Annotated in this window: 50 protein-coding genes, 2 tRNA genes and 1 pseudogene (2 of these 53 running past the window's edge); 23 read left to right on the top strand and 30 right to left on the bottom strand. The window is 71.4% G+C overall.

Annotation, left to right across the window (positions count from 1 at the left end; genetic code table 11):
• On the bottom strand, positions 1-908 hold the 5' portion of the coding sequence (prfB, locus tag ABZ477_RS01055; RefSeq protein WP_360126523.1) for a peptide chain release factor 2. It extends 205 nt beyond the left edge of the window; 908 of the gene's 1,113 nt are visible here — the first part of the coding sequence; its start codon is at positions 906-908; its stop codon lies beyond the left edge, outside the window.
• Between the two features lie 25 nt (positions 909-933).
• On the opposite strand from prfB, the gene ABZ477_RS01050 reads away from it, so the two are divergent.
• Positions 934-2,199, top strand: a complete 1,266-nt coding sequence (locus ABZ477_RS01050; RefSeq protein WP_360126520.1) for an MFS transporter — start codon at positions 934-936, stop codon at positions 2,197-2,199.
• A gap of 16 nt (positions 2,200-2,215) precedes the next feature.
• Here the strand turns inward: ABZ477_RS01050 and ABZ477_RS01045 are convergent, their stop codons facing one another.
• Genes ABZ477_RS01045 through ABZ477_RS01015 form a run of 7 tightly spaced genes read right to left on the bottom strand, consistent with a single transcriptional unit; the run spans position 2,216 to position 6,670 of the window.
• Positions 2,216-2,626: a pilus assembly protein TadG-related protein gene (locus ABZ477_RS01045; RefSeq protein WP_360126517.1), complete on the bottom strand. Its 411-nt coding sequence runs from the start codon at positions 2,624-2,626 to the stop codon at positions 2,216-2,218.
• Between the two features lie 11 nt (positions 2,627-2,637).
• Positions 2,638-3,123 carry a TadE family protein gene (locus tag ABZ477_RS01040; RefSeq protein ID WP_360126514.1) on the bottom strand — a complete coding sequence of 162 codons (486 nt, stop codon included), beginning with the start codon at positions 3,121-3,123 and terminating at the stop codon, positions 2,638-2,640.
• Positions 3,098-3,511, bottom strand: a complete 414-nt coding sequence (locus tag ABZ477_RS01035) for a TadE/TadG family type IV pilus assembly protein (protein ID WP_360126511.1) — start codon at positions 3,509-3,511, stop codon at positions 3,098-3,100. Before ABZ477_RS01035 ends, ABZ477_RS01040 begins: the two co-directional genes overlap by 26 nt.
• Positions 3,512-3,519: 8 nt before the next feature.
• On the bottom strand, positions 3,520-3,708 hold the full coding sequence (locus tag ABZ477_RS01030) for a hypothetical protein (protein WP_360126508.1): 189 nt from the start codon (positions 3,706-3,708) through the stop codon (positions 3,520-3,522).
• Positions 3,709-3,735: 27 nt separating this feature from the next.
• The gene (locus ABZ477_RS01025; RefSeq protein WP_360126505.1) at positions 3,736-4,668 is read right to left on the bottom strand and encodes a type II secretion system F family protein; all 933 of its coding nucleotides are present in this window, start codon (positions 4,666-4,668) and stop codon (positions 3,736-3,738) included.
• Positions 4,665-5,522, bottom strand: coding sequence for a type II secretion system F family protein (locus ABZ477_RS01020; protein ID WP_360126502.1), 858 nt, complete (start codon positions 5,520-5,522; stop codon positions 4,665-4,667). Before ABZ477_RS01020 ends, ABZ477_RS01025 begins: the two co-directional genes overlap by 4 nt.
• Positions 5,519-6,670 carry an ATPase, T2SS/T4P/T4SS family gene (locus ABZ477_RS01015; RefSeq protein ID WP_360126499.1) on the bottom strand — a complete coding sequence of 384 codons (1,152 nt, stop codon included), beginning with the start codon at positions 6,668-6,670 and terminating at the stop codon, positions 5,519-5,521. Before ABZ477_RS01015 ends, ABZ477_RS01020 begins: the two co-directional genes overlap by 4 nt.
• Positions 6,671-6,913: 243 nt before the next feature.
• On the opposite strand from ABZ477_RS01015, the gene ABZ477_RS01010 reads away from it, so the two are divergent.
• The 4 genes from ABZ477_RS01010 (at position 6,914) to ABZ477_RS00995 (ending at position 8,837) form a co-directional block, all read left to right on the top strand.
• Positions 6,914-7,522 carry a response regulator transcription factor gene (locus ABZ477_RS01010; RefSeq protein ID WP_360126496.1) on the top strand — a complete coding sequence of 203 codons (609 nt, stop codon included), beginning with the start codon at positions 6,914-6,916 and terminating at the stop codon, positions 7,520-7,522.
• Positions 7,523-7,602: 80 nt separating this feature from the next.
• Positions 7,603-7,824, top strand: coding sequence for a PLDc N-terminal domain-containing protein (locus ABZ477_RS01005; protein ID WP_360126493.1), 222 nt, complete (start codon positions 7,603-7,605; stop codon positions 7,822-7,824).
• Positions 7,825-7,892: 68 nt separating this feature from the next.
• Positions 7,893-7,974, top strand: a tRNA-Leu gene (locus ABZ477_RS01000).
• 59 nt (positions 7,975-8,033) lie between these two features.
• Positions 8,034-8,837: a DedA family protein gene (locus ABZ477_RS00995; RefSeq protein ID WP_360126490.1), complete on the top strand. Its 804-nt coding sequence runs from the start codon at positions 8,034-8,036 to the stop codon at positions 8,835-8,837.
• A 1-nt stretch (position 8,838) separates the two neighbouring features.
• On the opposite strand, the gene ABZ477_RS00990 is transcribed toward ABZ477_RS00995, so the two are convergent.
• Positions 8,839-9,753: a Ku protein gene (locus tag ABZ477_RS00990; protein ID WP_360126487.1), complete on the bottom strand. Its 915-nt coding sequence runs from the start codon at positions 9,751-9,753 to the stop codon at positions 8,839-8,841.
• Positions 9,754-9,829: 76 nt separating this feature from the next.
• A complete protein-coding gene (locus ABZ477_RS00985) occupies positions 9,830-11,854 on the bottom strand; it encodes a serine hydrolase (protein WP_360126484.1) in 2,025 nt (674 codons plus the stop codon).
• A 97-nt stretch (positions 11,855-11,951) separates the two neighbouring features.
• On the opposite strand from ABZ477_RS00985, the gene ABZ477_RS00980 reads away from it, so the two are divergent.
• A complete protein-coding gene (locus ABZ477_RS00980) occupies positions 11,952-14,564 on the top strand; it encodes an ATP-dependent DNA ligase (RefSeq protein ID WP_360126481.1) in 2,613 nt (870 codons plus the stop codon).
• 1 nt (position 14,565) lies between these two features.
• On the opposite strand, the gene ABZ477_RS00975 is transcribed toward ABZ477_RS00980, so the two are convergent.
• From ABZ477_RS00975 to murI, 4 genes are all read right to left on the bottom strand, one after another.
• The gene (locus ABZ477_RS00975) at positions 14,566-15,477 is read right to left on the bottom strand and encodes a cation diffusion facilitator family transporter (RefSeq protein ID WP_360126478.1); all 912 of its coding nucleotides are present in this window, start codon (positions 15,475-15,477) and stop codon (positions 14,566-14,568) included.
• Between the two features lie 74 nt (positions 15,478-15,551).
• Positions 15,552-16,172 (bottom strand): RdgB/HAM1 family non-canonical purine NTP pyrophosphatase, encoded by a 621-nt coding sequence (gene rdgB, locus ABZ477_RS00970; RefSeq protein WP_360126475.1) that lies wholly within the window; start codon positions 16,170-16,172, stop codon positions 15,552-15,554.
• 6 nt (positions 16,173-16,178) lie between these two features.
• On the bottom strand, positions 16,179-16,928 hold the full coding sequence (rph, locus tag ABZ477_RS00965; protein ID WP_360126472.1) for a ribonuclease PH: 750 nt from the start codon (positions 16,926-16,928) through the stop codon (positions 16,179-16,181).
• Positions 16,929-16,956: 28 nt separating this feature from the next.
• Positions 16,957-17,784 carry a glutamate racemase gene (murI, locus tag ABZ477_RS00960; RefSeq protein ID WP_360126469.1) on the bottom strand — a complete coding sequence of 276 codons (828 nt, stop codon included), beginning with the start codon at positions 17,782-17,784 and terminating at the stop codon, positions 16,957-16,959.
• A gap of 77 nt (positions 17,785-17,861) precedes the next feature.
• Here murI and ABZ477_RS00955 point away from each other — a divergent pair, with 77 nt between their 5' ends.
• Positions 17,862-19,196 carry a nicotinate phosphoribosyltransferase gene (locus tag ABZ477_RS00955; RefSeq protein WP_360126466.1) on the top strand — a complete coding sequence of 445 codons (1,335 nt, stop codon included), beginning with the start codon at positions 17,862-17,864 and terminating at the stop codon, positions 19,194-19,196.
• A 30-nt stretch (positions 19,197-19,226) separates the two neighbouring features.
• Here ABZ477_RS00955 and ABZ477_RS00950 read toward each other — a convergent pair whose 3' ends face one another.
• The 3 genes from ABZ477_RS00950 to ABZ477_RS00940 are packed head-to-tail and all read right to left on the bottom strand — an operon-like array spanning position 19,227 to position 22,390.
• Positions 19,227-19,493 (bottom strand): DUF3039 domain-containing protein, encoded by a 267-nt coding sequence (locus tag ABZ477_RS00950; RefSeq protein WP_360126463.1) that lies wholly within the window; start codon positions 19,491-19,493, stop codon positions 19,227-19,229.
• A 60-nt stretch (positions 19,494-19,553) separates the two neighbouring features.
• Positions 19,554-21,122 (bottom strand): hypothetical protein, encoded by a 1,569-nt coding sequence (locus ABZ477_RS00945; protein WP_360126460.1) that lies wholly within the window; start codon positions 21,120-21,122, stop codon positions 19,554-19,556.
• A complete protein-coding gene (locus ABZ477_RS00940; RefSeq protein WP_360126457.1) occupies positions 21,098-22,390 on the bottom strand; it encodes an ATP-binding cassette domain-containing protein in 1,293 nt (430 codons plus the stop codon). The genes ABZ477_RS00945 and ABZ477_RS00940 overlap by 25 nt, the downstream gene beginning before the upstream one ends.
• Positions 22,391-22,851: 461 nt before the next feature.
• Here ABZ477_RS00940 and ABZ477_RS00935 point away from each other — a divergent pair, with 461 nt between their 5' ends.
• From ABZ477_RS00935 to ABZ477_RS00925, 3 genes are read left to right on the top strand one after another with little or no spacing between them, the layout of a single operon-like run.
• Complete coding sequence (locus ABZ477_RS00935; RefSeq protein WP_360126454.1) at positions 22,852-23,544, top strand: phosphocholine cytidylyltransferase family protein; 693 nt, start codon at positions 22,852-22,854, stop codon at positions 23,542-23,544.
• Between the two features lie 51 nt (positions 23,545-23,595).
• Positions 23,596-24,552, top strand: a complete 957-nt coding sequence (locus ABZ477_RS00930) for a hypothetical protein (RefSeq protein ID WP_360126451.1) — start codon at positions 23,596-23,598, stop codon at positions 24,550-24,552.
• Positions 24,553-24,581: 29 nt separating this feature from the next.
• Positions 24,582-24,824, top strand: a complete 243-nt coding sequence (locus ABZ477_RS00925; RefSeq protein WP_360126448.1) for a hypothetical protein — start codon at positions 24,582-24,584, stop codon at positions 24,822-24,824.
• 19 nt (positions 24,825-24,843) lie between these two features.
• Here the strand turns inward: ABZ477_RS00925 and ABZ477_RS00920 are convergent, their stop codons facing one another.
• A complete protein-coding gene (locus tag ABZ477_RS00920) occupies positions 24,844-26,214 on the bottom strand; it encodes an HNH endonuclease (RefSeq protein ID WP_360126445.1) in 1,371 nt (456 codons plus the stop codon).
• A gap of 157 nt (positions 26,215-26,371) precedes the next feature.
• Here ABZ477_RS00920 and ABZ477_RS00915 point away from each other — a divergent pair, with 157 nt between their 5' ends.
• Positions 26,372-27,742, top strand: a complete 1,371-nt coding sequence (locus tag ABZ477_RS00915; RefSeq protein WP_360126443.1) for an aminoglycoside phosphotransferase — start codon at positions 26,372-26,374, stop codon at positions 27,740-27,742.
• Between the two features lie 15 nt (positions 27,743-27,757).
• Here ABZ477_RS00915 and ABZ477_RS00910 read toward each other — a convergent pair whose 3' ends face one another.
• On the bottom strand, positions 27,758-29,032 hold the full coding sequence (locus ABZ477_RS00910; protein ID WP_360126440.1) for a CDP-glycerol glycerophosphotransferase family protein: 1,275 nt from the start codon (positions 29,030-29,032) through the stop codon (positions 27,758-27,760).
• A gap of 110 nt (positions 29,033-29,142) precedes the next feature.
• Between ABZ477_RS00910 and ABZ477_RS00905 the strand changes: the two genes are divergently transcribed.
• Complete coding sequence (locus tag ABZ477_RS00905) at positions 29,143-30,168, top strand: glycosyltransferase family 2 protein (protein WP_360127888.1); 1,026 nt, start codon at positions 29,143-29,145, stop codon at positions 30,166-30,168.
• A 34-nt stretch (positions 30,169-30,202) separates the two neighbouring features.
• On the opposite strand, the gene ABZ477_RS00900 is transcribed toward ABZ477_RS00905, so the two are convergent.
• The 3 genes from ABZ477_RS00900 to ABZ477_RS00890 are packed head-to-tail and all read right to left on the bottom strand — an operon-like array spanning position 30,203 to position 34,700.
• On the bottom strand, positions 30,203-31,657 hold the full coding sequence (locus ABZ477_RS00900; protein ID WP_360126437.1) for a CDP-glycerol glycerophosphotransferase family protein: 1,455 nt from the start codon (positions 31,655-31,657) through the stop codon (positions 30,203-30,205).
• Complete coding sequence (locus ABZ477_RS00895) at positions 31,654-32,919, bottom strand: CDP-glycerol glycerophosphotransferase family protein (protein WP_360126434.1); 1,266 nt, start codon at positions 32,917-32,919, stop codon at positions 31,654-31,656. The genes ABZ477_RS00900 and ABZ477_RS00895 overlap by 4 nt, the downstream gene beginning before the upstream one ends.
• Positions 32,920-32,966: 47 nt before the next feature.
• The gene (locus ABZ477_RS00890) at positions 32,967-34,700 is read right to left on the bottom strand and encodes a trypsin-like peptidase domain-containing protein (RefSeq protein ID WP_360126431.1); all 1,734 of its coding nucleotides are present in this window, start codon (positions 34,698-34,700) and stop codon (positions 32,967-32,969) included.
• 99 nt (positions 34,701-34,799) lie between these two features.
• On the opposite strand from ABZ477_RS00890, the gene ABZ477_RS00885 reads away from it, so the two are divergent.
• Positions 34,800-36,002 (top strand): aminotransferase class I/II-fold pyridoxal phosphate-dependent enzyme, encoded by a 1,203-nt coding sequence (locus tag ABZ477_RS00885; RefSeq protein ID WP_360126428.1) that lies wholly within the window; start codon positions 34,800-34,802, stop codon positions 36,000-36,002.
• Between the two features lie 9 nt (positions 36,003-36,011).
• On the opposite strand, the gene ABZ477_RS00880 is transcribed toward ABZ477_RS00885, so the two are convergent.
• Both ABZ477_RS00880 and ABZ477_RS00875 read right to left on the bottom strand, forming a co-directional pair.
• The gene (locus ABZ477_RS00880; RefSeq protein ID WP_360126425.1) at positions 36,012-36,815 is read right to left on the bottom strand and encodes a carbon-nitrogen hydrolase family protein; all 804 of its coding nucleotides are present in this window, start codon (positions 36,813-36,815) and stop codon (positions 36,012-36,014) included.
• Positions 36,812-37,327 (bottom strand): DUF6328 family protein, encoded by a 516-nt coding sequence (locus ABZ477_RS00875; RefSeq protein ID WP_360126422.1) that lies wholly within the window; start codon positions 37,325-37,327, stop codon positions 36,812-36,814. Before ABZ477_RS00875 ends, ABZ477_RS00880 begins: the two co-directional genes overlap by 4 nt.
• Before the next feature lie 93 nt (positions 37,328-37,420).
• Between ABZ477_RS00875 and ABZ477_RS00870 the strand changes: the two genes are divergently transcribed.
• Positions 37,421-37,494: transfer RNA gene (locus ABZ477_RS00870), tRNA-Met, on the top strand.
• A 284-nt stretch (positions 37,495-37,778) separates the two neighbouring features.
• On the opposite strand, the gene ABZ477_RS00865 is transcribed toward ABZ477_RS00870, so the two are convergent.
• Positions 37,779-38,252, bottom strand: a complete 474-nt coding sequence (locus tag ABZ477_RS00865) for a MarR family transcriptional regulator (RefSeq protein WP_360126419.1) — start codon at positions 38,250-38,252, stop codon at positions 37,779-37,781.
• 79 nt (positions 38,253-38,331) lie between these two features.
• Here ABZ477_RS00865 and idi point away from each other — a divergent pair, with 79 nt between their 5' ends.
• The 7 genes from idi to ABZ477_RS00830 are packed head-to-tail and all read left to right on the top strand — an operon-like array spanning position 38,332 to position 43,940.
• Complete coding sequence (gene idi / locus ABZ477_RS00860) at positions 38,332-38,889, top strand: isopentenyl-diphosphate Delta-isomerase (protein WP_360126416.1); 558 nt, start codon at positions 38,332-38,334, stop codon at positions 38,887-38,889.
• Complete coding sequence (locus ABZ477_RS00855; RefSeq protein ID WP_360126413.1) at positions 38,886-39,944, top strand: polyprenyl synthetase family protein; 1,059 nt, start codon at positions 38,886-38,888, stop codon at positions 39,942-39,944. The genes idi and ABZ477_RS00855 overlap by 4 nt, the downstream gene beginning before the upstream one ends.
• A 23-nt stretch (positions 39,945-39,967) precedes the next feature.
• On the top strand, positions 39,968-40,813 hold the full coding sequence (locus tag ABZ477_RS00850; RefSeq protein ID WP_360126410.1) for a squalene/phytoene synthase family protein: 846 nt from the start codon (positions 39,968-39,970) through the stop codon (positions 40,811-40,813).
• A complete protein-coding gene (gene crtI, locus ABZ477_RS00845; RefSeq protein WP_360126407.1) occupies positions 40,810-42,384 on the top strand; it encodes a phytoene desaturase family protein in 1,575 nt (524 codons plus the stop codon). The genes ABZ477_RS00850 and crtI overlap by 4 nt, the downstream gene beginning before the upstream one ends.
• Before the next feature lies 1 nt (position 42,385).
• Positions 42,386-42,748, top strand: a complete 363-nt coding sequence (locus ABZ477_RS00840; RefSeq protein WP_360126404.1) for a lycopene cyclase domain-containing protein — start codon at positions 42,386-42,388, stop codon at positions 42,746-42,748.
• Positions 42,745-43,050, top strand: coding sequence for a lycopene cyclase domain-containing protein (locus ABZ477_RS00835; RefSeq protein WP_360126401.1), 306 nt, complete (start codon positions 42,745-42,747; stop codon positions 43,048-43,050). Before ABZ477_RS00840 ends, ABZ477_RS00835 begins: the two co-directional genes overlap by 4 nt.
• Positions 43,047-43,940 carry a prenyltransferase gene (locus tag ABZ477_RS00830; protein WP_360126398.1) on the top strand — a complete coding sequence of 298 codons (894 nt, stop codon included), beginning with the start codon at positions 43,047-43,049 and terminating at the stop codon, positions 43,938-43,940. The genes ABZ477_RS00835 and ABZ477_RS00830 overlap by 4 nt, the downstream gene beginning before the upstream one ends.
• Positions 43,941-43,986: 46 nt before the next feature.
• On the opposite strand, the gene ABZ477_RS00825 is transcribed toward ABZ477_RS00830, so the two are convergent.
• A complete protein-coding gene (locus tag ABZ477_RS00825) occupies positions 43,987-46,887 on the bottom strand; it encodes a UPF0182 family protein (RefSeq protein ID WP_360126395.1) in 2,901 nt (966 codons plus the stop codon).
• A 106-nt stretch (positions 46,888-46,993) separates the two neighbouring features.
• The gene (locus ABZ477_RS00820) at positions 46,994-48,115 is read right to left on the bottom strand and encodes a S16 family serine protease (RefSeq protein ID WP_360126392.1); all 1,122 of its coding nucleotides are present in this window, start codon (positions 48,113-48,115) and stop codon (positions 46,994-46,996) included.
• A 135-nt stretch (positions 48,116-48,250) separates the two neighbouring features.
• Between ABZ477_RS00820 and ABZ477_RS00815 the strand changes: the two genes are divergently transcribed.
• Positions 48,251-49,666, top strand: coding sequence for a zinc-dependent metalloprotease (locus tag ABZ477_RS00815; protein WP_360126389.1), 1,416 nt, complete (start codon positions 48,251-48,253; stop codon positions 49,664-49,666).
• 814 nt (positions 49,667-50,480) lie between these two features.
• Here ABZ477_RS00815 and ABZ477_RS00810 read toward each other — a convergent pair.
• Together ABZ477_RS00810 and nudC are read right to left on the bottom strand one after the other, a co-directional pair.
• Positions 50,481-52,259, bottom strand: a complete 1,779-nt coding sequence (locus ABZ477_RS00810; RefSeq protein ID WP_360126386.1) for an ATP-dependent helicase — start codon at positions 52,257-52,259, stop codon at positions 50,481-50,483.
• Positions 52,256-53,236, bottom strand: a complete 981-nt coding sequence (gene nudC, locus ABZ477_RS00805) for an NAD(+) diphosphatase (protein ID WP_360126383.1) — start codon at positions 53,234-53,236, stop codon at positions 52,256-52,258. The genes ABZ477_RS00810 and nudC overlap by 4 nt, the downstream gene beginning before the upstream one ends.
• A gap of 112 nt (positions 53,237-53,348) precedes the next feature.
• Between nudC and ABZ477_RS00800 the strand changes: the two are divergent.
• Positions 53,349-54,101: pseudogene (locus ABZ477_RS00800) on the top strand (phosphotransferase); the annotation flags it as partial.
• A 458-nt stretch (positions 54,102-54,559) separates the two neighbouring features.
• Here ABZ477_RS00800 and ABZ477_RS00795 read toward each other — a convergent pair.
• On the bottom strand, positions 54,560-56,079 hold the 3' portion of the coding sequence (locus ABZ477_RS00795; RefSeq protein WP_360126380.1) for an ATP-dependent DNA helicase. It continues 1,999 nt past the right edge of the window; the window shows 1,520 of its 3,519 coding nt (coding positions 2,000-3,519); its start codon lies off the right edge, out of view; the stop codon is at positions 54,560-54,562.

The raw sequence follows: 56,079 nt of genomic DNA, 5'->3' as shown, positions 1-56,079 counted from the left end.
GCCTCCTCCTCGCGCTTGAGCAGCAGGAGCCGCGTCTGGAGGACGCGCATCGCGGCGGCGCGGTTCTGGATCTGCGACTTCTCGTTCTGCATCGACACGACGATCCCGGTCGGAAGGTGCGTGAGGCGCACGGCCGAGTCCGTCGTGTTGACCGACTGCCCGCCGGGGCCCGACGAGCGGAAGACGTCGACGCGCAGGTCGCCCTCGGGGATGTCCACCTCGACGGCCTCCTCCATGACGGGGATGACCTCGACGGCGGCGAAGCTGGTCTGGCGCTTGTCGGCGGAGCCGAACGGACTGATGCGGGCCAGGCGGTGGGTGCCGGCCTCTACCGAGAGCGTGCCGTAGGCGTACGGGGCGTCGATCTCGAACGTCGCCGACTTGATGCCGGCACCCTCGGCGTAGGACGTGTCCATGACCTTGACGGGGTACTTGTGGCGCTCGGCCCAGCGCAGGTACATGCGCATGAGCATCTCGGCGAAGTCGGTCGCGTCGTCGCCGCCGGCGCCGGAGCGGATCGTCACGACGGCGGAGCGCTCGTCGTACTCGCCGTCCAGGAGCGTCTGCACCTCGAGTTCGCCGACGATGTCCTCGAGCTCGGCGAGCTCACGGCGCGCCTCCTCGGCGGAGTCCTCGTCGTCCATCTCGTTCGCGAGCTCGACCAGCACGTCGAGGTCGTCGAGGCGCTGCTCGATGTCGGTGATGCGCTTGAGCTGGGCCTGCCGGTGGCTGAGGCTGCTCGTCACCTTCTGCGCCTTCTCGACGTCGTCCCAGAGGTCGGGCGCGCCGGCCTCCTCACTGAGCCGAGCGATGTCGGCGTTGAGCGCATCGACGTCCACGACTGCCTTGATGTCGGCGAAGGTGGAGCGGAGCGCTTCGATGTCGGCGGAGAGATCGAGTTCGAGCATGACACTCCAGACTAACGTGGAAGCGATGTCCGACAGTGCGCTTCCGCCCCAGGCGAAGGACGTGCTGTGGCGTTTCGGCCCGATGATCTACGGCCCGACGGTGCTGTTCGCCCTCGGCGAGGGCGCCGTCATCCCGCTGATCCCCGTCATCGCGGCCCAGCTGGGGGCGGATGTCGCAGCCGCCGCGCTCGTCGCGTCCGCCCTCGTCGTGGGGCAGCTGTGCGGCAACATCCCCGCGGGCTGGGCCGTCGCGCGCATCGGCGAGCGGCTCACGATGGCCATCGCGGGCGTCGTCTCGCTCGTCGGGGTCGTCGCCCTCGCTGTCGCACCCGTCCTCGGCGTCTTCGCGGCATCCGTCTTCCTCATCGGGTTCTGCGCCGCGGCGTTCGGGCTCGCGCGGCACTCGTTCATGACGACGCGCGTGCCGGTCTCGTTCCGTGCGCGCGCGCTGTCGCTCCTGGGCGGGACGTTCCGCCTCGGGATGTTCGTGGGGCCGTTCGTCGCCGCGGGACTGCTCGCCCTGTTCGGCGACGAGCACGCGGCGATCTGGTTCTTCGCCGGATGCCTCGTGGCCTGCATCCTGCTCGTCTTCCTCGGCCCCGATCCCGAGAAGCAGCTCGCCCCCGCCGATGAGCGCGTCCCCGCGGAGGACACGGGTGAAGCCGTGACGGGCTCGATCCCGACCACCGAACGGGCGGGCGTCCTGCGGACGATGTGGCAGTACCGCCGCGTGCTCTCGCGGCTGGGCCTGGCTGCGGCATCCCTGTCCGCCGTTCGCTCCGCCCGCCAGGTCGTTCTGCCACTGTGGGGCGTGTCGATCGGCCTCGATGCGCAGACGATCGCGCTCGTCGTGGGCATCTCGGGTGCGATCGACTTCGCGCTCTTCTATGCGAGCGGGCAGGTCATGGACCGCTTCGGCCGGCTGTGGGCGGCGCTTCCCGCGATGCTGCTCATGGGTGCGGGCTTCGTCGCGCTGTCCCTCACGCACGATCTGGATGCCGCAGCGATGTGGTTCGCGATGTTCGCCGCCGTGCTGGGTGTCGGCAACGGCCTCTCCAGCGGCATCCTGCTCACGCTCGGCGCGGATGTCGCCCCCGCGTCCGACCCCGCGCCGTTCCTCGGCTCGTGGCGGACGCTGACGGATGCCGGCGGCGCCGCCGCTCCCCTGCTCGTGTCCGGCATCGCGGCGCTCTCGTCGCTCGCAATCGCCACGGGTGTCATCGGAGCCGTCGGACTGCTGGGCGCCCTCGCCTTCCTCCGCTGGGTTCCGCGCTTCGTCCCGCGTCCCTGAGCCTGAGAGATCGGCGTCAGCGCAGCGCCGTGCGGCTCGTGGCGGTCGCCTCCAGCGCGATCCCGTCGGGGACGAAGAGGGTCATCACGGGCGGACGCCAGGTGCCGGCGACCGTGACCCGCGCCGAGACGCCGTCGGGCGTCTCCGCCGCCACGAGCCTGGCCCCTCCCCCGACATCGGCCACGAGCGCCTCCGCCTGCGCGCGGACGCCGTCCGTGTCGAGCGCGGCATACGGCTCTCCGTCCGTCGTGGTGAGGGTGAACCCGTCAGCGCCCGCGAGGGCAGCAGCATCCGCGAGCCCGTCGAGCCGCTTCTGCGTGAGGTACAGACTCGTGGCATCGACGCAGATCAGCACGGTCACGATGGCGAGGATCGCGTACCCGAGCGTCAGCAGCAGGACGCTCCCCTCGTCATCCGCCCGGCTCATCCCCCGCGGGGTCACTCCGACCCCCAGAAGCGCGACACCTTCTGCGCGGAGGACGCCTCCACCGGGATGGCGGCGAGCTTATCCAGGCCGAGGACGGGCGGTACGAGCGGCAGCGCCGCCCGCGAGCGGAGCGTGACGACGAGCGTCGCGCCGGGCTGGGGGCACGTCGCGCCGCTGGGCAGGCAGTCCAGCGAGAGATCGACGGATGCCGCGTCCATGCCGTATTCGTCGACCACGGCGCGCAGCACCTGACCGGCGCGCCGGCGTGCGTCATCCGGCCCCGCGGCGGTCGACACGGCACGCGCGATATGGCGGGCGCCGGCCTCCGCGCCGAGCGCCTGCTCCTGGACGATGCCGAGGGCGACGATGACGTACACGAGCGGGACGAGCAGGAGCAGCCCGACGAGGATGAACTCGAGCGCTGCGGAGCCGCGCTCAGGGTCGTCGAGCAGGTCGTGGGACTCCTCGGCTTCAGTCGAACGACTCGATCGGCGCATGCGCCGTGACCTCCAGCATCCGGGGCATCCCGAGAAGTCCGATGAGTGGGAACGGCGCCCGCACCGTGACCTCGATCACGGGGCCTCCTGAGCGCGCGCGCTCGTGGGCCACGACGTCCGAGGCGTACGCCGCGCCGACGGCGCGCGTGACGATCCGGCTCGTGCGGAGGGCGCCCTCGGTGAGCGAGGTGTCGGCCAGTGCCGCGTGATAGGCGCCCTCGACTGCGGCGTCGTGGAGGACGTTGCGCACGTAGATCGTCAGACCCAGCTGGAGCACGCCGAGAGTCAGGACGGTCAGGAGCGTGCCCACGAGGACGAATTCGACCGGGCTCGCGCCGCCGTCATCGCTCGTAACGGCGCGCAGCCGTGCGAGAAGACGACGGCGCACGGCGTGGCCTAGAAGCCCGAGACCCGCTCGATGGCCTGCTGGAACAGGTCCGCGAGCGCGGGGCCCGCGAGGGCCCAGATCACGACGACGAGCCCGGCCGTCATCAACGTGATGAGCACCCAGCCGGGGACGTCGCCGCGTTCGTCGTCGATCGTCCGGGCGAGCCGGCCGCGCAGGCCTGCGAGTGAGCGGATCATGGGTTTTCTCCTTCCGACCGTGAGCGGTCAGCCGATTCCGAGGCGAAGCATGAAGATCCCGGGGAACACCGCGAACAGGACGCTCAACGGGAGGATGAGGAAGACGAGGGGCACGAGCATGTAGATCTCCTTGCGGCCCGCGCGCTCGATGAGACGCCGCTTGGCGTCCTCCCGGGCGTCGAGCGCCTGCGCGTGCAGGACGTGCGACAGCGGCGCGCCGCGGTCGATCGCGGCGACGAGCTGGTCGATCGCGCGGGAGAGCGCGGGGACGTCGAGGCGGGACGACAGGCGCGCTAGCGACTCCGGAAGCGAGGAGCCCGTGCCGACGGCGAGCACGACCGTGCGCATCTCCGCCTTCAGCTCGCCGGCACCGACATCCGACACGCGCCGGAGTGAGTCGAGCATGCCCTCGCCCGCGGACAGGCACAGCGCGAGGAACTCGAGCACCGTGGGCAGCTCCTCCTCGATGCGCGCGATGCGCGCGGCCGCGGCGCGGGTGAGGAGCATGTCGTACCCGAGCGCGGCGCCGAGCCCCGCGAGCGGCGGGAGGAGGACCAGCGCACCGGACGCCCGTCCGACGAGCACGAGCACGACCGTGGCGAGTGCACCCGCGAGCACGCCGGCGACGGCCCAGCCCAGTTGTCGGGCGCGGAAGGATGCGGCATCCCCGTCCCGGCCCGCTTGACGCAGGCGCCGCTCGACCGAGAGCGACCCGCCCATCGCACGTCCTGCGCGCTCCGTCGCGGCACGCCACAGCGTCCGCGGATCGCTCACCTGGAGGGCGGAACCCGTCGTGACCCCTCGCGGGTCGGTGATGTCGCGGAGGTAGGGGGCGAGGCGGCGGGAGAGCGTGGGCGCGCCCCAGCGCGGCGCGCGCGACAGCAGCAGGCAGACTCCGAGCGCGAGGGCGCCGCCCAGGACGATCGCGAGGGCCGCGTCGTCGAGCAGGAGCGGGATCATCCGAACCACCGGCGCGGTTCGGGGAGGCGGCCTACGCGCAACATGATGCGGTACGCCACGAACGATACGGCGGCGCCGCCGACGATGAGGGCGATCCCCTCGGGGCTGCCGTATGCAGCCGCTCCCTCCGGCCGCATCGCGAGGAGGGCGAGCACGACCCACGGCGCCGCGACGCCCAGGACTGCGGCGCCGCGGATCCACGACTGGCGCGCCTCGACCTCGGCGCGCAGCGACGCGTCCGCCCGCACCGACACGGCCAGTGCGCGCAGGACGGGCGTGAGCTCGGTTCCGCCGACCTGGCGCGCCATCCGGAGCGTCTCGACGATGCGGTCTGCGACGGAGTCGGCGAGCGACGTCTTGAGTCTCTGCATGCTCGAGTCGAAGTGGCCCGACGCCGCGAGGTCGCGGGCGAATCCGCTGAAGGCGGGACGCATGCTCGCAGGTGCCGAATCGGCGAGCCCCGCGACGGCGTCCGGGAGCGACATCCCGGCCCGCACGGAGGCGATGAGCAGGTCGCACACATCGGGCCACAGCGCTCGGCGGGTGCGCACGAGGCGCGCTCGGCGGGCGCGCAGCCAGCCGAACGGGACGAGCGCCCCGGCGATCGCGGCGACGACGGCCAGCGCCGGCACCGGTGCGATGAGCCAGGCGAGGGCAGCCGCCACGATCGCGATGCCCGCCGCGACACCGATCACGACCGCCGGTGCGAGATGCGCGAGCCCCGCCTCCTCCAAGAGACGGGCGACGGCGCCCGTCGTCCGTGACGGTTGCCGGTCGGGGCGGGCGGGCCAGGCCCACGGCGAGACGGCGAGGAGGATTCCAGCGGCCAGCACTGCGCCCCACACGACGGTCATGCGACCGCTCCGCGGTAGAGCGTCCGAGCTTCGACCCCCAACGGCCCGACGCCGGTCGGCTCGACGATCTCGAGGACGCGACGGCGACCTGAGGCATCCCTCTCGCAGTGGGCGACGAGCTGCACCGAGGCCGCGACGGCGGGCTGCACGAAGCCGGCGTCGATGTTCCGGCCGGCCAGGAGAGGCAGCGCGCACAGCTTGGCGAGGGCCTCGCGTGCGGAGTTGGCGTGGATGGTCGCGGCGCCGGGCACGCCGGTGTTGAGCGCGAGGAGCAGATCGAGCGCCTCGGCATCGCGGACCTCCCCGACGACCAGGCGATCCGGGCGCATCCGCAGCGCCTCCTTCACGAGACGCCGGAGAGTCACCTCGCCGGTGCCCTCCAGGCTCGGCTGTCTCCCCTGGAGTGCCACGATGTCGGGGGCGTCGACGGCGAGCTCGAACGTCTCCTCGACGGTCACGATGCGGTGATGCGCCGGTGCGGCCGCGATGAGGGCGCTGAGGAGAGTGGTCTTGCCGGCGTGCGTCGCGCCGGAGACGAGGATGCTGCGCCCGTCCTCCATCGCCGCGCGCAGCATCCGCGCACCCTCCGCGCCGATGGAACCCGCCTCGACGAGCCGGTCGAGGTCGCGGAAGGCGGGGAGGAACTTCCGGACGTTGACGGCCCAGTGCCGACGGGTGATGTCGGGGATCACGACGTGAAGCCGGCTGCCATCGGGAAGCGAGGCGTCCACGAACGGCTGGCTGAGATCCACACGGCGCCCGGTCGCGTGCAGCATCCGCTCGACGAGGTCGCGGACCTGTCCGTCGGTCAGCGCGAGCGGGACCCGCTCCGAGACGCCGCCGCGGGCGACGAACACACGGTCGGGTGCGTTGATCCACACCTCTTCGACCGTGGGGTCGTCCAGATACGGCTGGAGCGGACCGTAGCCCGCCACCGCGGCCAGGACCTCTCGCACGCAGGCCGGTTCGTCGTCGACGGGGACGAGGCCGCGCGCGAGCGCGAAGTCGTTGTGCCGGCGCACTTCCGCGCGCGCGATCCGAGCCGCGAACTCGGGGTCGCGGGCCGGGTCGGAGCGCTCGGCGCGAAGCCGCTCGCGCACGCGCTCGGCGACCACGACGGCCGGGGCGGGAGCGGAGAGCGGGGACACCGGAGCATCCTCGCAAGCCGGGGATGCGGCATCCCGAAGTTATCCACAGGCCCTTCGGCGCGCGCGAAAGCGGCCGGGTGCTGATTCCGGCCGCGTTTCGCTTCGCGATTCCCTTTCCCAAGAAGGGTCCCGGCTCTACGCTAGGAACTGCCGCGGGGAGGCGACATCGGGTGTTCACCGCATCACCCATTGGGAGATGTCCCTAGGGCGGGCAGGCCCCTGACGAACGGCACAGGACGGAACGTGGGCGTCGACGGCGATGGCACGTATGCACTGGTCGTGGCAGGCGACCACGTGCGGGACGACTATTCGCGGCTGCTGAGCCGGCTCGGTCTGAGCACGCAGTCGTTCACACGCGCGGCCGATGCGTCGGACTCCCTGCGTGACCTGCCTCCCCTCGTCGCGATCCTCGAGGTCGAGGACGGCGGGTGCGAGCTCCTCCGCGAGCTGCGCGACCGCTACGGGCCGGACCTCCCGGTCGTCCTGGTGTCGGCCGAGCGCGTCGCGCCCGCCGACGTCGTCGCGGGACTCCTCGTGGGGGCAGACGACTACGCCTCGGAGTCGATGGATGCCGATGAGTTCGTCGCGCGCGTGCGCCGCCTCGTGGATCGGACGCGTCGCAACGGCCATGCGACAGCCGATCTTCGCCGCCTCACGGCGCTGACGGACCGGGAGCGTCAGGTGCTCGCTCTGATCGCGGAAGGGCGGTCGCAGAAGCAGGTCGCCTCGACTCTCGGCATCAGCGTCAAGACGGTGGGCGCCCACGTCCAGAACCTGCTGGTCAAGCTCGGTGTGCACACCCGCGTCGAGGCGGTCGCGCTCGCGGTCCGCGCCGGCGCCTCGACGACCTGAGCCGGATCCCGCGAAGGCGCCGGGCCGTGGTGCGAACGCGCCGCCGGTGACACGATGGACGGACCGGCGGAAGGATGACGATGACCCACCACAAACGCGAGCTCACCGGCCCCGAACAGATGGGCGTCCTCGTCGTGGGACTCGTGCAGTTCGCTTTCGCGTTCCTTGCGGCGTGGGACCTCGCTCATCGCCCCGCCGAGCAGGTGCGCGGGCCCAAGCCCGCGTGGATCCCGGCGCTGTTCATCAACTGGATCGGCCCAGCCGCATACTTCGCGGTGGGCATCAAGCACGGGACCCGCTGACCCCCGGCCGATCCGGGGGCTGTCCCCCTCAGCCCGCGTCCAGGTCGCTCAGTAGACTGAACGCACTCGCGGGAGTGGTGGAATTGGCAGACACGCAGGATTTAGGTTCCTGTGCCTCCGGGCGTGTGGGTTCAAGTCCCACCTTCCGCACGGTGCCTTCTGCGCATCCGCTCTGACCGCCGACCGCTCCGACCGACGGGATCCTCCTCTTGCATCAGATCGCCCTCATCCCCTGGCTCGATCCCGCCGCGATCATCGAGTGGGCCGGGCCCTGGGCGCTGCTCGTCGTGTGCGGCATCGTATTCGCCGAGACGGGCTTGCTCATCGGGTTCCTTCTTCCCGGCGACACTCTCCTGGTGATCTCGGGCCTCCTCTCGCATCCGCTGGAGAACGCGCCGCAGGGCGTCTTCGGCATGAGCGTGTGGTGGGTCGCGCTCCTCATCGCCGTCGCGGCCTTCGTCGGGGGCGAAGTCGGCTATTACATCGGCTACAAGGGCGGGCCCTCTGTCTTCGAGCGCAAGGAATCGGGCGTCTTCAGCGTCAAGAACGTCGAGCGCACGAATGCGTTCTTCCAGCGCTACGGAGGCCTGACGGTCATCGTCGCGCGCTTCGTCCCGATCGTGCGGACCTTCACGCCCGTCGCGGCGGGCGTCGGCCGGATGCACAAGGGGAAGTACACGCTGTACAACTTCGCCGGCGCCATGCTGTGGGGCTTCGGCCTGACGATGTTCGGCTACGCGATCGGCTTCATCCCCGTCGTCGGCGAGCTCGTCGCGGAGTACATCGACCTGATCCTGCTCGCCGCAGTCGGCGGCACCGCCGTCGTGACGCTGTGGCACTACCTCCGCGAGCGCTCGAAGGCGCGCAAGGCGGCCGCCGCGGGTGAGGACGTCGTCACCGATGCCGAAGAGGCCCGACACCTCGTCCTCGACGCGGACGTCTTCGAGCGCGGCCCCGAGCATGGCGCGCACGGCGGCTCGGACGGCGGCACTCCGCCGGCGCCGCGCGCGTAGGTCAGGAAGCCTTCGTCGTCTTCTTCTTCGCCGTCGGCTTGGCCTTCGACGCCGGCTTCGATCCGGCCGAGCGCTTCGACCCGGCGGATGCGGCATCCGTCGACTTCTTCGCCGGCGCCGCGTCGCCGCGGGCCGCGCGCGAACGCTCGACCGACGCGCGCAGGGCCTCCATGAGGTCGATGACCTCGCCGCCCGCGGCCTCCTCCTGCTCGCCGAAGGTCTCGGAGGTGTCCAGCGCGTCGCCCTTCTCGAGCTTCTCGCGGATGAGGATTCGCAGCTCCTCCTGGTACTCGTCCGCGAAGTCGGCCGGGTCGAAGTCGCTCGCGAAGCTGTCGACGAGGGATGCCGACAGCTCGAGCTCCTTCGCGGAGATCCGGACCGACTCGTCCAGTGACGGGAACGCCGCCTCGCGCACTTCATCGGCCCAAAGGAGGGTCTGCAGCACGAGGACGTCACCGCGGACGCGGAGCGCCGCGAGCCGCGTCTTCTGCCGCAGCGAGAACCGCACGATGGCGGTGCGATCGGTCTGCTCGAGCGTCCGCCGCAAGAGGACGTACGCCTTGGGCGACGCGGAGTCGGGCTCGAGGTAATAGGCGCGGTCGAAGGTCAGCGGATCGACCTGCTCACTCGGGACGAACTCGACGACGTCGATCTCGCGGCTGCGCTCGGCGGGCAGCGACGCGAGATCCTCCTTGGTGAGCACGACCGTCTTGTCGCCGTCGTCATAGGCCTTGTCGATGTCCTGGTAGGGCACGACCTCGCCGTCGATCTCGCAGATGCGCTGATAGCGGATGCGGCCGCCGTCCTTGTTGTGCACCTGGTGGAGGGAGACGTCGTGGTCCTCGGTCGCGGCGTACACCTTGACGGGGACGTTGACGAGCCCGAATGTCAGGGCGCCCTTCCAGATCGCTCTCATCACACCAGTACACAGTGTTTGCCTCGCGGAGGCCAGGGGCGACACCCGGCGCGGCCGGGCAGACACCGGTACGGGGTCAGAACAGGTCCACGTCGGCGAGCGTTCCGAGTGCGGACTGCACGTCGTCGACCATCGCGTAGAACGCGTCGAGCATCGGTTGCTGCATCGCGCCGCCCTGTCTCGTGTTGATGAGGGCGGCGTGGCCGGTCCCGTCCGCGCGCCGCCGCAGGAGCGAGAGCGTCCCGGGGAGCGCTCCGTTGTGGTCCCAGTTCCCGGCGCCGTCGACCGCCCATCCGCGGGCGTAGCCGGGCCGCACCGTGGTCCCCGTCGTCATCGTGGTGATCTCGGCGGCGGTGAGCAGGTCGCCGCCGTCACGACCGTCCACAGCGCGCAGGAAACACAGCAGGTCGGGTGCGTTCGCGAGCCAGCCGCCGTGGGCGTCCATGCGCGCGACCTTCATGTCGTAGGGGTCCTCGCCGCCCTGGCCGTAGTAGACGACTTCGTCGGCCGCTCGATCAGCAGCCGTGTCCCCCGCGATCGACATCGCCGACACCCCGGCCGGAGCGAGGATCGCCGACCGGACATAGTCCTGATAGGTCTGGCCCGTCACGTGCTCGATCACCCGGCCGAGGAGGCAGTACCCGAAGTTGAGGTACGTGTAGTCGGTTCCGGGCGTCTTGGCAGGAGCACGGTTGTCGAGCACCCAGCCGATGAGCGACGCGTGGTCGCGCGCGAGCTCCAGGAACATGGGGTCGCCGCCGGAATTGTCATAGCCGGACAGGTGGGTCAGCAGGTGATCGACGGTGATCGACAGCTGCGCGGCGCTGTAGCTGAGCGCACCATACGTCGTGCCGAGCCGCCCCGCCGAGCCGAGGATCGCGTCGGACAGCGCAAGGCGGCCGTCATGGACGAGCCGCAGGACCGCGGCGGCAGTCACCGGCTTGCTGACGCTCGCGACTCGCATGCGGTGCCGCACCTCGAGCGGCGTCTTCGCGTCGCGATCGGCCCAGCCGCGGGCGCGCGCGTAGACCAGGCGGCCGCCGCTCGAGATGGCCATCGAGAGCCCTGGCACGGAGTAGGCGGATATGAACGCGTCGATGAGCTGATCGGCCCGCTCGAGCTCGCTCCAGGCGTACTCCGTGTTCTCGAAGGCGCCCGCGAACTGCACGCCGGTCGGCGTCGCGTACCCGTCGACCTGGACGGGGCGGTACGCCTGGTAGAAGTGGTCGTCGAAGATGCGCTGCCAGTCCGCGGCGGGCACGCCGTGCCGTGCGGACTGCGCAGGCACCGGCCGCTCCTCCCAGATTCCGCTGTACAGGACGGCTCCCCCGACCGTGAAGGCCGTCGCCTTCCGCAGAAGCAGTCCCTGTCCCGTCAGCTCGCGGAACGCGGCCTGGTAGTCGTCGCGCGACACGCCGTGTCGCGCGGCCCATCCGCCGCCGGCCGACAGCTCCCAGACCCCGGCGAAGCGCGCCTGCCCACCGTCCTCGTAGCCCGAGACGTCGACGAGCCGGTACCCCTCCCCCGCCAGCCGGTTGAACTCGGCCTGGAACGCGTCCTTGTCGAGGTCGTGGCGCGCCGCCCAGGCAGGTGAAGGTCCGCCCTGCCACAGGCCGGCGACATGGACGCCGTTCGGCGTGCCGTAGAACGCGAGGCGGACGGGCCGGAGGCCCTCCGCCGCGAGGGCGTCGAAGGTCTCCTGGTAAAGGCCGATCGGCAGCGCGTGACGCGCCTGCCAGGCGGGCCCGGCGGAGGTGTCCCAGATCCCGGCGAAGCGATGCGTGCCGTCCCACCAGCCGCTCACGTCGGTCAGACGGTAGCCCTGTCCCACGAGCTCGTCGAACCGGCGTGCGTAGGCGTCGGCGTCCAGACCGTGCGCCGCGGCCCACCGCGGGTGCAGCTGGTCGCGGATGCCCTCGACGATCCCATCGCGGATGCCGTCGTCCACGCGCCTGCGGACGCCCAGGATGTCGTCGACGGCGTCTTCGCGGAGCCCGTCCCGGACGCCGTCGCCGACGCCCTGCCGCAGTCCGTCGCCGATTCCCTCACGGAATCCGCCGATGCCGCCCCCGAGTCGGTCCCGCCCGCCGATGCCGCCCATGATGTCCCCTCCGCCCGGGTTCTGGCTGGACGGTACACCCCGACGCGGACCACCGCGAGAGGCGCACAGAACCCGCAGGACAAGCCAGGATGGTCCCATGCCCGGGAACGACCAGCTAGTGCGGATCGCCGGGCGACGGCTGCGCCTGACCAACCTCGACAAGGTGCTCTACCCCGAGACGGGCACGACGAAGGCCGAGGTCATCGACTACTACTCCCGGATCGCGACGACGATGATCCCGCATGTCATCGGCCGGCCTGTCACGCGCAAGCGCTGGCCGGACGGGGTCGGCACGGAGCAGCATCCGGGGCCGTTCTTCTTCGCGAAGGATCTCGAGCCGGGGGCGCCGGAGTGGGTGCGACGCCTGCCGATCCCCCACTCGGGCGGTCCGAAGGACTACCCCCTCGCGGGAGACGTCCCCACGATCGTCTACCTCGCGCAGGTCGCGAGCCTCGAGCTGCACGTGCCGCAGTGGCGCTTCACGCCGTCCGGCGAGCGCGGGGACGCGGATCGCCTCGTCCTCGACCTCGACCCGGGTCCCGGTGTCGGGCTCCCCGAATGCGCCGAGGTCGCGCGCTGGGCGCGTGCGATCCTGTCCGGCATGGGCATGGAGCCGTACCCCGTCACGAGCGGGAGCAAGGGCCTCCAGCTGTACGCCGCGCTGCCGCCCGGACAGAGCAGCGAGCAGGCCTCGGCGCTCGCGCTCGGGCTCGCGCGTGCGATCGAGGCCGATCACCCCGAGCTCGTCGTGAGCAGCATGAAGAAGGCGATCCGGGGCGGTCGCGTGCTCATCGACTGGAGCCAGAACAACGGCTCGAAGACGACGATCGCTCCGTATTCGCTCCGGGGCCGCCTGCATCCCACCGTCGCGGTTCCGCGGATGTGGGAGGAGCTCGACGATCCGGACCTGCGCCATCTCATGTTCCACGAGGTGCTCGATCGCGTCGAGGAGATCGGCGACCCGCTCGCTCCGCTGGGGTTCCACGCGGGTGGGCGGACGGCGGACGAGGGTCCCCTCAGCACCTACATCTCGATGCGCTCGGCCGACCGCACGCCGGAGCCGGTGCCGTCGAACCCGGCGGCGGCCATACGCGCAGCGGACGAGCTTCCGACGTTCGTCATCCAGGAGCACCACGCGACGGCGCTGCATTGGGACTTCCGGCTCGAGCGCGACGGCGTGCTCGCGAGCTGGGCTGTGCCTCGCGGCGTGCCGCACTCCTACAAGCGCAACAACCTCGCGATCCAGACCGAGGACCACCCGATGGAGTACGCGACCTTCGAGGGCACGATCCCGGCCGGAGAGTACGGCGGCGGGACCGTCACGGTCTGGGACGACGGTCGCTACGAGCTCGAGAAATGGCGCGACGACGAGATCATCTTCACGGCGCAGGGCCGTCCGGGCGGTCCGCTCGGACGCGTTCGGCTCGCATTGATCCGCACGGAGGGCGAGGGCGAGAAGTCGAGCTGGCTGCTGCATCGGATGAAGACGGATGCCGAGGGCAGGCTGCAGGCGGACGGCATCCCTGTCGAACCCTCACGCCAGGCGGACGAGCAGCGGGCGGGCCGGCGGCGCGTGCCGAGGCGGGTGCGCGAACCGGCGCCGGATCCGGTCGCGGAGCTCACGCCGGATCCCGGGTCGGAGCAGGCGCCCGAGCGCGCGGCACAACCGCCGTCGGGTGAACGTACGGTCGAAGACCTGCTCGCCGCCGCGCCGGAGGCGCACTGGCCGCCCGCTCCCGCGGACCTGAGACCCATGCTGTCGACGTCCGCGACAGCTGACCGGGCGCGCGCCGACTCGCGCCGATGGGGCGACCCCGCGTGGGCGGAGGCGAAGTGGGACGGCATCCGGGCGGTGGGCGTCTGGGACGGCTCGGCCCTGCGCCTATGGGCTCGCAGCGGCAACGAGAGCACCGCGAAGTATCCCGAGATAGCGGACGGCGACCCCGGATTCCGCGACGAGCCCTGCGTCGTGGACGGCGAGCTGGTCGCGCTAGACGGCAACGGTCGCCCCAGCTTCGCCCTCCTCCAGACCCGGATGAACCTCGTCCACGCGGACGACATCGCGAGACTGGCGAAGCGGACCCCGGTCTTCTACTACCTCTTCGACGTTCTCGTCGCGCGCGGCCGCGACGTGACGGGTCTGCCGCTGTCCGATCGGCGACGCATCCTCGAGCACCTCGCATCCTCGACGATCGCGTCGATCGTCGTCCCGCCGGTCTTCGAGGACGTGGATGTCGCGCTCGACGCGAGCCGTCGCTTCGACCTCGAGGGGATCGTCGTCAAGGATCCCCGTTCGACGTACCGGCGCGGCATCCGCACCGACTCGTCGCTGAAGGTGAAGCTCACGCGGACGCAGGAGGTCGTCCTCGCGGGGATCCGGCCTGGTCAGGGAGAACGCTCATCGAGCTTCGGATCGCTGCTCGTCGGGATCCCGGGTCCGGACGGGCTCCACTACGCAGGACGTGTCGGCACGGGGTTCAGCGACGCGGCCCTTCGCACGCTGCAGCAGCAGCTCGCTCCCCTCCACGCCGACGCGAATCCTCTCGTCGGCGTCCCGTCCCTGGACGCCCGCGGCGTGCAGTGGCTGCGGCCCGAGCTCGTCGCCGAGGTCGAGTTCGGCGAGTTCACGCCCGGCGGCATCCTCCGGCATCCGCGGTGGCGCGGACTGCGTCCCGACAAGAGCCCGCACGAGGTCGTCCGCGAGAGCTGAATCAGGCGTGCGCGTCGTGCTCGACGTGCCCTGCCGGCTCGAGCTGGAAGGTCGAGTGCTCGACGTCGAAGTGACGGGCGAGGCACTCCTGGAGCTGTTCGAGGATGGCGCCCGCCTTTCCGCTGCTGAGCGCATCGGCATCGACGACGACGTGGGCCGTGAACACGGGCGCACCGCGCGTCAGCTGCCACACGTGCACGTCGTGGACGTCGACGACTCCGGCCGTCGAGAGGATGTGGTCGCGGATCTCGCGCACGTGCATGCCCTTCGGCGACGATTCGCTCAGGACCGAGAACACTTCGCGGAGGAGGCCCACGGCACGCGGCACGATCATCGCGGCGATCAGCAGCGAAGCGACAGCATCCGCCTGCACCCAGCCCGTCGTCAGCACCACGATGGCTGCCACGATGACCGCCACCGAGCCGAGCAGGTCGCCCAGGACCTCGAGATACGCGCCGCGCACGTTGATGCTCGTGCGCTGCGCGGCGCTCAGGAGCCAGAGGGCGACGCCGTTCGCGACGAGGCCGACGATCGCGACGAGGAGCATGACCCCGCCCTCGACCTCGACGCCGCTCGGGCGCATGAGCCGCTGCACGGCCTCGACCGCGACCCACACCGAGAGCGCGATGAGGATGACCCCGTTGATGAGCGCGCCGAGCACCTCGGCGCGCTGGTAGCCGAACGTGCGGCGGTCGTCGGCGGGACGGGCGGCGACGGAGCTCGCGATGAGGGCGATGACGAGTGCCGCGGCGTCCGTGAACATGTGTGCAGCGTCCGCGAGGAGCGCGAGCGATCCCGACAGGATCGACCCGACGATCTGGACGACCATGACGACCGCCGTGATCGCGAGCGACATCGCGAGGAGCCGCCGGTTGGCGGCACCCCGGATGCCGGACGGAGCGTGGTCGTGCACGACCCCAGGCTACGACGGGCCCGACGCCTCCCGCGGCCTTGCGCCGCAGTCGGGAATGAGTGTGATTCTCAGGCTCAGCGGACCGGCAGGTCGGCGAGCAGCGGCGCGAGCGCCTGGAACGCGCGGGCGCGGTGGGATGCCGCGTTCTTCTCGTCCGCCGACCACTCGCCCACCGAGCGCTCGGCGCCGTCCTGTCCGTCCGGGACGAAGATCGGGTCGTAGCCGAAGCCGCCCTGTCCGCTCGCGGCCGTCGCGAGCCGCCCCGGCCACACACCCTCGACGACGTGCTCCACGGTCTCCGAGCTCCTCGAGAGGCGGGGGACGACGAGCGCGATCGTCGAGACGAACTGCGCCGTGCGATGCGGATCGCGGATGTCGAGCAGCTGGTCGAGCAGGAGGTTCAGGTTCGCCGCGGCATCCTTCGCGTGCCCCGCCCAGTACGCCGAGAAGACGCCGGGCGCGCCGCCCAGCACGTCGACGCAGATGCCGGAATCGTCCGCGAGAGCCGGAAGGCCCGTGTGGGCGGCCGCGGCCCGCGCCTTGATGAGCGCGTTCTCGGCGAACGTCGTGCCGTCCTCGACGGGCTCGGGTCCGTTATAGCCGACGACCTCGAGATCGGGGCGCGTCGCGGCGACGATCGCCTGGAACTCCTCGACCTTGTGCGGATTGTGGGTCGCCAGGACGATCTGCGCCACGATCGGTCAGGCCTCCGCGGCGGCGGCGAGGGCCGCGGCCTGCAGATCGCGCAGCTCCGCGCAGCCGTTCACGCCCAGTTCGAGGAGGGCGTCCAGCTCGCGCTTGTCGAAGGGAGCGCCCTCAGCCGTGCCCTGCACCTCGACGAAGAGGCCGCGTCCCGTGACGACGACGTTCATGTCGGTCTCAGCGCGGACGTCCTCGACGTAGGCCAGGTCGAGCATCGGCTCGCCGTCGATGATCCCGACCGACACTGCCGCGACGGAGTCGAGGAGCACCTGCGACTTCTGACCCACGAACTTCCTGCCGCGCGCCCACTCGATCGCGTCGGCGAGGGCGACGTAGGCACCCGTGATGGCGGCCGTGCGAGTGCCTCCGTCGGCCTGCAGGACGTCGCAGTCGATCACGATCGTGTTCTCGCCGAGCGCCTTCGTGTCGACGATGGACCGCAGCGCGCGACCGATGAGCCGCGAGATCTCGTGCGTGCGTCCGCCGATCCGGCCCTTGACCGACTCGCGGTCGTTGCGGTCGTTCGTCGCACGCGGCAGCATCGCGTACTCGGCCGTGATCCAGCCCTTGCCCTTGCCGGTGAGCCACCGTGGCACGCCGTTCGTGAACGACGCCGTGCAGAGCACCTTCGTGCCGCCGAACGAGATGAGCGCCGAGCCCTCGGCCTGGCTGCTCCACCCCCGCTCGATGACGATGGGACGAAGCTGGTCTGTGGCGCGCCCGTCGGCGCGGACGATCTCGGTGGTCATGCGATTCCTCTCGAGGGAGCGGGGTGCCTCAGCCGCGGGCCGAGGGAAGGTCGATGGCGCCGGTCTGCACGAGGCGCACGTCGGTGACCTCGCGACCCATGAGCCGGTGCGCGAGCCGCAGGAACTCGTCGGCGGAGTCGCCTGTGGCCTCATAGACGTGGCGGGGAGCAGCATCCGGACCCGCGAGCAGGTCGCGGGAGACCAGCTGACGGTAGACGTCCTTCGCCGTCTCGGTGTCGCTCGAGACGAGCGAGACCTCGGGGCCCATGACGTAGCTGATCGCGCCCTCGAGGAACGGATAGTGCGTGCAGCCGAGGACGAGCGTGTCGACGGCGGCGTGCCGCAGCGGTGCGAGGTACTCCTCGGCGACCGCGAGCACCTCGGGCGAGTCCGTGACGCCGGCCTCGACGAACTCGACGAAGCGCGGGCACGCCTGCGCGAACACGGTCAGGCGCTCGTTGACCTCGAGCATGTCCTGATACGCGCGCGAGCCGATCGTGCCGGCGGTGCCGATGACGCCGATGCGGCCGCTGCGGGAGGTCGACATCGCGGTGCGGACGGCGGGTCCGATGACCTCCACGACCGGGATGTCGTACCGCTCGCGCGCATCGCGCAGCATCGCGGCGGACGCCGTGTTGCACGCGATCACGAGCATCTTCACGCCCTGGTCGACGAGCGTGTCGAGCACCTCGAGGGCGTAGCGCCGGACATCGGCGATGGGCTTGGGCCCGTAGGGCGAGTGGGCCGTGTCGCCGATGTAGAGCATCGACTCACGCGGGAGCTGCGCCGAGATCGCCCGGGCGACGGTCAGCCCGCCGACCCCGGAGTCGAAGATGCCGATCGGCGCGTCGTTCACGATCGTCCAGCCTACGCGACGGCGTCTCGTCGCTCCGCCGCCGAGACTCGCCGCGTCCCCCTCACTAGGCTGACCGCATGACGGACCCGGCGAGCACCGCCCTGCACACCGACCGCTACGAGCTCACGATGCTCGACGCCGCACTGCGGGACGGCACGGCTCAGCGCCGCTGCGTCTTCGAGCTGTTCGGCAGGCGCCTCCCGGGCGCTCGCAGATTCGGCGTCGTCGCCGGCACCGGGCGCCTGCTCTCGCTGCTGCGCGACTTCCGCTTCGGCGACGACGAGCTGCGCTTCCTCCGCGACGAGCGGGTCGTGGATGCTGTCACCGTCCAGTACCTCGCCGACTATCGGTTCCGCGGCACGATCACGGGGTACCGCGAGGGCGAGCTCTACTTCCCCGGTTCGCCGATCCTCGCGGTGGAGGGCACCTTCGCGGAAGCCGTCGTGCTCGAGACTCTCGCCCTCAGCGTCCTCAACCACGACTCCGCCGTCGCGACGGCTGCGGCGCGCATGAGCATTGCGGCCGGCGACCGGCCGCTCGCCGAGATGGGCTCGCGGCGAGCCGGCGAACGGTCCGCCGTCGCGGCAGCACGCGCGGCCTACATCACGGGATTCGACGCGACCTCGAACCTCGAGGCCGGGCGCACGTGGGGCATCCCGACGATGGGCACGGCCGCCCACGCGTGGACGCTCCTGCACGACACCGAGGAGGACGCGTTCCGCGCGCAGATCGACACTCTCGGCGTGGAGACGACACTGCTCGTGGACACCTACGACATCCGGCGGGGCGTCGAGACAGCCGTCCGCGTGGCGGGAACCGGACTCGGAGGCGTGCGCATCGACTCGGGCGACCTGCCGATCGTCGCGGGCGAGGTCCGTGCGCTCCTCGACGAGCTCGGGGCCACCGGCACGCGCATCACCGTGACGAGCGACCTCGACGAGTACGCCATCGCATCGCTCGCGGCATCCCCCGTCGACGCATACGGCGTCGGCACGTCGGTCGTCACGGGCTCCGGCACTCCGACGGCCGGCATGGTCTACAAGCTCGTGGCGCGGCAGGCCTCGGACGAGTCGTGGGTCGCCGTCGCGAAGGCCTCGACCGACAAGGCGTCGAAGGGCGGGCGCAAGGCCGCCTTCCGCACGCTCGAGAGAGGCGTCGCCACGAGCGAGCTCATCGCTGTGTCGGACGGCTTCGAGCCGGTCGAGACGACGGCGCAGCATCCGGATGCCCGTGCGCTTCAGGTGGACCTCGTGGTCGACGGCGAGATCGACTCGGCCTTCGAGGGTCACGCGGGCGTCGTGGCCGCCCGCGAGCACCACGCGATGGTCCGTGAGGAGCTTCCCGTGCGCGCGCTCGCACTCAGCCGCTCGGAGCCCGCGATCCCCACGGTCTACGTCGACGCTGCCGGCTGACGCCGGCGCGCGGCTCGGGCTTCGGCCGGCTCAGCCGTTGAGGGATTCGTAGATCTCTTTGCACGTGGGGCAGACCGGGAACTTCTCGGGATCCCGCCCCGGAGTCCACTTCTTCCCGCACAGCGCGCGGACCGGCTTGCCGGTCAGAGCCGACTCGAGGATCTTGTCCTTCTTCACGTAGTGCGAGAAGCGCTCGTGGTCTCCGGGCTCGATCGACTCTTCGCGGATGAGCTCTTCGAGCTCTCGGTCGAGGGTGGCGAGGCCGCCCTGGTCCGGGCCTTCGAGGGGGGTGCTCATAGACCGCCAGTGTAGTCGGCGGAGGCGACGGACGGGCCGGATGCCGGCATCCGGCGACCCTCAAGTGGACTCGGCGAACTCCATCAGCCGACCGCCGCGGCGGCGGAAGACGGCCGAGCCGACGCCGATGCCGAACAGCAGCACGACGAACCCCGTCGCGACACCACCCCACAGCGCCATGGTCGCCGCCTCGATGTCATCCGTGAGCGCGATCCAGGACCACCACAGGGCCGGCGCGCTCAGCGCCAAAGCGCCGAGCATCACGACCGCCTGGGCGATCGCGCCGCCGGAGCCGGTCCGCTGCGGCTGCTGGAAGGGACTCTCGCCGGGCCTGCTGGCGGCATAGGGCCAGGCGACGGACGAGATGCTCGAAAGCCCGAGCGCGCACAGGAACAGCGAGGCGCACACGCCGACCATCGCCGGGAGGAGCGCCCACCGTCCGTGCACCGAGATCGCGAACGGGATCGCGATCGCGAGCGCCGGGATGCCGATGAGGAGGATCGGCACGAGGCGGCCGATCCGATCCGAGAAGCCGCGGATGCCGCTCGCGAAGTGCATCCACACGGCGGTCGAGTCGTACGCGAGGTCGTTGTGCGGAAGCCAGCCGAGGAAGAGCGCCGCGAGCGGCACCGGTATGAGCACGACGACCTGGAGCGGAACCCCGGCGATGAGCAGCGGCACCATCGTCAGCCCCGCCGCGATGGGGATGATCACGAGGTTCGCGATGTAGCGGCGGTCGCTGAACCAGTACATGAGACTCCTCGCGGCGATCGCGCCGCCTGGAGTGCCGGGTGCCACGGCGAACCAGCCCAGCCCGCCGCGTTCGCGCGTCGCGACGGGCCGCTCGGTCGTGGTGAGGATCCGGTGCACGAGCCACAGCCAGATCAATCCGAGTCCCGCGATCGTCCCGGACGAGACGAGAAGGCTCGTCCACGCGTCGGCCGAGCCGACCGCGAGGAGACCCGGAAACGCGACGGCGGCACCGAGCGGAGTCAGTGCGAGCGTCTCGGCCGCCTCGGTGAGCTGCGTCGGGACGACGCCGTCCCACTCGAGGGACGCCAGGAACACCCCGACCGGGACGACGACGACCAGGATCGTCAGCGCGAAGAGTCCGGACAGCTCGCGCGACCGGCGTTCAGCCAGGAACATCGACGTCAGCGCCATGCACACCCGTGCGATGAGGACGCACGTCGTCACCTGCAGGACGGCGCCGAGCACGGCGGCGGGCACGGCGACGCCGTGCTCGGCCCACACGACCGCCGCGCACGCGCTGAGCGCCACGAGGACGAACGTCGGGACGCTCACGAACCCGATGAGCGCGAGCACGCCGGCCAGGCGCGGCGCCGGGAGTCCGAAGACGCTGAAGCGGCGCGGGTCGAGGGGATCCGTCACTCCCCCGATGAGGGGGGCCAGGGCGAACCCGAGCGTGACGGCCGAGCCGCCGAGCACCGTGACCGCGATCATGACGGAATCCGGAGCGTCCGCGAGACTCAGCAGCGCCCAGCATCCGCCGACCGTCGCGACGACGAGGATCAGGATGCCGAGCACGACGCGCACGATGTGGCGGCTGTCGCCGCGCAGCGTGCCGAAGAGAAGAGCGAGCCTCAGTCGGAGAACGTGTGCAGCCACTCGAGACCCTCCACGTCGCTCAGGCCTCCGGCGAGCTCGACGAAGCGCTGCTCGAGCGTCAGCTCGCCGCGGACCTCGTCGACGGTCCCCTCCGCGAGCACCTGCCCCGCGACGATGACGGCGACACGGGTGCAGACGCGCTCGACGAACTCCATGCCGTGGCTCGACAGGATGACAGTCCCCCCGTGCGCGACGTAGGCCGAGAGGATGTCGAGGATCACGGCGCTCGAGACCGGATCCACGGCCTCGAACGGCTCGTCGAGCACGAGGAGGCGCGGCGAGTGGATGAGGGCGCCCGCGAGCATGACCTTCTTCGACATGCCCGCGGAGTAGTCCGAGACGCTCCGGCCGAGCGCCTCGGTCAGGTCGAACGCGCGCGCGAGGTCGGCGATACGGCTCTCCACGGTCGCCGACGGCAGACCGCGCAGCACGCCGTAGTAGTAGAGCAGCTGGCGCCCGGTCAGCCGATCGAATGTGCGGAGGCGGTCGGGCAGCACGCCCATGACCCGTTTGGCCCGCGTCGGGTCGGCCTTCGCGTTGACTCCGCCTACGGCGATCGAGCCCTTGTCGGGACGCAGGAGGCCCGCGATGAGCGACAGGGTCGTGGTCTTGCCTGCGCCGTTGGGTCCGACGATGCCGTAGAAGGTGCCGGCCGGCACCGTGAGGTCGATGCCGTCCACGGCCCGCGTGTCGCCGAAGCTCTTCGTGACGCCCCGCAGCACGAGGACGGGCGGTGCCGCGGCGGGCGCATCCTCCAGGACGACGGATGCCGCGAACGGGTCGGCGTACTCCGGCGCGACGGGCGACTCGGTCACCAGCGCCTCGAGCTCGGGATGAGCGGCCTCCTGCTGCGGCGGCTCCGGCTCGGCGATGACGGCCTCGGGCTCTGCCGCGATCGGCTCGGGTTCTGCGACCACCGGCATCGGCTCGGGTTCCGCGACCACCGGCACGGGCTCTGCCGCGATCGGCTCGGGCTCCTCGAGCGCCGGCTCAGGCGCCAGCTCCTCGATCGCCGGCATCGGCTCCAGCTCCTCGATCGCCGGCATCGGCTCAGGTTCTGAGACCACCGGCACGGGCTCCGGGTCCGCGACGACGGCCTCGGGCTCCGGATCCTCGATCGCCGGCGTCGGCGTCGGCGCCGCCTCGCTCTCCGCGATCGCCTCGTGCTCGACGACGGCGACATCCGCCTCGACGTCGGGAGCAGCATCCGGTTCCTCCGGCGCCGTGGCCTCAGGAGCGGTCGGCAGGGGCGGCTTCGGGGGGATCACGAGGCCTGCCGGGTACGCCGGAACCGGCGGCTGGATCAGGTCGGCAGGCAGGGGCGGCGGGGGCCCCGGATCCACGATGACCTGCGGTAGTGCGGGCCGGCGGGGCTTGGTGGAACGTCCTTTGGAACGCGGCGCTCTCCCCGGCGACGACTGCTTGGGCGAAAGCCGCACGACCTGGGCTTCGACACCCTCGCCGGCAGCGCCCTCCGGGTCGTCCGGGAAGGCGTCCTGTGGCACCGGAAGAGAGGCTGTCACCGATCCAACGTATCAAGTGGCGCTTCGGATGCGGGTGTCTTGACCGCGCGGCGCCCGGGTGAGCGAGGCGCGACGTTATGTCACAATCCGACAACGGAGGTCCAGCATTATGCACCCTCCCAGGGCATGTCGCTACCATGTAGCAGGCACGACGGAGTGTCGATTCGGTTAACCGACCGTGGATTTCCGCACTCCAGGAGCAGACTTTGACACTTCAGACCGTCATCCTCGCGGCCGGCATGGGCTCGCGACTCGGCCGCAGCCTGCCCAAGCCTCTCACCGAACTCGGTGACGGCCGCAGCATCATGCAGCAGCAGCACGACAACATCCGTGCCGCGTTCGGTTCATCCGCGCGCATCACGACGGTCGTGGGCTACCGCGCCGAGACGATCGTCGAGGCTTTCCCCGAGGTCGACTACGTCTACAACGACCGCTACGACCAGACGAACACTTCCAAGAGCCTTCTGCGCGCCCTCAGCGCGACGGGGCGTGGCGGCGTGCTCTGGATGAACGGCGACGTCGTCTTCGACCCGCGCGTGCTCGGTCGTGCGATCGCCCTCATCGAGCGCGACCAGTCGTTCGTCACGGTCAACACCTCCAAGGTGAGCGACGAAGAGGTCAAGTACACGACGTCGGCCGAGGGCTTCATCAAGGAGCTGTCGAAGACCGTCGAGGGCGGCATCGGCGAGGCTGTCGGCATCAACTTCATCTCGAGCGCCGACAAGAAGGCGTTCATGCGCCAGCTGACGCGCGTCGACGACCAGGACTACTTCGAGCGCGGTCTGGAGCTCGCGATCGCGGAGGACGGCCTGCGTCTGCAGCCCCTCGACATCTCGGACCTGTACGCCGTCGAGGTCGACTTCGCGGAAGACCTCGAGCGCGCGAACCTCTTCGTCTGAGGCTCGTCAAGCCCCAGCGCCCGCTCAGCGCATGCTCCTAGGATCGGCCTGATGGCCGACAAGGTGCACCGCATCCATTCGCTTCCCGACGGGTCCCCGTGGGACGGCGGGCTTCCACCTGCGGGCTCCGACGAGCACCCGCGCGCGATCCGTGCCCTGGATCGCGTTCTGGCGATCCAGCGACCGGTCGTGCTCGCGCACCTGCGGAGCATCCGGCTCCGGCATCCCACGGCATCCCCCAGTCAGATCGTGCGGATCCTCGAGCGGCGATACCTCGCCGCTGTCACCACGGGAGGAGCCGCCGTCGGTGCGACAGCCGTCGTCCCGGGCATCGGGACGGGTGTGACGCTCGCCCTGAGCGGCGTCGAGACCCTCGGATTCCTCGAGGCCACGACGCTCTTCGCGCAGTCGATCGCCGAAGTGCACGGCATGCCCGTCGACAACCCCGACCGGGCACGCGCGCTCGTCCTGACCCTCATGCTCGGCAAGGAGGGAGTCGACCTCGTCGCGCAGCTCGCAGGACAGGCGACCGGAAAGGGCGCATCGCGCGACAAGTACTGGGGCGAGCTGGTGACCAAGACGATCCCCCGTGCCGCCGTCGGACCGCTGGTCGATCAGCTCAAGAGCGTGTTCATGCGCCACTTCGCCGTGCGCGGCGGTGCGTCGTGGATCGGCAAGGCGCTCCCGTTCGGCATCGGCGCAGCGGTCGGCGGCGCAGGCAACAACATCCTCGGCAGACGCGTCCTCGTGAGCTCGCGGCGCGCCTTCGGCCTCCCGCCCGCGGTCTTCCCCGCCGAGCTGGAGCCCCGCCCGGGCGCGACACGTCTCGAGCACGCGGCGGGCCGCGGCATCCGTCGCGCAGGAGGTGCCATCGTCGGCGGCGTCACGCGCGGCGTGCAGGCGGCCGGCGCCGCGGGGCGGCGAGTCAGCGGATCCTCCCGGCGAGAGAATGAGTCGAAGGATGCTGTCACCAGCACCCCCGGCTCCCCCGAGCCCCTGGACGACTGAGGTCGGCGCGACGGAAAGGGCGATGACCCATGGGACTGTTCACGCAGAAGCCCGAGGAGAACGACGAGTGGGCCGGGCTCCCGTCGGAGCCCCTGCGGGCACGCACCGACGCGGAGCAGCTGAAGGATGCCGCCCCCGTCGACGCCGGAGGCGTCGACCTGCTCTTCGGCGTGGGGTCGATCTCGGTGCTCCCCATCCCGTCTAGCGAAGCGCCTGGCGCGGATGCAGCGGCAGACGAGGAGCCCACCGCGGAAGAGTCGCAGCCGGAATAGCTCGTCCCGTCCGCCCGGGTCAGAACGGCGGCGGGTCGGTGGCCGTCTTGGCGCCCGTCGGGCTCGTCCACCACGTGTCGCCGGTGTCGGGACGTCGGTGCAGCCCCCACAACGACTCGCCCTTCACCGTGTGGTGATGCTCACACGCGGGACCGAGGTTGTCGTGTCGGGTCGCCCCGCCGTGCTGCCAGTCGATGCGATGGTCGATGTCGCACTCCCGCGCGGGACGGCTGCAGCCCGGGAAGATGCACGTCGCATGCGTCACCGTGAGCCAGCGGCGGAGGTCGGCGGGTACGCGGTAGCTGCGCCGGTCGACGTCGAGTACGGCGCTTGACACGGGATGCGTCAGCACGCGGATCCAGGAAGATGCTCCTGCGGCTAGCCGCTTCGCGGTGTCGAGGTCGATCGGCCCGTACCCGTCCAGCGTCGCCGGCTCGACCGACTCTCCCAGCAGGGACAGGACCGGGACCGTGACGGCCACCGTCGCGCGGATGCCGGCTGTGACAGCATCCGTCACCCCGCCCGTGAGGACATCCATCGCCACATCCGCACGCAGCTGTGCGAGAGAGCGGGTCTCTCCATCCTGCGCCGCGAGGTGGCGCGCGATGGCGTCGACACGATCGAAGCAGGCCTGGACGTCAGCGGCCCGCCCGTATGCGACGAAGGTCCCCATGCCATCGAGCTCTGGGGTCGTCCATACGCCTCGGTCCGCGGCGGCTCGGGCATGCCGCGTCTCGACCGACTCGGGATGCGCGCGCTCCCGTGCGACACGCGCCGAGACCCGGAACTTCGCCGGCGTCAGCACGGCTGCAAAGACAGAGATCCGCCCGTCGAACTCCGCCCAGGACTCCGGGCACTCGTCCGGGAGCGACCCGGCCAGGAGCGCCGCCGTCACCGCGTTCTGCTCACTGACGGCGCCGTCCAGGAACGAGGACCACAAGCCAGGTGTCCGAGCGCGGAGCGTCGCGACGTGGACAGCGCGGGTGCGGACCACGGTCTCGGACAGCCGCAAACGCACGGCGACATCGGCCGCCGCTGCACGGACCGCGACATCGCGCCGTGCGCGCCGGACCTCGGCCGTCGACCGGCCGCGCGGATCGATCCACAGCGGGTCGAGGGTCGGGTCGGGTCCCACCCACGGATCAGGGTCGGCCTGCGCACCCTCGAGGATCTCGGCGATGAGCCGATACTCCCTGGCGACGGCTATGCGGCGCTGCCTCGCGAACGCTTCGAGCTCATCCATCGCGACGGCATGCCCGTCACGCGAGGATCGGGCGTGAATGGCTGCCGGACCGTCCAGCTCGGCATCCCACAGGTCGAAGTCGCTCCAGATCCCCGGGTCATCGATCGCGACGACGTCGTCGTGATCCATCTGGTGAGCGTCGTCCATACGTTCGATAGTAGGAACCCCCTCCGACATTCCGCGGCCGGCGTCGCGTCGATGCCACCCACTCATGCCGCCCGCACGACCCCCATCGCGGACCTCTGCCGGCCCCACGCCAGCGGGGCACTTACAGGCGGGAAACGGGACGCAATACGCTCGCTGTATGGACAGCACCCTGGCGTGTCTTGCGGCGTGGATGCCGCGGCAGCGGTGGTACGCCGGCAAGGGGCGGCTGCCGAGCCTGCGCCTGGTCTCGTGGTGGGACCTCCCCGCCGAGGACGCGACCGTGCGCACTTTCCTCGTCGCGGACGAGGGCGCGCTCCCCACCGTCCTGTACCAGATCCCCGTCGTCGCGCGGGCGACAGCAGCCGTCGAGGCGAACCCCGACCACGTCATCGGCAGCCCCGAGCCCGGCACGACCTTCATCGACGGGCCCTTCGACCCCGCCTATTCGACGGCGCTCCTGAGACTCATGATGGAGGGCGGCACCGCTGAGGGACCCGGCACGACCGTCGCGGGGAGGCGGTCCGCATCGGCCGTCGCGGGGCCGAGGGGCTCGGCATCCGTCCTCGCGGGCGAGCAGTCGAACACGTCCCTCATCTATCCGGCAGGCGCAGACACCCCACCCATCATCTGCAAGGTGTTCCGGCAGCTGCATCCCGGCCTCAATCCCGACATCGAGCTCACCTCGGCCCTGGCTGCCGCGGGGTCGTCCCACGTGCCTCCCAGCGTCGGCGCGATCGAAGGACGGTGGCCCGACACCTCCACCGCGCGTGGCACCGTGGAGGGGTCCCTGGCGTTCGCACAGGAGTTCCTCCCCGGTGTCGAGGACGCGTGGCGGGTCGCGCTTCGCGCAGCGGCTCGGGGCGAGGACTTCGCCGACCACGCGCGAGCACTCGGCGAGGCGACGGCCGACGTCCACGTGTCGCTCGCACGTCTCTTCCCGACCCACGCGGCAGAGCGCGCCGACGTCGAGGCGACGATGAGCACGTGGCAGCGCCGACTCGCGATCGCGATCGCCGAAGTGCCCGACATCGCGGACCGCCGCGAGGCCGTCGAGGCCGTGTACGCGCGCGCCGTCGAAGGCACTTGGCCGCCGCTTCAGCGCATCCACGGCGATTACCACCTCGGGCAGGTGCTCCACCACAGGCGACGCGGGTGGGTGCTCCTGGACTTCGAGGGCGAGCCGCTGCGGCCCATGATCGAGCGGACGCGGCCCGATCTGGCGCTCCGGGACGTCGCCGGGATGCTGCGATCCTTCGACTACGTCGCGGGTTCGATCCGCCTCGACCACCCCGATCGCTCGGCGACCGGGGTGCGGGAGTGGGCGACGACCGCCCGGGCGGCGTTCCTCGAGGGCTATGCGCGGGTCGCCGCCGTCGATCCGGATGAGCAGGTCGATCTGCTCAGTGCGCTCGAGCTCGACAAGGCCCTCTACGAGGCCATCTACGAGTCGCGCAACCGCCCGACCTGGGTCGCGATCCCGCTGCGCGCCATAGCGCGTCTCGTGGAACGTCCCGCCGCCGTGAGCTGAACCGCCGGAAGGGTTTCAGTCGTCGAGCTCGGCCTCGTCCTCGACCTCGTCTTCGAGCTCGTCCTCCGAGGCTCCGGCGTGCCACGTCTCCCACTCCGCCATGAGCCGCGCGATCGCGCCGTGGAAGCGGCGCGTCGCGGCGCCGGGCGTGGGATCGCCGAAGTACTTCTGGACCCAGACCGCGAGGCGATCGACGGCACCGGGGTCGCGCAGCACGCGCTCGGTCTCCTCGACGACGTCGGGAGCGGCATCCGCCTCCAGCCACTCGCAGTCGGAGAGGTAGCCGTGCGTGTCGATGATCGCCGCGGGGTCGGCCGGCCGCGTGATGAGCAGCGGCCTCCCCGCCGCCAGGCGGTCGTAGACCATCGCCGAGATGTCGACGATCGCGGCGTCGGCGGCGGCGAGCTGCCAGCCCAGCTCCGGCCCGTCGTCGAACACGTGCTCGGCGCCGCGGTCGGTGCGATTGGCCGCGGCGAGGGCCGCGATGATCCGCTGGTTCGCGGCGCCGTAGGCCGTGTTCACAACGCCGGATCGAGGGTGCGGCCGGTAGATCACCCGGTGGCGCTTCGTCGCCAGAAGCGCCTTGACGAGGGCTTCGCCGTGCGAGACGACCGAGCCGTAGTGCGCCGAGGGTCGGTCGCCCTCCCATGTCGGGGCGTAGAGGACGACCGTGCGGTCGTCCGGCGTGTACGGCAGCGCACCCGAGTAGTGGTCGGCCTGCGGCCGGCCGATCTTCATCGTCCGCTTGTCGAGGTCGTAGTCCCACAGCACCCGCGAGAGGCGCTCGCGAGCGGCATCCCCCGCGATCAGGGCGTAGTCGTACGCCTTGAACTGGTTGGTGGTCATGTACATCTTGTCGGACTCGCCGTGGTTGATGAACACGTGCCAGCGGCGCCCGTACCGGAACATCTGGAAGTTGCGGGTGTTCTGGTTGACGTACAGGACGACCTTGATGTCCTGCTTCACGATGAACCGCTCGAGATCGCGCACAGTGGGCACGAAGGCGACAGGCGGCGCGTCCTCCGCGATGAGTGCCTGAGCCCCCGTCGCCGATCGGCTCAGCACGACGACCGGCCAGATCTTCGACAGCTCAGCGAGCGGCTTGTACCACTGGCGCATCTGGTACATGTTGACGGCGCCGTCGGCGAAGTACACCGCCACCTGGTAGTGATGCTGAGGGTGCTCGGGGCGGACTGCGAGAGTCCGCCGGACATCCTGAACCGCCGTGCGGTTGGCCAGGGCCTTCCGGAGGAGCGCTGTCGCATTGCGTGCATCCGAAACGAGTCCCACCCGTTCAGCCTACCGGCGGGCTCCCATGCCATGATCGACGGGTGCAGTCGTCAGAGCCCGGGCGCAAGGACGCGCCGGTCGTCCATGACGACGCGGGCGTCAGCTTCGTCATGCCGGTGCTCAACGAGCGCGACTATCTGCGCCGGGCCGTCGAGACGGTGCTCGCGCAGGAGGTCCACGGGCCCTCCGAGCTGATCCTCGCCCTCGGACCGTCGACCGACGGGACGAATCAGCTCGCGCAGGAGCTCGCGGCGGATGACGAGCGCATCGTGCTGGTCGACAATCCCGCGGCGGACATCCCGATCGGCCTGAATGCGGCGATCCGCGCCGGCCGGTATCCCACGATCGTTCGTGTCGACGCGCATTCGGAGCTCCAGCCCGGCTACGCGCAGCAGGCCCTCGAGACGCTCGCGCGGGTCCGCGCCGCAAACGTCGGAGGCGTCATGCGCGCAGACGGCCGGACGCCGTTCCAGCGCGCCGTGGCGCGCGCGTACAACTCCCCCGTCGGGCTCGGCGGCGGCGCCTACCACGGCGCGACGCACGAGGGCGAAGCGGAATCGGCCTACCTCGGCGTCATGCGCCGCGCGGTCCTCGACGAGGTCGGGCTGTTCGATGAGTCGATCCGCCGCGGCGAGGACTGGGAGCTCAACCTCCGCATCCGGCGCGCGGGCTACCGCGTCTGGTTCGACCCGACGCTGTCGGTCACGTACTGGCCGCGCGAGAGCTGGGCGCGCCTCGCGCGGCAGTTCCACGCGACGGGCCGCTGGCGCGGCGAGCTCGTGCGGCGCTTCGGCCGAGGCAACTCGCTCCGCTTCTTCGCGCCGCCCGCCCTCGTCCTCGCGATCGCACTGAGCCTCGTCGTCGGCATCCTGCAGCTGACGGGCGTGCTCACGGGCGGGTGGGCGGTCGCGGCATCCGTCGTCTATGTTCCGGTCGTCGCTTACGCGATCCTCATCGTCGTGTGGTCGATCGGCTCCGGTGGCGGGCGCGGCTGGCGCGACAAGCTGTGGACCGCGGCGGTCCTCCCGACGATGCATCTGACGTGGGGCGCGGGGTTCCTCGCAGGTGTCGCCCGCGGGGCGCACGACACCGTCGACACGTCACGGCTCGGCGACCGCAACACGCCGCTGCCCTGACGCCCGCGGCAGGTCGAAGCACCCAGCCGGGCCGCTATGCGCGCTCGATGAAGCCCTGGTCGAGGATGCGGTCGACGACCCTCGACGCGGCCTGACCGTCGTCGCGGGCATTGAACTTCTCGCGCCAGACGCCGTACTTCCGCGCATAGCGAGCCGGATCCCCGTCCACGAGCTCGGCGACGAGCTCCTCCTGCGAGCGCACGACGGGCCCCGGAGCATGGGCCACGAGATCGAAGTAGAACCCGCGCAGCTCGCCCCGGTAGTGCTCCATGTCGGGCACGAGGAAGTACATCGGCTTGCCCGTCACGCTGAAGTCGAACATGACGGACGAGTAGTCCGTGACGAGCGCGTCGGCCGCCAGGAGCAGCTGCGACGTGTCGGGGAAGCCCGTGACGTCGATGACGCGTGCGCCCGCGGCATCCCGCCCCTGCTGGAGGGTGCGGGAGTGGCCCCGGACCAGCACGACGGCACCGGTCTCAGCCGCGAGGGTCGCGGGATCGACGAAGTCGACGATCTCGTCACGGTCGTCGCGCCATGTCGGCGCGTACAGCAGCACGCGGTCGTCGGAACGGATGCCGAGTGCCCGGCGGATCTCGGAGGGATCGCCCGTCGTCAGCACGTCGTTGCGCGGATAGCCCTCGATCCAGACGGGGCGCGAGAGGAAGGCGTAGGCCTTGCCGAGGATCGTCGCGGCGTACGGGTTCTGGGCCAGCAGCACGTTCCACCGCCGCGACTCGCGCACGACAGCGACCATGCGGCGCGGGTCGAAGCCCGGACGATGCAGCGCGAGGCGCTTGAGCGGGGTGCCGTGCCACGTCTGCAGCACGATCTGCCCGCGGCGCCGCGCGAACCGGCGCCGCAGCCAGTCGTTGACGACGAGGAGCCGCGCGGCGCCGCGTGCGCGCCACCACTCGGGACTGCCCTCCACCACGGGGATCGCTCCCTCCGGCACCCTCACCGAGAGGTCGACCACGCTCCAGTAGCGCGTCACGTGGGGTGCGCGCCGCGCGAGTTCGCGATCGATCGCGAGCGGATTGCAGCTGGCGTTGCGGCCGTAGAAGCTCTCGAAGAACACGGCGTTCTCGAGGCCGCCCGGGCGCGTGGCGTAGCGGCGCTCGAGGGCGTCCTGCGCTTCGCCGGAGTCGTAGGCGGGATCCATGGGCGGACCGACATGCACGACGCCGTCCGCGAGCGCGGCGCGCAGCGTGCCGAGCTGGACGAGCGGCAGCCCTGCAGGCGGCTCGATGCCGGGGGCGTCCGCCGCGGTCTCGATGATCAGCGCGTAGTCGCCGGCCGGCAGCGGGAGCTCGGGACCGCCCCAGCGCGCGGCGCGCAGCGGCAGGACCGCGCGCCACGTCTTGCCGCGACCCGTGATGGCCGCCACCGCCCTCGCCCGCGCACCGACCAGTTCCACCGAGGCGGGGCGCGGCCCCTCGCCGGACAGGATCAGCGCGGCGCCCGTGTCGCTCGTGAAACGCGCGTCGGTCATCGGTTTCCTTCCTTGCGGTCCAGTCCTGCGAGGATCGCACGGTACACGCGCAGCGTGTTCGCGCCGTCCCGGTGCGCGTGCACTCGCGCGTCGAGGATGCGGGCCCGCTCGAGCGCGGCATCCCGCACCTCCCGGTCGCCCAGCAGTGCGTCGAGCCTCTCGGCGGCCCCCGTCCAGTCAGCGACGGCGTGATCGCCCGCGACTTCGGCGTAGGTGCCGTAGAAGCCTCGGCGACGTGCGTAGAGCTCGACGTCGGGGGCGAGGAACACGACGGGCAGCGGCACGAGCGAGGAGTCGAAGATGAGCGACGAATAGTCCGTGACGAGGGCGTCGAGAGCCGGCAGGAGCGGCGTGACGTCGTCGACGAGCTCGCTTCCGAGAGCCCGCACACGCTCGGTCGGCACGGGAGGCCGGTACTCCCCCGCGCCCAGCGGGTGGGAGCGGACGAGCAGCACGGCGTCGTGGCGCTCGAGCACATCGAGGACCCGGCGCCACTCCTCCTCGGACGGGACCGCGGGGTCCAGCTCGCCGTCGCGCCACGTCGGCGCGTAGAGGACGAGCCGGGACTCGGGGTCGAGGGGACCCGTCGCGGCATCGAGGCCGGCGCGGGCCACGGCGCGGCGCTCGGCGGGCGTCCCCTGCGACAGCACGTCGACACGGGGCTCACCCGTCACGGGGACGCTGACGTCCGGCAGGCCGAACGCCGACTCGAGCCGCCCGCGCACGACGTGCGAGGCCGCCGGGATCACTCCGATGCGGTGCGCGGCGCGCCGGTACGCGACGCCGAGCACGCGGCGGGCGAGGCGGGACAGGATGCCGCGACCGAGCACGCGCGGAGGACGAAGCGTCTCGGGCGAATCCAGCCCGATGCGCTTGAGCGGGATGCCGTGCCAGAGCTGGACGACGAACGCGCCCGTCACGGCATAGCGGTTGACGTCGCCGAATCCGTGGGTAACGACGACGACGCGCGCCCGCGCGGTGCGCCAGAAGCCCCGGACGGAGTGCTTGGGGACCGACCGGATGCCGCGGGCCGCGGCATCCCGAGCCTGCTGCGGGGTGGCGACCAGCCAGACGCCGGACGCGCCGCTCTCGCGGGCGACGTTCCACAGTGCGAGGGCGCCGTCCGCGATGCCGACGGCGCAGCCGAAGACCCATTCGTCCCGCGACCGGGGGACGACGAGGGTCGCGAGGCGTCCGGCCGCGTACAGCGGAATGCGGGCCAGCTTCGCCGCGTTGCCCGCGCCGAAAGAGAAGGACGCCACCCCGCGAGCCTATCGCGGGGTGGCGCCCGGAGCCTGAGCGGGGACGGCTACGCGTCGAGCGTGCCGAGCGTCACGTCGACCGACTTCTCGGAGTCGCCGCGCACGTACGTGAGCGTCGCGTCGCTTCCGCCGGCCGCGGCGCGGACCTGCGCCGTGAGGTCGGTCGAGTCGGTGATCGGCACGCCGTTGAACTCGGTCACGATGTCGCCCTTCTGCAGACCGGCCTCGGCAGCGGCCCCGCCGTCGATGACGTCGTCGATGTACGCACCCGTGATGGTCGAGCCCTCGACCGAAGCGGCCGGGAGGACGTTCGCGCCGAGCAGGCCGTGCGTCGCCGCGCCGTTCTCGATGAGCTCGCCGGTGATGCGCTTGACGATGTCGGACGGGATCGAGAAGCCGACGCCGATCGAGCCCGACGAACCCGCCGAAGAGCCGGCCGTCGCGATCGCGACGTTGATCCCGATGAGGTTGCCCTCGCCGTCGACGAGCGCGCCGCCCGAGTTGCCGGGGTTGATCGCGGCGTCGGTCTGGACGACTGCGATCGAGATCGACTCGGTCGCCTGACCGAGGTTCTCGCCCTGACCGAAGTCGAAGTAGAACGGACCCTCGCCGTTGTCGTCGGGCGTCTGGCCGTCGGAGTCCTGGGAGTCGTCGGGCGCCGCCGATGACGCGATCTGGATCGAGCGGTTGAGGGCGCTCACGATGCCGGTCGTGACGGTGTTCGAAAGGCCCAGCGGGGCGCCGACGGCGACCGTCATGTCGCCCACGTTCAGCTCGGACGACGTCGCGAAGTCGATCGTCGGGAGGCCCGACGCGTCGACGAGCTTGATGACCGCAAGGTCGTACGTCGGGTCGAGACCGACGATCTCGGCGTCGTAGACGTGGCCGTCCGACGTCGTCACCCGAAGCGTCGGGTCGGACGTCGCGCCGTCCAGCGTGACGACGTGCGTGTTCGTCACGACGTAGCCGTCCTCCGACAGGATGACGCCGGAGCCGGTGCCGCCGCCCGAGCCGCTCGACGACGAGATCGTCACGACGGCGGGCACGACCTTCGCTGCGATCGCGTTCGTCTGGCTGACGGACTCGGTGTCGTTCACGACGACCGTGTCGGGACCGGCGGCCTGGCGCACACCGGTGTCACCGAACAGATCGATGCCGGCGACTGCGCCGCCGAGGCCCGCCGCACCGCCCACGATCGCCGCGGCCACGATGAGCCCGACGACCTTGCCGGCTCCCGACTTCTTCTTGGGCGCCGGCGCCGGGCCGGTCGGCACCGTGCCGGTCTGCGGGCCGAGAGGGGCCGTCGGCAGGGTCTGGCCGGAGGCGGCCGGTCCGAACGACGAGGCGTACTGCTGGCCGGGCTGGGCGGGGCCGCCCGGGTAGGGCTGGCCGGCGTAGGCGGGCTGGCCTGCGTGAGGCTGGGGCGCACCGTAGGGCTGCTGCGGGTAGCCCTGGTACGCGGGGCGCGCCTGGGGCGACGGCGGCTGCCATCCGGCGGGCGCCGCGGGCGCCTGCGGCTGAGCAGGGTAGGCGGGCTGGGCGGGTGCCTGGGGCTGTGCGGAAGGGGCCTGGGGCCGAACCGGCACCTGGGGCTGGGGGGCAGGCGCCTGGGGCTGCCCAGCGGGCGCCTGCGGCTGGGCGGGCGCCTGGGGCTGGGCGGGTGCCTGGGGCTGGGCGGGCGCCTGGGGCTGGGCCGACGGCGCGGCGGGAGCAGGCGGGGTGCTGGGCGCGCCGTTCGCGGCGGCGGGGTCTTCGGGGCGGGCGCCCGTGGTGTCGCTCATGTGATGCTCCTTCTGGACTGGCGATCTCACTGTGACGCCGGTTGCTGTGCGTTTCTTATGGCCAGGTTGGGACTCGTCTATGCGAGTAGCCTGAGCCGGATGCGAGATATTCCGGGCGCCTGGCGGCGCACCGTCGAGGGCGCCGGGCTCGTCGGCGCGGACGGTTCGGTCCGCCCCACCATCTTCGCCGAGATGAGCGCCCTCGCGGCGCAGACGGGCTCCCTGAACCTCGGTCAGGGGTTCCCCGACGAGGACGGGCCCGCGGAGGTCCTCGACGCGGCACGCGCCGCCATCGCGCACGGTGTCAACCAGTACCCGCCCGGTCGCGGCATCCCGGATCTCCTCTCGGCGATCGCGGAGCACCAGGAGCGCTTCTACGGCCTCGCCGTCGACCCCGCACGCGAAGCCCTCGTGACGGCCGGCGCGACGGAGGCGCTCGCGTCCGCGCTCCTCGCGTTCATCGCGAGCCCGGATGACGAGATCGTCGTCTTCGAGCCCTACTACGACTCGTACGCCGCTGTGGTCGCGCTGGCGGGCGCGCGGCTCGTCACCGTCCCGCTGCGCTGGCCCGAGTTCGAGCCCGACCTCGACGAGCTCCGCGCCGCCGTCACCGACCGCACGCGCGTCATCCTCGTCAACGACCCGCACAATCCGACGGGCGCAGTGTTCTCCGCCGAGACGCGTGCCGAGATCGTCGAACTCGCGCATCGCCATGACGCGATCATCGTGACGGACGAGGTCTACGAGCACCTCGTGTTCGACGTGCCGCACACCCCGATCGCGACCCTGCCGGGGGCATGGGAGCGGACCGTCTCGATCTCGTCCGGCGGCAAGACCTTCTCGACGACGGGCTGGAAGATCGGGTGGGCGACCGGCCCGGCCGAGCTCGTCGACGCCGTGCTCGCTGTGAAGCAGTGGCTCACCTATGTCAACGGCGCGCCGTTCCAGCCGGCGATCGCGACGGGGCTGCGGATGCCGGACCCGTTCTTCACCGGGATCGCCGACGCCCTGCGCGCGAAGCGCGACGTGCTGGGCGCGGGCCTCGCGGCGGCCGGCTTCGAGGTGTCGGTGCCGTCCGGCTCGTACTTCACCGTCGCGGATGCCGCGCCTCTGGGAGCGACGGATGCCGCGGACTTCTGCCGCGCGCTCCCCCACCGCGCGGGCGTCGTCGCGATCCCGCTCACGGCCTTCGCGCGACCCGCGTCGCGGCACCGGTACGAGACGCTCGTGCGGTTCGCGGCGTGCAAGCGCACCGAGGTGCTCGAAGAGGCGGCATCGCGGCTCGCGTCGCTGTCGAGCTGAGCCGCGGCCTCAGTCCCGCTCGACGACCCGCAGCCGGCGCAGCGCGAGCGACGGATTGACGCGGCGCACGCGATCGACGGCGCCCGGGTCGAGATGCGCGACGGCGACGTCCGTGCCGGTCCCGACCGACGCGATCTGGACGCCCTGCGGGTCGATGATCATCGAATGCCCGACACCGAGCGGCGGCGGGTGATCCGCGGCCGCGACGAACACCGTGTTCTCGATCGCGCGAGCCTGCAGGAGAGTGCGCCAGTGGTGCTCCTTGAGCGGGCCCCTCACCCATTCCGCCGGGACGAGCATGACGTCGACCCCGGCATCCGCGAGGAGTCGCGCGACCTCGGGGAAGCGAAGGTCGTAGCACGTCATGAGACCGAACCTCAGCCCCGCCGCCTCGAACGTCTCGGGCGCCTCGACCCGGCCGGGCTCGACCCAATCCGACTCGCGCTGGCCGAACGCGTCGTACAGGTGCAGCTTCCGGTAGGTCGCGATGACGCCCGACGCGTCCACCGCCACGACGGTGTTGCGCACGCGCCGGGGGTCGCCGCCCTTCTCGAGGAGCCCCGCGACGATGATGAGCCCGCGGTCGGCCGCAAGCCGTGTGAGAGCGCGCGTGAACGGTCCGTCGAGATCCTGCGCGCCTGCCGCGAGCGACTCGTCGAAAGGGTCGACGAAGTAGCTGGAGTACTCGGGGAAGACGACGACACGCGCGCCACGATCGGATGCTGTGGCCACGAGCTCGCCGATCAGCTCGAGGTTGGCGTCGGCATCCGCGGTCGGGGAGAACTGCGCGACGGCGAGGGCGGCGGCGGTCATCGGTCCCCTTCCGCTCGGCGCCGCGCGCGCATCACGAGCGGCGCGACGATCCACAGCACGAGGATCACGACTGCGAGGACGATCGCGACCGTCACGGCGGCATCGTCGCTCACGACGATGTCGAACACGAAGGCGACGACGCCCACGACGAGTGCGGCGACCGTGATGAGCGCCGTGATGAGCGCCGCATGGCCGTAGGCGACGACGGCGCGCTTCATGCGCTGCTGGAACACGACGCGGTGAAGCGCGACAGGGGCGAGGGCGATGATCGTGCTCAGCGCCGAGAGGACGACCAGCACGAGGTAGAACGTGCGCTGCGAGTCGGTGAGATCCGCGAAGGTCGGCTGGAACGCCAGGGCGAGCAGGAATCCGGTGAGGATCTGCGTGCCCGTCTGCAGCACGCGCAGCTCCTGGAGGACCTCGATCCAGTTGCGGTCGGCGCGTTCGGCGGGGCTCTCGTCTCGCCCGTCGACCGTGGCGTCACGGGGGTCGGAATCTCGCCCTGAGGTCATGCGTTCATCCTCGCCCGCGGTGCGCGCGGCAGGCAAGCAACCCACCCCGTGTCGTCGACCACTCAAAACCCGTGCTAGGCTTTCTTCTTGTGCCGCGGGGTGGAGCAGCTCGGTAGCTCGCTGGGCTCATAACCCAGAGGTCGCAGGTTCAAATCCTGTCCCCGCAACAAAAAGAAGAAGGCCCCGCTATGCGGGGCCTTCTTCTTTTTCCTGCGCGGACCGGCCCTTTTACCCTGCCCGCAGGCGGTCCCACGCGCCAGAGGCTCCGCGAATCGCGCCGGCGATTCGTGGAGTGGGCGCGTGGCCAAATCCTGTCCCCGCCACCTAAACCCAACGCACGAGGCGACGCGCCAGCGCCGCCGACCCAAGCTGACAGCCTCTGTAAACGCAACCCGGCGTGTCCCCAACCCCGCAGCCACCTCTAGCCAGCCGCGGCCACCCGATCCCCGCGTCACTCAGCCGGGTCGATCGCCTCACTCAGCTCCAGCAGGAACCGGGTCACGACCCTCAGCTCCGCCTCGTCGTACCCGTCGGTGACGCCGCGCATAGCCCTGAGACGCTCGCCCATGTGCTTGTAGAAGTCATCCCGGGACTGCTGCGTGAGGACGACGACCCGCGCCCGGCGATCATGCGGGTGCGGCCGACGCTCGAGGTGGCCGGAGGAGGTGAGCCGGTCGAGGAGCTTCGTCGTCGAGGCCGTCGAGATGCGGAGGTGGTCGGCGAGGTCGTGAGGACTGACCGTCTCGCCGCGCTGCTCGCGCATGATCAGCATGCGCAGCGCCGCGACATCCGTCGCGTTCATGTCCATGTCGCCCTTCATGCCGCTGTGCATGCGGTCCATGGCGTCGCCGAGGGCGCGGATGGCGCGCAGGACGTCCATGACCCCGTGATCGCGGGGCGTCTGCGGCTCCCATCGCTGCGACATGTGGACACTCCTTCCGTCCCCTTGTATCATCGGCGGAACGATATTGCTAGATAGGCTAGCGATCCCGGAAGGATCCACGATGACCGATACAGATCACGTCGTCCTCCTCGACGATGACGGCCGCGAGATCGGCACCGCCCCCAAGAGCAGCGTGCACGGCACCGAGACGGCCCTCCATCTGGCATTCTCCTGCCACGTCGTGAACGCCGACGGTCAGGTCCTCGTGACACGCCGCGCGCTCGGCAAGACGACGTGGCCCGGCGTGTGGAGCAACTCCTTCTGCGGCCACCCGCGTCCCGCCGAACCGGTGCTGACAGCGGTCCACCGCCGCGCCGAATACGAGCTCGGCATCACGCTGCACGACATCGAGCTGGCGCTCCCCCTCTTCCGCTACCGCGCAACGGACGCCAACGGCATGGTCGAGCACGAGCTCTGCCCGGTCTACACGGCACTCACCGACGACGAGCCGGTCCTCAACCCGCTCGAGGTCGTCGACGCGAAGTGGGTCGATCCCGCCGACCTCGCGGCATCCCTCGAAGCCACGCCGTGGGCGTTCAGCCCCTGGCTCGTGCTGCAGGCTCAGCAGCTTCACCTGTTCGACCGGAGCTCGCCGCACGAGCGGCGACGAGCATCGTGATCGGCCTCGCCCCCGCGCCCGCTGCGGCGATCGACGCCGCGATCAGTACGGCCGTCGAGCGCATCCGCACCCGAGCAGAAGGACTCGGCGGCTCGTTCCCGGCTCTCGGCGATGCCATCGCACGCGCCGCCGACGGCGGCAAGCGGTTCCGCCCGTTCCTCGTCGTCGCCGCCTTCGAGGCCTGCGGCGGCGCCCCATCGACGGCCGCCCTGTACCCGGTCGCCGCTGCCTTCGAACTGCTGCACACAGCGTTCGTCGTGCACGACGACGTCATCGACCATGACACCGTGCGCCGCGGCATCCCGAACGTCGCGGGCGAATTCCGCGCGCGGGCGCGCCGCAAGGGGGCGGATGCCTCGGGCGAGGCACTGCTCGGAGACGCGGCCGCGATCCTCGCGGGCGACCTCCTGCTCCACGAGGCGTGCCGCCTCATCGCGCTCGCCGACCTCGGCGCGAGGGACCGGAAACGCCTGCTGGCGCTCCTCGACGACGCCGTCTTCGTCTCGGCCGCCGGCGAGCTCGCCGACGTCGAGCACGCCGTCGCGAAGGACTGGGCCGACCCGGAAGCGCTCCTCGGCGCGGCACACGACAAGACGGCGGTGTACTCGTTCACGGCGCCGCTGTGCGCCGGTGCTGTCCTGGCCGGTGCACCCACCGCCGTTCAGGCCGCCCTCGAGGTCGCGGGCGGGCGCCTCGGCCTGGCCTTCCAGCTCGCCGACGACCTGATCGGCGCCTTCGGGTCCTCGGCACAGGCGGGACGCGAGGCGGGCGGAGATCTGCGCGAGGCCAAGCGCACGCCGCTCATCGCCCTCGCGCGCGACTCGACGTCGTGGAACCGGGTGAACGCCGCCCTCGCCGTCGCCCACACAGGCCCCATCGCGGTGCGCGAGGCGCAGCGCGCGCTCGACGAGAGCGGCGCCCGAGCCGCGCTGCTCGCGCTCATCGACCGGACGCTCGCCGAGGCTCGGGACGCGGCATCCGATCCCGCACTGCCCGCCGAGGCGCGTGCACTCGTGACCGACCTCGCGCGGGCCATCGCGGAGCGCGTCCCGTGATCGGGCAGCGCACGGCTGACGGCATGACGGGGCTGGCCCTGTACGACCGGACGGCGGAGGATGCCGCGGCCGCCGTCATCGCGGCGTACTCGACGTCGTTCGGCCTCGCGTCGCGCATGCTCGGCCCGCGCGTGCGCCCGCACGTGCGGAACGTGTACGCGCTGGTCCGCGTCGCCGACGAGATCGTGGACGGCCCCGCCGCAGCGGCGGGCCTCGATGCGGACGCCGAGCGCGGCGTCCTCGACGACTTCGAGAGCGAGACCCTCGCGTCGATCGAGCGCGGGTTCAGCGCGAACCTGGTCGTCCACGCCTTCGCCCGCACGGCACGGGAATGCGACATCCGCGAGGATCTGATCCGCCCCTTCTTCGCGTCGATGCGCACCGACATCACGACGAGCTCGCACGACGGGGCGTCCCACGACGTCTACGTGTACGGCTCGGCGGAGGTCGTCGGCCTCATGTGCCTGCAGGCGTTCGTCAACGCCGGGTCCCCTGCGCCGCGGATCGCCGAACCTCACCTCGTCGAGGGCGCGCGACGACTCGGCGCGGCCTTCCAGGACGTCAACTTCCTCCGCGACCTGGACCACGATGCCGGCGAGCTCGGACGCGACTACCTCGGCGCTTCGACGCGGGCCGACGTGCTCGCGCGGATCGACGCCGACCTCGCGTGCGCTGCCGCTGTCATCCCCGAACTGCCCGCCGATTGCCGCCGGGCCGTCACCGCCGCGCACGATCTCTTCGCGGCACTCGCCTGGCGCCTGCGGAGCGAGTCCGCGGGCGACACGCGAGTCCGCGTGCCGAATCCGGTCAAGGCGGCGCTGGCGGCGCGTGCGTGGATGGGCTTCGCGCCGCGGAGCGTCCGCGCATGACCCGAGCGCGCACTCCTCGCGAGCCGGGGCGCGCCGTCGTGGTCGGCGGCGGCATCGCGGGCCTGGCCACGGCGACGCTCCTCTCGGCCGAGGGCTGGACCGTCTCGCTGTTCGAGGCCGGCGACGACGTCGGCGGCCGCGCCGGCTCTTGGCGCTCCGGCGGCTTCCGCTTCGACACGGGCCCCAGCTGGTACCTCATGCCGGAGGTCTTCGACCACTTCTTCCGGCTGCTCGGGACGACGGCGGCCGATGAACTCGACCTCGTCCCCCTCTCCCCCGCGTACCGCGTGTACACGGAGGGCGACGCGGCACCCCTCGACGTCGTATCGGGCCGGGATGCCGCGACCGCCCTGTTCGAGGGCATCGAACCCGGTGCCGGCTCACGACTGGGCGAGTACCTCGACTCGGCCGCGGACGCGTACGACCTGTCGATCACGCGCTTCCTCTACGACGCGTACGAGACTACGGCGGGCCTGCGCGACCCCGAGCTGCTGCGCCGGCTGCCGCGCCTCGCGCCCCTGCTGACCCGCACGCTCGCGTCGCACATCGCGCGGCGCTTCACGGACCTCCGGCTGCAGCAGATCCTGGGCTACCCCGCCGTCTTCCTCGGCGGCTCGCCCTACGGCGTGCCGAGTCTCTACCACCTCATGAGCCACCTCGACCTCGACGAGGGCGTGCTGTACCCGCGCGGCGGGCTCACGGAGGTGATCCGCGCCGTCGAGCGGCTCGCCCGCGCGCGGGGCGTCGAGATCCAGACGCGCGCGGAGGTCACCGAGATCCAGACGCGGGACGGTATCGCGTCCGGCGTCCGCCTCGCCGACGGCCGGTCGATCGCCGCCGACCTCGTCGTCTCGACGGCAGATCTGCACCACACCGAGACGAGCCTGCTCCCGCCCGAGCTGCGCAGCTACCCGGAGTCGTGGTGGGCCAAGCGCACCCCGAGCCCGGGAGCCCTCCTGCTCCTGCTCGGAGTCGAGGGCGAGCTGCCCCAGCTCGCGCACCACACGCTCCTGTTCACGCGCGACTGGCAAGACAACTTCGAGCGGATCTTCGGGGGCGGGAGCAGCATCCCGGACCCCGCCTCGCTCTACGTCTGCAAGCCCAGCGCGACGGACCCGAGCGTCGCCCCGCCCGGGCACGAGAACCTCTTCGTGCTCGTGCCGGTGCCCGCCGATCCCGGTCTCGGCCGCGGCGGCGAGGACGGCGACGGCGACCCGCGCATCGAGAAGGCGGCGGATGCCGTCGTCCGGCAGGTCGCGCAGTGGTGCGGCATCCCGGATCTCGCGGACCGCATCATCGTCCGCCGCACGATCGCGCCGGGCGATTTCGAGGCCGACCTCCACGCGTGGCGGGGAAACGCGCTCGGACTCGCGCACACGCTCGGCCAGAGCGCCGTCTTCCGCCCTCGCAACGCCTCCAAGCGCGTCGACGGCCTCCTGTACGCGGGGGCGTCGACACTGCCCGGCATCGGACTGCCGATGTGCCTCATCTCCGCCGAGCTCGTCGTCAAGCGGCTGCGGGGCGATCGCTCGCCAGGGCCGCTGACCGAACCCGCCGTGGCCAGGGTCTGACGTGCCGGGACTCTACCTGCTCGCGATCCTCATCTCGTTCGCCGGTGTCGCGCTCCTGGACGTCCGGCTGCGTCTGGTCGCGCCTGCGGCGCCGGGACGGACCGCGGCCGCCGTGGGGATCGGGACGGCCTTCTTCCTCGCGTGGGACGCCGCAGGGATCGCGTCCGGCGTCTTCGTCAAGGGCGACAGTCCGCTCTACGTCGGCGTGGACCTCGCGCCGCACCTTCCGCTCGAGGAGCCGCTCTTCCTCGCGTTCCTCTGCTACCTCGCGCTCGTCGTCTGGGCCGGCTCGCGACGGATCGGCGACCGCGCGCGGAAGGGCCGGTCCGACGCGCGCGGGAGCGCTGGCGGGGGCGCGGCATGACGTACGCGCTCCTCATCGTCCCGTTCGCCCTCGTGACCGTCGTCGTGACGCTCGCGACGATCCGGCGCCCGCACTTCGGGCGGCGGATGGCGGCCTCGACGGCTGCGGCGGTCGTGCTCGGGCTGCTCACCGCCGTGTTCGACAGCCTCATGATCGCCGCAGGGCTCTTCACGTACCCCGGTGAGCTCATCAGCGGCGTACGGATCGGCCTGGCCCCGCTGGAGGACTTCGCCTATCCCGTGTGCGCCGCCTTCCTCGTCCCGGCGGTCTTCACGCTCCTCGCGCCGCGGAGGGCCGCATGAGCACGACCGAGCCGCTGCGCGCCTCCGCGGTCCTGCGCACGCTGTTCGTCTCGTCGCGCCCCGTGAGCTGGATCAACACGGCGTACCCTTTCGCGGCCGCGTACGTCATGACGACGCGCGAGATCGACGTCATCCTGATCGTCGGCACGATCTTCTTCCTCGTGCCCTACAACCTCGCGATGTACGGCATCAACGACGTCTTCGACTACGAGTCCGATCTCCGCAATCCGCGCAAGGGCGGCGCGCACGGGGCCGTCCTCGACCGGCGGCTGCATCGCATCACGCTGTGGGCGGCGGGCCTGTCCTGCCTGCCCTTCGTCGTGTTCCTCGTGATCGCGGGATCGCCTTCGTCGAGGTTCGTGCTCGCGGCGAGCCTGTTCTTCGTGGTGTTCTACAGCGCGCCGCCGCTGCGGCTCAAGGAGCGCCCGTTCCTGGACTCGGTGACCAGCAGCATCCACTTCTTCTCCCCCGCCGTCTACGGTCTCGTCCTCGCCGGTGCGGCCTGGACGTGGCAGCTGGTCGCGGTCGTCCTCGCGTTCGCGCTGTGGGGCGTCGCGTCGCACGCCTTCGGCGCGGTCCAGGATGTCGTGGCCGACCGTGAAGCCGGCATCTCGTCGATCGCGACGGCGCGCGGCGCTCGGTGGACGGTGCGGTTCGCCCTCGCCTGCTACGCCGCCGCGGGCATCGTCATGCTCGCCACCGTGTGGCCCGGGCCCCTCGCGGCCGTCCTCGCCCTCCCCTACCTCGCGACGGTGTGGCCGTTCCGCAGCATCACGGACGAGACGGCGGATGCTGCCACCCGCGGCTGGGACCGCTTCCTGTGGCTCAACCAGCTCACGGGTTTCGGCGTCACGCTGCTGCTCATCTGGTACTGGTTCCTGACGGCGTGAGGCCGGGCGCTCCGCGCGCCCGGCTTCACGAACCTCGGACCGAGGGTTACTGCTCCCCGAGCTCGATGAGCTTCTCGACGGCCGCCGTGAGGCGCGCATCCGCCTCGCCGTAGGCGGCCCAGTCGCCGGCCTGCAGGGCCTCCTCGCGCTGGATCATCGCCTGCTGCGCCTCCTGGAGCGCCGCCTCGTACTCGTCGGCCGGGGGCTCCGTCGGCTCCGTCGGCTCGGGCGCCGGCGTCGCCCCGGGCGTCGGGGTCGTGTCGGGCGTGGGCGTCACACCCGCGTCGCCGGCACCGGCACCCGAGTCGCCGCCGAACAGGGCGTCGAGCGCCTCGTTGAGCGTGTCCTCGAAGGCGACCTGGTTGCCGAACGAGACGAGCACCTTCTGGAGGGTCGGGAGCTTCGTGGCGCCAGACGACTGCACGAAGACCGGCTGCACGTAGAGCAGGCCGCCGCCCACGGGAAGCGTCAGGAGGTTTCCGTTGAGCACGTCGGACTGGCCCTGGCGGAGGATGTTGATGAACGCCGACACCTGGGGATCCGCGTCGAACGTGTTCTGCACCTGGCCGGGGCCGGGCACGCTCGTATCCGCGTCGATCACCAGCATCCGGAGCTTTCCGTAGTCCTCGGCCTTCACGCCGTCCTCGTCGCCCGCATTCGAGTCGACGGCGAGGTAGCCCATGAGGACGTTCCTCGTGTTCTCACCGGCCGGGATGAAGCTCGTGAACATCGAGTAGGACGGCACCTCCTGACCCGGCATCTGCATCGTGAGGTAGTACGGCGGCTGCAGGAAGTTGGGGTTCTGCGGGTCGTCCGGGGTCTTCCACGCGTTGTCACGCTGGTAGAAGGACTGCGCGTCGTCGACGTGGTACACGCCCAGCATCGCGCGCTGCGCCTTGAACAGGTCGGTCGGGTAGCGCACGTGGCTCATCAGATCGCCCGACATCTCGGAGATCGGCTTGAGCGTGGACGGGTACACCTTCTGCCACGCCTGGAGGATCGGGTCCTCCTCGTCCCACGCGTAGAGCTTGACCGAGCCGTCGTACGCGTCGACGGTCGCCTTGACGGAGTTGCGGATGTAGTTGATGTTGTCCAGCGCGACGCGCGGCGCCTCGTTGTTCGCATCGGCGATCGCCTGCGAGAGGCTCACGATCGTCGAGTAGGGGTAGCTGTCGCTCGTCGTGTAGCCGTCGACGACCCACACGATGCGGCCGTCCACGATGCTCGGGTACGGGTCCTTGTCCAGCTCGAGGTACGGCGCGACCTTCTGGACGCGGTCGAGCGGGTTGCGGTCGTAGAGGATCTGCGAGTCCTCGTTGACGTAGTCCGAGAACAGGATCTGCTCGGACTGGAACTTCAGCGCGTAGATGAGGCGATTGAAGACGTTGCCGACGCTCGGTCCGCCATCGCCCTCGAACGTCGTCTTCGTCTCGGACGCGCCGTCCTCGCCCTCCGGGTAGTCCAGCTCGATGGGCGCGGTCGTCGCGGGGGCGCCGACGATCGAGTACAGGGGCGAGTCCTCGCCGAAGTAGACGCGGGGCTCGAACTCCTCCTGCGTCGTCAGGACGCCCGAAGCGGGGATGCCGCGCTCGATGAAGACTGGGTTGCCGTCCGACGTACGGTCGTTGCCCTTCGCCGCGACGAGCCCGTAGCCGTGCGTGTAGACGAGTGTCGTGTTCTGCCAGGACGCCGCGTTCCCGAGCTGGCTCACATCGAGCTCGCGCACCGACACGACGGTGTCCTGCGAGACCCCGTCGATGTCGTAGCGGTCCACGTCCAGCGGGTCGGCGAACTGGTAGTACGAGCGGTACTGCTCGAGCTGCTTCACCGTCGGGCTGATGATGGCGGGGTCCATGATGCGGATCTGCGCCGTCGTGGCGGCATCCGCGCGCAGCTGCCCGGACTCGGCATCCGTCGTCGCCGTGTAATCGCTCTTGTCGAGGCCGTCGATGCCGTACGCGTCCTGCGTCATGTCGATGGCGCGCTGGTAGTACTGCTCCTCCAGCGCGAACTGGTTCGGGCGCACCTGGAAGGTGTTGAGAACCCACGGGTAGGCCACGCCGAGCACGATCGACGAGACGAGCAGCAGACCCGTCGCGATGAGCGGGTAGCGCCAGCGGCCGATGATCGCGGTGACGAAGAACAGGACGCCCACGAGGATCGCGACGATCGAGAGGATCGTGAGCCCCGGGATGACGGCGTGCGTGCCGACGTAGCCGGGTCCGACGATGCGGTCCCCCGGTTCGATGAGCGTCTTGTAGCGGTCGAGCCACAGGCTCGCCGCCTGCACGAGGAGGTAGAGACCCGCGAGGACCGCGAGCTGGATGCGCGCGGCCTTGGAGATGCGCAGCTCGCGCTGACCCACGCGCACCGAGCCGTAGAGGTACGACACGAGCGCCGTCACGAGGAGGCACACCAGCAGCACGGCCGAGACGAACCCGAGCAGCGTGCTGTAGAACGGCATCGCGAAGAGGTAGAAGCCCGTGTCCAGCCCGAACTGTGGGTCGGTCGTCGACGTCGTGACACCGTTGATCCACAGCCAGGTCGTCTCCCACTGCGCCGACGCGGCGAAGCCCGCGAAGAAGCCGAAGAAGATGGGGATGCCCCACATTGCCAGGCGCCGGAGCGGCTCGACGACCTCCTGGTAGCGGTCCAGCTGCGAGCTCAGCCGCGCATATACGGGGCGCAGCCGGTAGGCGAGCTGGATCGAGAGCCACACGGGGACCGCCATGCCGAGGAATCCGACGGCGAACATCACGAGGCGCGCGACCCACTGCGTCACGAGCACCGACTGGAAGCCGAGTTGCTCGTACCAGAGCCAGTCGGCGAACAGGTTCGCGAAGATGAAGAACGCCACCACGAGGGCAGCGATGATCGCGAAGGTGATGGCGAGGATGCGTCGGGTGCGAGAGGGTGTGGCCGGGGCGGGCGCTGACGTCGTGGTCACTTCTTCATCCTAGGCGGGCGGTTCACAGGCGATGCCGCGTCCGCGCTGGGCGAACTCTCCGAATTCCCCCAGCGCCATACGACGTCTCGCCGGGGGTCGGGCATGTTCAGGACCGGCAGGTCGGCAGCGCGTCGAGTTCGCCTTCGCCTCTGATCGCCTCGAGGGCCGTGAGAGCGTCGTCGAGATCCTCGACGGAGAAGACGCGCAGGCCCGGCGGTATGTGGCCGACGACCTCGTCGCAATTGGCCTCGGGGGCGAGGAACCAGTCGGCACCGGCGCCGGACGCGCCCCACAGCTTCTGCTGGATGCCGCCGATCGGTCCGACGGTCCCGTCGGAGGAGATCGTCCCTGTGCCGGCGACATCCTCTCCCCCGTTGAGCTCGCCCGGCGTGAGCGTGTCGATGATGCCGAGGGCGAACATCATGCCCGCCGACGGACCGCCGACGTTGTTCAGCTGGATCGTGACGTCGATCGGGAAGTCGTAGTCGCTCTGCAGCTGGACGCCCAGGAGCCACACCGTCTCGCCCTCGACCTCGTTCTCGTTCGGCGTGATGCTGATGGTCTGCTGTTCGCCGTCGCGCTCGATTGTCACCTCGACGGGAGCACCGGCACCGGCATTGACGATCTCGCGGAGGTCGTCCGCGCTCGCGATGGGCGTCCCGTTCGCCGCGATGACCGCGTCCCCCTCTTCGAGGAGGCCCTCGGCCGCCGATCCCTGCAGGAGCGAGTGCACTGTGATGTGCGACCCCACGTCGTAGCCGAGCTCGGTGAGCGCGGCGGCCGTGGCCTCCTTCTGCGAGTCGATCATGAGCGCGGAGCTCTCCTCGTTGCGCTCTTCGCTCGTCTGATCCTCGGGGAAGATCGCGTCGATCGGCAGGACGGCCTTGGTCGGGTCGAACCACGCCGTCGCGAGCTCGAACCAGGAGGGCGTGCGCTCGCGGTTACCCACGACCTGGACCGTCAGGAGATCGAGCGTGCCCTCGGTCGGGTACGTGTCGGCCCCTGCGACCGAGATGAGCGGGACCTCGTCCCCCTCCGCCGAGGTCGCCGTGCCGAGGGTGTTGTACACGGGGCCGGGACGCTGGATGACGTAGGCCGTCGGGAGGAACGTGAGGATCAGCAGGACCACCATCGACACGGCCAGAGCCCACACGCCGACCAGCGCCGAGCGGCTCAGGCGCCGCCGCGGGGCGGGCGTGATCGTCACGTTCTCGTCGAACAGCGCCACGGAGGACCTCTCTCGCTGGGAACTCGCCTGTCGTTCGCGACCGGCGTACAGGGGAAGGGGTCCGGGCGGGGAGTGCGAGGATGCGTGCCACTAGCGTAGAACGCGAGGTCTTGACCCGGCTGAAAGGCGGCTGAAGTGACGGACGACGATCGCAGCCCTGAAGAGGAGTTCCAGGAGCTCCTGCGTCAGCTCTTCGGCGGGGGCGCCGACGGAATCGATCCCGAGCAGCTCTCCCGGCTGACGGGCATGGGCATCGACCCCGCCACCATGCAGACCCTCATGCAGCAGATGCAGGGCGCTTTCGCAGGCAGCGGCGAGATCTCGTGGGACCTCGCGGAGCGCCAGGCGCTGCACATCGCGAACCAGGCCGGTCTCGGCGTCACCGCGGGGCAGCGCACCGATCTGGACCAGGCCTTCGCCCTCGCGACGCTCTGGCTGAGCGAGGCCACCACCATCTCCGAGCTCGCGTCGCCGCCCAAGGCCCTCACCCGCGGCGGCTGGGTCGAGGCGACGCTCCCCGTGTGGCAGGAGCTCGCCGAGCCGGTCGCCACGAGCATCGCCGATGCGCTGACGGCCGCACTGAGCGATCAGGCTCCCGACGACATGCAGAGCCTCGTGCAGGGCGCCGGCCGCCTCATGCGCACGATGGGCGGGTCCCTGTTCGCGACGCAGCTCGGTCACGTCGTCGGGCGGCTCTCGCTCGAAGTGGTCAGCGGCGGGGATGTCGGCATCCCGCTCATGCCCGACGGCGAGGCGGCGATCCTCCCGCAGAACTTCGCGGACTTCGGGCGCGACCTCGAGATCCCCGAGGACCAGCTCGGCCTCTACATCGCGACGCGCGAGCTCGCGCACGCCAGGCTCTTCCGGCACGCGCGCTGGCTGCGTCTGCACGTCATCTCGCAGGTGACGGATTTCGCCCGCGGCGTGCACGTCGACACGGATGCGCTGGAGGATCTCGCCGCTCGGTTCAACCCGTCCGAACCCGAAGAGCTCCGTCGCGCCCTCGAGAGCGGCGCGCTGCTTCCGGCTCGGTCCGAAGCGCAGACGGCGGCCCTCACCAGGCTCGAGAACCTCCTCGCCACGATCGAGGGCTGGGTCGACGTCGTGACCGCCGAAGCCACCAGCCGGCTGCCCTCGGCCGACCGCATCGCCGAGGCCGTGCGCCGCCGGCGCGCGGTCGGCGGTCCTGCCGAGCAGGCGCTCGGCTCGCTCGTCGGGCTCGAACTGCGGCCGCGCCGCATGCGCGAGGCCGCCGCGATGTGGCGTGCCGTGACGGATGCTGTCGGCGTCGCCTCCCGCGACGCGCTGTGGGACTATCCCGACCTCATGCCGACGTCGGAGGACATCGACGATCCCGCGGCTCTCGTGGCGCGCCTGCAGGCGCACGCACGGGGCGAGGCGCCCGCGCGCGATGCCTTCGACGACGCCCTGGAAGCGCTGCTGTCGGGTCAGACGCCCGCACCCGAAGGCGAGAGCGCGCCGGAGTCCGGCAGCGATTCGGATGAGCCGGACGGCGATGCCGCCGGGCCGGAGGGCGAGCGACCCGTCTGACGCTCGCGGGGGTCTGACGCTCGCGGGGTCTGACGCTCGCGGGGTCTGACGCTCGCGGGTCTCCTCCCCAGGCCGAGGCGAACCGTCCTCCGGGATGGGACGGCTGTGGAGAATCGCCGGTGGCGCGGGTCGCACGCGCATGATCGGGGGATGCTGCGCCTCGATCCCGCACATCCTGTCCTCTGGCGCTCGGAGACGAGCGTCCAGTTCGGTCTCGATCCCGTCGCGATCGTCGAGATCGCCGAGGAGTGGCAGGAGCGTCTCATCCGCGAACTCGAGGTGGGCGTGCCGCCGGCCGCGCTCGAAGCCGTGGCCGACGCGGTCGGTGCGCCCGCGGGCGCCGCGGCGGCCTTCGTGCGCGGGATCTCGCGAGCACTCCGAGCCGCTCCCCGCGAGCTGCCGCGATCCGTCGTCGTCCAGGTCGCCGACGGCGTGAGTCCCTCCATCGTCGACGACGTCCGGGATGCGCTCGAAGCGGCGGGCCTGTCGTCGACGCCGGACCTGTGGGACGAGACGACGGGCACGTCCGCGACGCCCGTCGTCATGCTCGCCGCACACGTCGTGAATCCGCGCAGCACCGCCGTCCTCCTCGGGCGCGACATCCCGCACCTGCCGATCGTCTTCGGCGGCTCGGGCGTCGAGATCGGCCCCTTCGTGCGGCCGGGGCTCACGCCGTGCTCCTCCTGCGTCGCCGCCCACCGGCGCGACGCGGACGACGCCTGGCCCCGGCTCGCAGCCCAGCTGCTCGGGCGTCGCGTCCCGGCCGTTTCGACGGCGCTCGCGTGGGAGGCCGCGCTGGCCGCGGCCCATCTCGTCACGGACGCCGCGCGGCACCCTTCGCGGCAGACCGCACCGTCGGTGACGGTGCGCGCCGAGACCGGGGCGCGGACGACGAGGACGCATCGGCCGCACGCAGCGTGCCGGTGCCGATCTCTCGGAGGAAGCGCGATGGGGCGCGTCCACGAGATCCTGGCGACCACGAGAGCGACAGCGTACGCGCAGCCCGCGTGATCCCGACATACGCGAGCCTGCGCTCCTCGTCGATCTGCTCGAAGCCCGACGCGTAGCCGATCGGCAGCAGCCCCTCCGCGAGCCCGACGAGATGCACGTGGTCCCACTCGAGACCCTTCGCGGCGTGCAGCGTCGCGAGCGTGACGGTGCGCAGGGCCGGTTCGTCCTGCGCCTTCGCACGCGCGATGAGATCGTCCGTGAACGCACGCAGCGTCGTCCCCTCGGGCGCTTCCTCCGCGAGTCGCAGGATCGCGGCGCGGGCCTCCCACGCGTCGCGCAGCGCCCCACCCGCCTGAGGTGGCTCGTCGGTGAGTCCGAGCGACCGCAGGACGTCGCGCACCGCCGCGAGGAAGCCGCCCTCGACGGGGGCGACGGAGGCTCCGCGGAGGGCCATGAGCGCCTGACGGACCTCGGGGATGTCGAAGAACCGCCGGCCTCCGAGAACGGATGAGGCGATGCCGGCATCCGCGAGAGCCTTCACGAGCTCGGCGGACTGGGCGTGCGCACGGTAGAGCACGGCGATCCGGCGCGGATCGGTGCCGTCGTCGAGCTGGGCGCGGATCCGAGCGGCGACTCCCCGCGCCTCGGCCTCGTCGTCCGGGTAGGTCGTGACAGGCGGGCGCTCGTCGCGGACCGGAGCGTCCTCGCGCACCGCGCGCGCCGTCGTGAGGACGAGCGCACCGGGCCGATCCCGCATGAGCTCGTTCGCAACCGCGAGGATCGGGGCATCCGATCGGTGGTTCTTCTCGAGCCGGACGACCTTGGCTCCCTCGTGCCGCTGGGCGAACTCCAGGAGGAAGCGCGCATCGGCGCCCGCGAAGGAGTAGATCGTCTGGCTCGCGTCGCCGACGACGCACAGGTCGCGGCGGTCGCCGAGCCACAGCTCGAGCAGGCGGTGCTGCAGCGGCGAGACGTCCTGGAACTCGTCGACGGTGAAGTGCCGGTACTGCTCGCGGACGGCGCGCACGACCTGCGGCTCGGCCTCCAGCATCCCGGCGCATGCGAGCAGGACATCCTCGAAGTCGAGCTGGCGTCGCTCGTCCTTGAGCTTCTCGTACGCGCGGTGCAGCTCCGCGACTCGCCCCGCCTCGAGGCGTCCGACCCCCTCGGGGCGGGCGGCGACGTAGGCGTCGACGCTGCGCAGCGTGACCTTGCGCCATTCGATCCCGCTCGCGACGTCGCGGAGGGTCGCGACATCCGGCTCGATGCCCAGGCCGTCGGCCGCGTGGGCGAGCAGCCGCACCTTGTTGTCGACGATGCTCGGCACCGAGTCGCCCGTCAGGGTGGGCCAGAAGTAGTTCAGCTGGGCCAGTGCGGCCGCGTGGAACGTGCGGGCGGCGATGCCGTCCACCCCGAGATTGCGCAGGCGCGCCCGCATCTCGCCCGCCGCCTTCGCGGTGAAGGTGACGGCCATGACGCGCCCCGGCGAATACGCACCGGTGTCGACGCCGTGCGCGATGCGCCTCGTGATGACGCGGGTCTTTCCCGTGCCGGCGCCCGCGAGGACGACGAGGGGCCCGCGGAGGGTCGCGGCGGCCTCGCGCTGCTGCTCGTCGAGGCCCTCGAGAGACCGATCGCTCATGCGCCACCCGCCTGCCAGTCGGCGATGAGGCGGTGGGCGATCGACGCCTTGCCCGGGAGCAGCACGTCTCCGCCGCCCGCGAGCGCCTCGCCGATCTCGTCGCGCGTGAACCAGCGCACCTCGGCGATCTCATCCCCGTCGGCACGTGCCGCCGAGTCGTCGAGCGCCGTCGCGAAGAAGCCGAGCATGAGCGACCGGGGATACGGCCACGCCTGCGAGCCGCGGTAGGTGAGGTCCGAGACCTCGACGCCCGCCTCCTCCCGGACCTCCCGCACGACGGCCGATTCGAGCGACTCCCCCGCCTCGGCGAAGCCCGCGAAGCACGAGAAGCGGTTCTGGCCCCAGGCGGCGTTCGAGCCGAGCAGGAGACGATCGGGATCGACGGCGCTCGTGACGGCGACGATGACGGCGGGATCCGTCCGCGGGAAGTGCTCCCGCCCGCAGGCAGGGCAGTGCCGCGACCAGCCGGCGCCACGCACCTCGGTGCGCGTGCCGCACGCGGGACAGTACGGGGCATCCAGCAGCCAGCGCCCGAGGCTCAGCGCCTCGACGAACATGCCGGCCTCGCCGGGCGCGAGGTCGCCGCCCACGACGCGCAGGCCGGCCCATCCCCCAGGAGCGTCGAAGGGCGCGGGTGCCTCCGACGGCAGCACCGCCGACAGCACGGCCGTGCCCTCGGCATCCCGCCCGAGGAACGCCCACTCCGAGGCATCGCGCACCTGATCCGGCGAGACCAGCAGGAGCGCGGGATGCTGCTTCCCACCGTTCGCGCCGGGCGCGCGGGTCGATGCCGATGTCGATGCCGATGCCGAACCCGATGCCGACGTCAGCGGCGCAGCGTCGCCGTGCACGACGAGGACGCGGGTCGCGGCATCCGCGCGAAGCCGATCGAGGAGGCCGTCCTCGGAGCGCTCGTCCGCCGCGCGGTCGAGGCCGGGCCCGGCCAGAGCGGGCCTGGGACGGGCGGGCGTCGTCATCCGGCACCTCTCTGCGTGGTCGTCGGCCCCCGGTTCCGGCGGGGCTTGCGGTGTCCGGCGTGCCCGGGCGTGGCGCGGGGATGCGCGGCGAAGCCCGACCTACCCTGGGCACATGGCACGCTCTCCCCTCACTCTAGCCGCGTCCGTGACGTCGGCTCTGCCCCGGGTCGGCGTCGTCGGGGCGGGCGCCCTGACCGAGGGCGCGGCCGGACGGTTCGACTCCGCGGTCGCGGAATTGGACGACGGTCGCCGCGTCGTCGTGCGGGCTCCGGCGGACCCGGATGCCGCGACCGAGCTCGCCGCCGAGGTGCGTGCCCTGCGAGCCCTGACACCGGGTGTGCGGGGCCTGCTGCCCTTCCGCGCGCCCGAGCTGCTCGGCGAGGCCGGGCTCGGCGACGCGCGCGTCGTCGTGGTCGACTTCCTGCCCGGCTATCGCGTGGACGCGGCACATCTGCCGGCCGGACGCGGCGCCGCGACCTCCATCGGCGAAGCGCTCGCCGCCCTGCACGCTCTTCCGCTCTCGATCGTGCGCACCGAGGGTCTTCCGGTCCGGACGCCCGGGCAGATCCGCGACGACGTCCGGCGCGTCATCGATCGGGTGCGCGCGACCCGCAAGGCCCCGGAGGCGCTCCTCGATCGCTGGACGCACGCCGTCGAGACCGACGCCTTCTGGCGGTTCGAGTCCGCTGTCGTGCTCGGCGGGGCGGGCGCCGCTTCCTTCCTCTTCGAGGATGTCGACGGCGCGCCGCACGTGACGGGGCTGCTCGAGTGGCACGGACTTCAGGTGGGCGACCCCGCGACGGACCTGCAGTGGCTCGCGTCGGCGCCGGCAGTCGCGGACGACGTGTACCGCGCCTACTCCTCGCAGGCCAACCGCGCCCCCGACTCCGTCGTGCGCGAGCGCGCGCGGCTGTACGCGGAGCTCGAGTTCGCGAAGTGGCTCGTGCACGGCTTCGAGACGGGACGCGACGACATCGTCGACGACGCCGTCGAACTGCTCGCCTCGCTCGAGGCGGGTGTGCGCGCCGACGATCTGGTGCGAGGCGACGACCTGGACGTCGACGACGCCATCGCCCTGCTGGGGCGCGTGCCCGAGCCGACCGCGTCGGATGTCGACACCTCGATGCAGACCGACGCCTACGACCCGGAGGAGCTCTCGCTCTGGGTGACGACCGAGCCGGTCGCGGACGGGGCGACAGTCCGAGTCGACCTGGCGGAGGCCCGCACCGAGAGCGCGGGGGCGGTGCTCACGGCCGCTTACGAAGACACCTCGACGGCGCCCCTCGACCTCGCCGACCTCGCCGACCTCCGCGACCCGAGCGATCAGTCGGTGGCCGTTGGATCCGAGGCTCGTGCGGATGTGCCCGAGGTCGATGAGGAGCGCGAGGCCGAACGCGCCTCGCGCGCCGCGTTCCAGCGCTGGACGAGCTCCTCCTCCGAGTAGACACGGTCCGAGCGGATCACGAGGTCGTCGGCGACGTAGTACAGCGCGACGTCGATCTCGTCGAGCGGGACGCCGTGGCGCTTGTGATAGGCCAGGCGATACAGCGCGAGCTGCAGCATCCGCTCCTCCCGCTCGGCGGCGGTCGCCGGCGGGCGGCCGGTCTTCCAGTCGACGATCTCGATCCGGCCGTCGCGGCGGTAGACCGCGTCGAGCTTGCAGATGACGTGACCCAGATGGTCTGCGCCGCGGAGGGTGATGTCGATCTCGGTCTCGACCTGGATCGGCAGGAGCGGTCCCCACTCGGACGCCTCGAACGTGGCCTTGAGGCGCGCGAGCGCCTCGGTCTCGTGTACCGAGGTCTCGGTCTCGGGCGCATCGTCGTCGACCTCCCACAGGGCGTCGTCCAGCGATGCGCCGCGTCCCGCGATCCCGGACCGCTGCTCGACCCACGCGTGGAACAGCGTTCCGCGCAGCGTCTCGCCGTATGGCCGCTCGGGCAGCGGCCGCGCGATCGACCGGACCGTCGCACCGTAGTCCCCGACGAAGTCCTTGAATCGCGAGGCGCCGATGCGGGAGGGAGCCTCGGGTGCCTGACCGCGGCGACGACGCTCGGCCTCGGCGAGCAGGGGCTTCAGCACCTCGTCGGGCTCGATCTCGGCGCCGCGCAGCGCCGCGACCTCGGCGGCGCCCCGCTCGACGACGGCGCGCCGCTCGCCGAGCGCGTCGAGAGGCCAGCTCAGGATGCGGCCGCCCTTGTCGAGATAGGGGTTCTCGCCAGGGTCGGCGGCATCGAGATCGTCGGTTCCGAGCGCCCTCAGCATCTCCTGCAGGTAGCGGCTGGGCCGGCGCGCATCGCGCTGGCCCGCCCAGTGGGATCCGGTCAGCAGGAGATCCGACCGCGCACGTGTGACCGCGACATAGGCCAGGCGGCGCTCTTCGCGCTCCTGATGCTCGCGGTCCGCCTCGCGGAAGGCATCGATCGCTCCGGCGAGATCCTCGTCCGCGTCGTCCAGGTCCCACGAGAGGCGCGGAAGGGCGTCCTGGTCGCCACGGAGGGCGTACGGGAGCACGCCGAACCCGAGCCAGCCGGCCACCGTGCGGGGGGCCTTGGGGAGCTCGTTCTCGACGAGCCGCACGACGGCGACAGCATCCCATTCCAGTCCTTTGGATCCGTGGATGGTGAGGAGCTGGACGACCCCCGGCTCGGGCGGCTCCGGCCGCGGCATGAGCTCGTCCGTCTCCTCGGCGTGGTCGAGCCACGCGAGCAGGCTCGCGATGGAACCGCGGTCGTCGGCCAGCAGGAACGCGCGCACCTCGTCGAGGAACGAGCGCAGCCGGGACGCCGCGATGCGCGCGGGACCGCGGGTCTCGTTCGCCGCGAGCTCGATGTCGAGTCGGA

It is taken from the genome of Microbacterium sp. NPDC019599, from assembly GCF_040632175.1.
In the GTDB taxonomy this organism is placed as follows: Bacteria; Actinomycetota; Actinomycetes; order Actinomycetales; family Microbacteriaceae; genus Microbacterium.
Note: the sequence above shows the minus strand (reverse complement) of the source record. Positions and strands in the feature narration are given on the sequence as shown.

What these genes read in the sequence shown, in the direction of transcription:
- ABZ477_RS00865 (WP_360126419.1), bottom strand. Translation starts at nt 38,252, where the DNA reads ATGTCGCAGCGATGGGAGCCGCAGACGCCCCGCGATCACGGGGTCATG.
- ABZ477_RS00905 (WP_360127888.1), top strand. Translation starts at nt 29,143, where the DNA reads ATGCCGGTGCTCAACGAGCGCGACTATCTGCGCCGGGCCGTCGAGACG.
- ABZ477_RS00880 (WP_360126425.1), bottom strand. Translation starts at nt 36,815, where the DNA reads ATGACCGCCGCCGCCCTCGCCGTCGCGCAGTTCTCCCCGACCGCGGAT.
- ABZ477_RS00835 (WP_360126401.1), top strand. Translation starts at nt 42,745, where the DNA reads ATGACGTACGCGCTCCTCATCGTCCCGTTCGCCCTCGTGACCGTCGTC.
- ABZ477_RS01005 (WP_360126493.1), top strand. Translation starts at nt 7,603, where the DNA reads ATGACCCACCACAAACGCGAGCTCACCGGCCCCGAACAGATGGGCGTC.
- ABZ477_RS00810 (WP_360126386.1), bottom strand. Translation starts at nt 52,259, where the DNA reads ATGAGCGATCGGTCTCTCGAGGGCCTCGACGAGCAGCAGCGCGAGGCC.
- ABZ477_RS00950 (WP_360126463.1), bottom strand. Translation starts at nt 19,493, where the DNA reads ATGAGCACCCCCCTCGAAGGCCCGGACCAGGGCGGCCTCGCCACCCTC.
- ABZ477_RS00955 (WP_360126466.1), top strand. Translation starts at nt 17,862, where the DNA reads ATGACGGACCCGGCGAGCACCGCCCTGCACACCGACCGCTACGAGCTC.
- ABZ477_RS00875 (WP_360126422.1), bottom strand. Translation starts at nt 37,327, where the DNA reads ATGACCTCAGGGCGAGATTCCGACCCCCGTGACGCCACGGTCGACGGG.
- ABZ477_RS00830 (WP_360126398.1), top strand. Translation starts at nt 43,047, where the DNA reads ATGAGCACGACCGAGCCGCTGCGCGCCTCCGCGGTCCTGCGCACGCTG.
- ABZ477_RS00930 (WP_360126451.1), top strand. Translation starts at nt 23,596, where the DNA reads ATGGCCGACAAGGTGCACCGCATCCATTCGCTTCCCGACGGGTCCCCG.
- ABZ477_RS01050 (WP_360126520.1), top strand. Translation starts at nt 934, where the DNA reads ATGTCCGACAGTGCGCTTCCGCCCCAGGCGAAGGACGTGCTGTGGCGT.
- ABZ477_RS00900 (WP_360126437.1), bottom strand. Translation starts at nt 31,657, where the DNA reads ATGACCGACGCGCGTTTCACGAGCGACACGGGCGCCGCGCTGATCCTG.
- ABZ477_RS01020 (WP_360126502.1), bottom strand. Translation starts at nt 5,522, where the DNA reads ATGACCGTCGTGTGGGGCGCAGTGCTGGCCGCTGGAATCCTCCTCGCC.
- ABZ477_RS00890 (WP_360126431.1), bottom strand. Translation starts at nt 34,700, where the DNA reads ATGAGCGACACCACGGGCGCCCGCCCCGAAGACCCCGCCGCCGCGAAC.
- ABZ477_RS00915 (WP_360126443.1), top strand. Translation starts at nt 26,372, where the DNA reads ATGGACAGCACCCTGGCGTGTCTTGCGGCGTGGATGCCGCGGCAGCGG.
- nudC (WP_360126383.1), bottom strand. Translation starts at nt 53,236, where the DNA reads ATGACGACGCCCGCCCGTCCCAGGCCCGCTCTGGCCGGGCCCGGCCTC.
- rph (WP_360126472.1), bottom strand. Translation starts at nt 16,928, where the DNA reads ATGACCACCGAGATCGTCCGCGCCGACGGGCGCGCCACAGACCAGCTT.
- idi (WP_360126416.1), top strand. Translation starts at nt 38,332, where the DNA reads ATGACCGATACAGATCACGTCGTCCTCCTCGACGATGACGGCCGCGAG.
- ABZ477_RS00980 (WP_360126481.1), top strand. Translation starts at nt 11,952, where the DNA reads ATGCCCGGGAACGACCAGCTAGTGCGGATCGCCGGGCGACGGCTGCGC.
- ABZ477_RS00925 (WP_360126448.1), top strand. Translation starts at nt 24,582, where the DNA reads ATGGGACTGTTCACGCAGAAGCCCGAGGAGAACGACGAGTGGGCCGGG.
- ABZ477_RS00885 (WP_360126428.1), top strand. Translation starts at nt 34,800, where the DNA reads ATGCGAGATATTCCGGGCGCCTGGCGGCGCACCGTCGAGGGCGCCGGG.
- ABZ477_RS01030 (WP_360126508.1), bottom strand. Translation starts at nt 3,708, where the DNA reads ATGATCCGCTCACTCGCAGGCCTGCGCGGCCGGCTCGCCCGGACGATC.
- ABZ477_RS01025 (WP_360126505.1), bottom strand. Translation starts at nt 4,668, where the DNA reads ATGATCCCGCTCCTGCTCGACGACGCGGCCCTCGCGATCGTCCTGGGC.
- ABZ477_RS00990 (WP_360126487.1), bottom strand. Translation starts at nt 9,753, where the DNA reads ATGAGAGCGATCTGGAAGGGCGCCCTGACATTCGGGCTCGTCAACGTC.
- ABZ477_RS00850 (WP_360126410.1), top strand. Translation starts at nt 39,968, where the DNA reads ATGACGGGGCTGGCCCTGTACGACCGGACGGCGGAGGATGCCGCGGCC.
- crtI (WP_360126407.1), top strand. Translation starts at nt 40,810, where the DNA reads ATGACCCGAGCGCGCACTCCTCGCGAGCCGGGGCGCGCCGTCGTGGTC.
- ABZ477_RS01040 (WP_360126514.1), bottom strand. Translation starts at nt 3,123, where the DNA reads ATGCGCCGATCGAGTCGTTCGACTGAAGCCGAGGAGTCCCACGACCTG.
- ABZ477_RS00920 (WP_360126445.1), bottom strand. Translation starts at nt 26,214, where the DNA reads ATGGACGACGCTCACCAGATGGATCACGACGACGTCGTCGCGATCGAT.
- ABZ477_RS01045 (WP_360126517.1), bottom strand. Translation starts at nt 2,626, where the DNA reads ATGAGCCGGGCGGATGACGAGGGGAGCGTCCTGCTGCTGACGCTCGGG.
- ABZ477_RS00985 (WP_360126484.1), bottom strand. Translation starts at nt 11,854, where the DNA reads ATGGGCGGCATCGGCGGGCGGGACCGACTCGGGGGCGGCATCGGCGGA.